Origin of the sequence: Streptomyces sp. NPDC090445 (assembly GCF_044769385.1) — a bacterium.
Lineage (GTDB): Bacteria > Actinomycetota > Actinomycetes > Streptomycetales > Streptomycetaceae > Streptomyces.
On sequence record NZ_JBIVXV010000002.1, the window covers coordinates 239021 to 292766 of the forward strand.

At 72.3% G+C, this 53746-nt stretch carries 46 protein-coding genes and 1 pseudogene; 24 read left to right on the forward strand and 23 right to left on the reverse strand.

The window, feature by feature from the left end; genetic code table 11:
* From ACIQUT_RS05785 to ACIQUT_RS05805, 5 genes and pseudogenes are all read left to right on the forward strand, one after another.
* Positions 1 to 1112: pseudogene (locus tag ACIQUT_RS05785) on the forward strand (hypothetical protein); the annotation flags it as partial.
* Positions 1109 to 1819, forward strand: a complete 711-nt coding sequence (locus tag ACIQUT_RS05790; RefSeq protein WP_403559849.1) for a CHAT domain-containing protein — start codon at positions 1109 to 1111, stop codon at positions 1817 to 1819. The pseudogene ACIQUT_RS05785 and the gene ACIQUT_RS05790, both read left to right, overlap by 4 nt.
* A 109-nt stretch (positions 1820 to 1928) precedes the next feature.
* Positions 1929 to 2552, forward strand: a complete 624-nt coding sequence (locus ACIQUT_RS05795; protein ID WP_403560591.1) for a GntR family transcriptional regulator — start codon at positions 1929 to 1931, stop codon at positions 2550 to 2552.
* Between the two features lie 232 nt (positions 2553 to 2784).
* Entirely contained in the window at positions 2785 to 5469 is a 2685-nt protein-coding gene (gene aceE / locus ACIQUT_RS05800; protein ID WP_403559850.1) for a pyruvate dehydrogenase (acetyl-transferring), homodimeric type, read from the forward strand.
* Positions 5470 to 5608: 139 nt separating this feature from the next.
* Complete coding sequence (locus tag ACIQUT_RS05805) at positions 5609 to 6130, forward strand: DUF4240 domain-containing protein (protein WP_403559852.1); 522 nt, start codon at positions 5609 to 5611, stop codon at positions 6128 to 6130.
* 18 nt (positions 6131 to 6148) lie between these two features.
* On the opposite strand, the gene ACIQUT_RS05810 is transcribed toward ACIQUT_RS05805, so the two are convergent.
* Positions 6149 to 6919: an SDR family NAD(P)-dependent oxidoreductase gene (locus tag ACIQUT_RS05810; protein ID WP_403559854.1), complete on the reverse strand. Its 771-nt coding sequence runs from the start codon at positions 6917 to 6919 to the stop codon at positions 6149 to 6151.
* 86 nt (positions 6920 to 7005) lie between these two features.
* Between ACIQUT_RS05810 and ACIQUT_RS05815 the strand changes: the two genes are divergently transcribed.
* Positions 7006 to 7698, forward strand: a complete 693-nt coding sequence (locus ACIQUT_RS05815) for a TetR/AcrR family transcriptional regulator (RefSeq protein ID WP_403559855.1) — start codon at positions 7006 to 7008, stop codon at positions 7696 to 7698.
* Here the strand turns inward: ACIQUT_RS05815 and ACIQUT_RS05820 are convergent.
* From ACIQUT_RS05820 to glnA, 3 genes are all read right to left on the reverse strand, one after another.
* Positions 7621 to 8247, reverse strand: coding sequence for a GNAT family N-acetyltransferase (locus ACIQUT_RS05820; RefSeq protein WP_403559857.1), 627 nt, complete (start codon positions 8245 to 8247; stop codon positions 7621 to 7623). The two genes, ACIQUT_RS05815 and ACIQUT_RS05820, sit on opposite strands and share 78 nt — an antisense overlap.
* Positions 8178 to 8399, reverse strand: a complete 222-nt coding sequence (locus ACIQUT_RS05825; protein ID WP_403559859.1) for a hypothetical protein — start codon at positions 8397 to 8399, stop codon at positions 8178 to 8180. Before ACIQUT_RS05825 ends, ACIQUT_RS05820 begins: the two co-directional genes overlap by 70 nt.
* 254 nt (positions 8400 to 8653) lie before the next feature.
* Entirely contained in the window at positions 8654 to 10063 is a 1410-nt protein-coding gene (glnA, locus tag ACIQUT_RS05830; protein ID WP_403559861.1) for a type I glutamate--ammonia ligase, read from the reverse strand.
* A 185-nt stretch (positions 10064 to 10248) separates the two neighbouring features.
* Here glnA and ACIQUT_RS05835 point away from each other — a divergent pair, with 185 nt between their 5' ends.
* Both ACIQUT_RS05835 and ACIQUT_RS05840 read left to right on the forward strand, forming a co-directional pair.
* Positions 10249 to 10716 (forward strand): RDD family protein, encoded by a 468-nt coding sequence (locus tag ACIQUT_RS05835; RefSeq protein WP_403559863.1) that lies wholly within the window; start codon positions 10249 to 10251, stop codon positions 10714 to 10716.
* A 325-nt stretch (positions 10717 to 11041) separates the two neighbouring features.
* A complete protein-coding gene (locus ACIQUT_RS05840) occupies positions 11042 to 11680 on the forward strand; it encodes a recombinase family protein (RefSeq protein ID WP_403559865.1) in 639 nt (212 codons plus the stop codon).
* Here the strand turns inward: ACIQUT_RS05840 and ACIQUT_RS05845 are convergent.
* The 5 genes from ACIQUT_RS05845 to ACIQUT_RS05865 form a co-directional block, all read right to left on the reverse strand.
* Entirely contained in the window at positions 11607 to 12302 is a 696-nt protein-coding gene (locus tag ACIQUT_RS05845) for a DUF4191 domain-containing protein (protein WP_403559867.1), read from the reverse strand. The genes ACIQUT_RS05840 and ACIQUT_RS05845 overlap by 74 nt on opposite strands.
* 10 nt (positions 12303 to 12312) lie before the next feature.
* Positions 12313 to 12510: a hypothetical protein gene (locus ACIQUT_RS05850; RefSeq protein ID WP_403560593.1), complete on the reverse strand. Its 198-nt coding sequence runs from the start codon at positions 12508 to 12510 to the stop codon at positions 12313 to 12315.
* A gap of 248 nt (positions 12511 to 12758) precedes the next feature.
* Positions 12759 to 13712 carry a lipoyl synthase gene (lipA, locus tag ACIQUT_RS05855; RefSeq protein ID WP_403559869.1) on the reverse strand — a complete coding sequence of 318 codons (954 nt, stop codon included), beginning with the start codon at positions 13710 to 13712 and terminating at the stop codon, positions 12759 to 12761.
* A gap of 110 nt (positions 13713 to 13822) precedes the next feature.
* Positions 13823 to 14626, reverse strand: a complete 804-nt coding sequence (gene lipB / locus ACIQUT_RS05860; protein ID WP_403559871.1) for a lipoyl(octanoyl) transferase LipB — start codon at positions 14624 to 14626, stop codon at positions 13823 to 13825.
* Positions 14627 to 14712: 86 nt separating this feature from the next.
* Entirely contained in the window at positions 14713 to 15039 is a 327-nt protein-coding gene (locus ACIQUT_RS05865) for a hypothetical protein (RefSeq protein ID WP_403559873.1), read from the reverse strand.
* A gap of 173 nt (positions 15040 to 15212) precedes the next feature.
* On the opposite strand from ACIQUT_RS05865, the gene ACIQUT_RS05870 reads away from it, so the two are divergent.
* Entirely contained in the window at positions 15213 to 16664 is a 1452-nt protein-coding gene (locus tag ACIQUT_RS05870; protein ID WP_403559874.1) for a regulator, read from the forward strand.
* Positions 16665 to 16835: 171 nt separating this feature from the next.
* Here ACIQUT_RS05870 and ACIQUT_RS05875 read toward each other — a convergent pair whose 3' ends face one another.
* From ACIQUT_RS05875 to ACIQUT_RS05885, 3 genes are all read right to left on the reverse strand, one after another.
* Positions 16836 to 18092: an FAD-dependent oxidoreductase gene (locus ACIQUT_RS05875; RefSeq protein WP_403559876.1), complete on the reverse strand. Its 1257-nt coding sequence runs from the start codon at positions 18090 to 18092 to the stop codon at positions 16836 to 16838.
* 275 nt (positions 18093 to 18367) lie between these two features.
* Positions 18368 to 19270 carry a TIGR01777 family oxidoreductase gene (locus ACIQUT_RS05880; RefSeq protein WP_403559878.1) on the reverse strand — a complete coding sequence of 301 codons (903 nt, stop codon included), beginning with the start codon at positions 19268 to 19270 and terminating at the stop codon, positions 18368 to 18370.
* Between the two features lie 73 nt (positions 19271 to 19343).
* On the reverse strand, positions 19344 to 20009 hold the full coding sequence (locus tag ACIQUT_RS05885; RefSeq protein ID WP_403560595.1) for a VIT family protein: 666 nt from the start codon (positions 20007 to 20009) through the stop codon (positions 19344 to 19346).
* A 190-nt stretch (positions 20010 to 20199) separates the two neighbouring features.
* Here ACIQUT_RS05885 and ACIQUT_RS05890 point away from each other — a divergent pair, with 190 nt between their 5' ends.
* Together ACIQUT_RS05890 and ACIQUT_RS05895 are read left to right on the forward strand one after the other, a co-directional pair.
* A complete protein-coding gene (locus tag ACIQUT_RS05890) occupies positions 20200 to 21477 on the forward strand; it encodes a PP2C family protein-serine/threonine phosphatase (RefSeq protein ID WP_403559880.1) in 1278 nt (425 codons plus the stop codon).
* 148 nt (positions 21478 to 21625) lie between these two features.
* Complete coding sequence (locus ACIQUT_RS05895) at positions 21626 to 22531, forward strand: nuclease (protein WP_403559882.1); 906 nt, start codon at positions 21626 to 21628, stop codon at positions 22529 to 22531.
* A gap of 105 nt (positions 22532 to 22636) precedes the next feature.
* Here the strand turns inward: ACIQUT_RS05895 and ACIQUT_RS05900 are convergent, their stop codons facing one another.
* Positions 22637 to 22894: a hypothetical protein gene (locus ACIQUT_RS05900; RefSeq protein ID WP_179178351.1), complete on the reverse strand. Its 258-nt coding sequence runs from the start codon at positions 22892 to 22894 to the stop codon at positions 22637 to 22639.
* A gap of 107 nt (positions 22895 to 23001) precedes the next feature.
* Here ACIQUT_RS05900 and ACIQUT_RS05905 point away from each other — a divergent pair, with 107 nt between their 5' ends.
* The 3 genes from ACIQUT_RS05905 (at position 23002) to ACIQUT_RS05915 (ending at position 25934) form a co-directional block, all read left to right on the forward strand.
* Positions 23002 to 23373: an ArsC/Spx/MgsR family protein gene (locus tag ACIQUT_RS05905; RefSeq protein WP_403559884.1), complete on the forward strand. Its 372-nt coding sequence runs from the start codon at positions 23002 to 23004 to the stop codon at positions 23371 to 23373.
* 160 nt (positions 23374 to 23533) lie between these two features.
* Positions 23534 to 24973 (forward strand): PLP-dependent aminotransferase family protein, encoded by a 1440-nt coding sequence (locus tag ACIQUT_RS05910; RefSeq protein ID WP_403559886.1) that lies wholly within the window; start codon positions 23534 to 23536, stop codon positions 24971 to 24973.
* An 802-nt stretch (positions 24974 to 25775) separates the two neighbouring features.
* A complete protein-coding gene (locus ACIQUT_RS05915; RefSeq protein ID WP_403559888.1) occupies positions 25776 to 25934 on the forward strand; it encodes a hypothetical protein in 159 nt (52 codons plus the stop codon).
* On the opposite strand, the gene ACIQUT_RS05920 is transcribed toward ACIQUT_RS05915, so the two are convergent.
* Complete coding sequence (locus ACIQUT_RS05920) at positions 25903 to 26685, reverse strand: MBL fold metallo-hydrolase (RefSeq protein ID WP_403559890.1); 783 nt, start codon at positions 26683 to 26685, stop codon at positions 25903 to 25905. The genes ACIQUT_RS05915 and ACIQUT_RS05920 overlap by 32 nt on opposite strands.
* Before the next feature lie 747 nt (positions 26686 to 27432).
* Here ACIQUT_RS05920 and ACIQUT_RS05925 point away from each other — a divergent pair.
* Complete coding sequence (locus ACIQUT_RS05925; RefSeq protein ID WP_403559892.1) at positions 27433 to 28368, forward strand: hypothetical protein; 936 nt, start codon at positions 27433 to 27435, stop codon at positions 28366 to 28368.
* Positions 28369 to 28484: 116 nt separating this feature from the next.
* Here ACIQUT_RS05925 and ACIQUT_RS05930 read toward each other — a convergent pair whose 3' ends face one another.
* Positions 28485 to 29420, reverse strand: a complete 936-nt coding sequence (locus ACIQUT_RS05930; protein ID WP_403560597.1) for a Gfo/Idh/MocA family protein — start codon at positions 29418 to 29420, stop codon at positions 28485 to 28487.
* Between the two features lie 230 nt (positions 29421 to 29650).
* On the opposite strand from ACIQUT_RS05930, the gene glnII reads away from it, so the two are divergent.
* Together glnII and ACIQUT_RS05940 are read left to right on the forward strand one after the other, a co-directional pair.
* On the forward strand, positions 29651 to 30670 hold the full coding sequence (glnII, locus tag ACIQUT_RS05935) for a glutamine synthetase (RefSeq protein WP_403559894.1): 1020 nt from the start codon (positions 29651 to 29653) through the stop codon (positions 30668 to 30670).
* A 570-nt stretch (positions 30671 to 31240) separates the two neighbouring features.
* The gene (locus ACIQUT_RS05940) at positions 31241 to 31888 is read left to right on the forward strand and encodes a winged helix-turn-helix domain-containing protein (RefSeq protein WP_403559896.1); all 648 of its coding nucleotides are present in this window, start codon (positions 31241 to 31243) and stop codon (positions 31886 to 31888) included.
* A 73-nt stretch (positions 31889 to 31961) separates the two neighbouring features.
* Here the strand turns inward: ACIQUT_RS05940 and ACIQUT_RS05945 are convergent, their stop codons facing one another.
* Both ACIQUT_RS05945 and ACIQUT_RS05950 read right to left on the reverse strand, forming a co-directional pair.
* Positions 31962 to 33548, reverse strand: a complete 1587-nt coding sequence (locus tag ACIQUT_RS05945) for a PepSY-associated TM helix domain-containing protein (protein ID WP_403559898.1) — start codon at positions 33546 to 33548, stop codon at positions 31962 to 31964.
* 91 nt (positions 33549 to 33639) lie between these two features.
* Positions 33640 to 34491: a hypothetical protein gene (locus ACIQUT_RS05950; protein WP_403559899.1), complete on the reverse strand. Its 852-nt coding sequence runs from the start codon at positions 34489 to 34491 to the stop codon at positions 33640 to 33642.
* Between the two features lie 74 nt (positions 34492 to 34565).
* On the opposite strand from ACIQUT_RS05950, the gene ACIQUT_RS05955 reads away from it, so the two are divergent.
* From ACIQUT_RS05955 to ACIQUT_RS05985, 7 genes are all read left to right on the forward strand, one after another.
* The gene (locus tag ACIQUT_RS05955; protein WP_403559901.1) at positions 34566 to 35156 is read left to right on the forward strand and encodes a rhomboid-like protein; all 591 of its coding nucleotides are present in this window, start codon (positions 34566 to 34568) and stop codon (positions 35154 to 35156) included.
* Positions 35157 to 35232: 76 nt separating this feature from the next.
* Positions 35233 to 36033: a tyrosine-protein phosphatase gene (locus ACIQUT_RS05960; RefSeq protein WP_403559903.1), complete on the forward strand. Its 801-nt coding sequence runs from the start codon at positions 35233 to 35235 to the stop codon at positions 36031 to 36033.
* Positions 36034 to 36164: 131 nt separating this feature from the next.
* Positions 36165 to 38186 carry a hypothetical protein gene (locus ACIQUT_RS05965; protein WP_403559904.1) on the forward strand — a complete coding sequence of 674 codons (2022 nt, stop codon included), beginning with the start codon at positions 36165 to 36167 and terminating at the stop codon, positions 38184 to 38186.
* A 199-nt stretch (positions 38187 to 38385) separates the two neighbouring features.
* Positions 38386 to 39264 (forward strand): metal-dependent hydrolase, encoded by an 879-nt coding sequence (locus ACIQUT_RS05970; RefSeq protein ID WP_403559906.1) that lies wholly within the window; start codon positions 38386 to 38388, stop codon positions 39262 to 39264.
* Positions 39261 to 40331, forward strand: a complete 1071-nt coding sequence (locus ACIQUT_RS05975; protein WP_403559907.1) for a PDR/VanB family oxidoreductase — start codon at positions 39261 to 39263, stop codon at positions 40329 to 40331. The genes ACIQUT_RS05970 and ACIQUT_RS05975 overlap by 4 nt, the downstream gene beginning before the upstream one ends.
* Before the next feature lie 77 nt (positions 40332 to 40408).
* Positions 40409 to 41158 (forward strand): TetR/AcrR family transcriptional regulator, encoded by a 750-nt coding sequence (locus tag ACIQUT_RS05980; protein ID WP_403559909.1) that lies wholly within the window; start codon positions 40409 to 40411, stop codon positions 41156 to 41158.
* Between the two features lie 24 nt (positions 41159 to 41182).
* On the forward strand, positions 41183 to 41719 hold the full coding sequence (locus ACIQUT_RS05985; RefSeq protein ID WP_403560599.1) for a GNAT family N-acetyltransferase: 537 nt from the start codon (positions 41183 to 41185) through the stop codon (positions 41717 to 41719).
* Here the strand turns inward: ACIQUT_RS05985 and pulA are convergent.
* The 6 genes from pulA to ACIQUT_RS06015 all read right to left on the reverse strand — a co-directional run.
* Complete coding sequence (gene pulA, locus ACIQUT_RS05990) at positions 41706 to 47042, reverse strand: pullulanase-type alpha-1,6-glucosidase (protein WP_403559911.1); 5337 nt, start codon at positions 47040 to 47042, stop codon at positions 41706 to 41708. The two genes, ACIQUT_RS05985 and pulA, sit on opposite strands and share 14 nt — an antisense overlap.
* 87 nt (positions 47043 to 47129) lie before the next feature.
* Positions 47130 to 48833, reverse strand: coding sequence for a carbohydrate-binding module family 20 domain-containing protein (locus ACIQUT_RS05995; protein ID WP_403559913.1), 1704 nt, complete (start codon positions 48831 to 48833; stop codon positions 47130 to 47132).
* 244 nt (positions 48834 to 49077) lie between these two features.
* Positions 49078 to 50097 (reverse strand): LacI family DNA-binding transcriptional regulator, encoded by a 1020-nt coding sequence (locus ACIQUT_RS06000; RefSeq protein WP_403559915.1) that lies wholly within the window; start codon positions 50095 to 50097, stop codon positions 49078 to 49080.
* A complete protein-coding gene (locus ACIQUT_RS06005) occupies positions 50085 to 51692 on the reverse strand; it encodes a glycoside hydrolase family 13 protein (protein ID WP_403559917.1) in 1608 nt (535 codons plus the stop codon). The genes ACIQUT_RS06000 and ACIQUT_RS06005 overlap by 13 nt, the downstream gene beginning before the upstream one ends.
* A gap of 59 nt (positions 51693 to 51751) precedes the next feature.
* Positions 51752 to 52630 carry a sugar ABC transporter permease gene (locus ACIQUT_RS06010; RefSeq protein WP_403559918.1) on the reverse strand — a complete coding sequence of 293 codons (879 nt, stop codon included), beginning with the start codon at positions 52628 to 52630 and terminating at the stop codon, positions 51752 to 51754.
* Between the two features lie 5 nt (positions 52631 to 52635).
* Positions 52636 to 53746, reverse strand: a 1111-nt coding sequence (locus ACIQUT_RS06015) for a carbohydrate ABC transporter permease (RefSeq protein WP_403559920.1), incomplete at its 5' end; no start/stop codon positions are given.

Consider the following 53746-nt stretch of genomic DNA (forward strand, 5'->3'; position numbering starts at 1 on the left):
CCATGTCCCTCAACAACCTCGCGCGCATGGCAACAACGCAGGACGCCTTGATCGCCTATGCCGCAGCGGAAAGGGACCTCGCGGTACATCTGGATGCGGCCCGTTACATCGCGGTCCAGCGGGCGGGGCTGGAAATCGCTCGCGCGGACGCCAATTCCGGCCTCCGGACGCTCATCTCCATCGCAGGCTGTCGGACGTCAGACACTCAAGTTGATCTTGCCGCTTTCCATGCCCGGCAAAGCCTCCGCCTCTACATCCAGGCAGACGACTCACACGTATCCCAGGTCAGCACTCTGTGGCGTGATACGGCTGGCTCCGAGCCCCCGCCCTGGCTGATGCTCCCCCAAGACGCACTGGACCTGGCCGTCGAATGGATCAACCGCCCCAGCTGGGCTGCATCCCGTGCCTTCTGGGACGACCATGCCGAAGACCTCCGGTCGCCCGAGACCGCGTTGGCCCTGGAGGAGCTCGCCCTGGTGAGTGAGGCGGCTGAGGAGCACCTCCGGATCGCGTGCAAGGCGGAGGACACCGATCCAGACGACGCCTTCCGCCCCTACATCACCGGCGAACTCCTCAACACTTGGGCCGGACTTTCCACCTGGGAAGAGTCCGAGACCTTCCTCACCGATCACGCGGCGGCGCTCCTCCACGACCAGGCCCTTACGCTGCTCGCATCCGACCTGGAAACGGCGCAGTCGGCCGTGCACTTCGCGCTGAGCACCCTTGCCCGCGCTGACGGGATCCCGACCGCCTTCCGGTACGTCGAGGACCGGCCTGCCGTGCACGAGCGGCTCCGGCAGGTCATGGCCGACCCCGGCCTGGATCCTGATCTGTTGCACGCGCTCGCCTTGCTGGAGCGCTTCGTCTACCAGGACCACTTCACCGGCACGGCCCACCTCGCCCTCGCCTCTGCCCTGGCCGGCTCCCCGCCCGCCCCTGTCACCTGGCCCCCCGCCGAGCCCGCCGACCGGGATCGGGTGATCTCCGAGATCGCGACGCTGATCGGGCGGCACCCCCAACATGCACCCGCCCTGAGCAGCCTGATCCAGCAGATCCTCGCCGCGGCAGCGGACGGAGCCGTAGACCCCCCGGACCGGACAGCCCCTGCATGACCACGCCCGCCCCCTCCCCCGCCCGCATCCTCGTGGTCCAGGCCTCCTCTCCCCGGATCCCCGCGGCCCCCGATGCCGGGGCCGAGTTCCGGGAGATCCGGCTCAGCGTCGACGGGGGCCGGTACCGGGATGCGGTGGTGTTGGAGGCGTTGCAGGCGGCGCGGCTGCCCGACGTGACCGCGCGGCTGATCCGGGAGGTGCCTGCGGTGCTGCACTTCTCGGCGCGGGGGACGCCGGACGGGGGTGGGCTGCGGTTCCTCACGGAGGACGGGGGTGATGCGCCGGTGCGGGACCGGGGGCTGGCGAAGCTGTTGTGCGAGTTCGTCGGGGACGGGCTGCGGGTGGTGGTGCTGAACGCCTGCTGGACGTCGGAGCTGGCGGGGATGCTGGTGGAGGCGGTGCCGTGTGTGATCGGGACGGCGGGGCCGATCCGGGACGGGGAGTGCCGTACGTATTCCCGGACGCTCTACAGTTCGCTCGCCCACGGCCGGTCCGTCGGCCAGTCCCACCGGATCGCGGTGCACGAGGCCGAGGCCTGCGGCGCGGATGCCGCGTTCCTGCCCGCTCTGGTGTCCTCCCCCGCCACGATCCCGGATGCGGTGTACCTGATCGGCCCGGAGTTCCGGTCGCCGCCGGTGCGGACTCCGGTCAAGCCGCTTGGGGGTGCGCCGACATGGCTGCGGTTCGCGCGGAAGCGGCGGCTGTAACCAGCCTCACCCGGCGGCCCTGTGCACGGACGCTCCCCGTCGGGCTACTGCGCCGTATTGTCTACGCATCAGAGCTGTGCATGCCCCTACAGGAGATGAAGCCCCGATGATCACCCCACCCGTCGTGCACTCGCTGCGCGAGCAGATCCGCGAGCACATCGTGGAGGGGATCGTCAGCGGGCGCTGGAAGCCCGGCGAGCGGATCGTGGAGCGGCGGATCGCCGTCGAGCTGGAGGTCAGCCAGACGCCGGTGCGGGAGGCGCTGCGCGAGCTGGAGACGCTGCGGCTGATCGAGTCGGCGCCGAACAAGGGTGTCCGCGTGCGCAATCTCACGGCGGCGGACCTGGAGGAGATCTACCCGGTTCGGGCCGGCCTGGAGCAGATCGCGGCGGAGCTGGCCGCGCCGAGGCTGGCGGTGGACTGTTCGGCGCTGGAGCCGCATGTCGCGGCGCTGTGGGAGGCCGACCGGGCGTCGGACGGCACGGCGCAGGTGCGGCACACGGTCGGGTTCCACCGGGAGATGGTGCGGGCGGCGGGGAACAGCGTGCTGCTGCACACCTGGGAGGGTCTGGGCATCGAGGTGTTCACGGCGTTGTCGATCCGCTGGCTGGGGACGGTGCAGAAGTCGTACGCGGAGGAGCACGCGGCGCTCGTCGAGGCCTTCCGCAATCAGGATCCGGACATCGGGGTGCTGGTGAAGCGGCACGTTCTGGGGTGTGCGCCCCGCGCCTGACCTTCCCGACCGTCGCCCTTTTCGTACCGATTTACCCGGCACGCGGTGTCTGATCTGATGGCACCGCGTGCCGACTTTTCGTTGATGTGCCGTAACTTGGACGCAATCGTTTGATCGATCATCGATCAGGGATTTACAGTCTTCGCGGGCCCCACCGGGTCCGCCTGCCCTGTCCTGCCCGTCAGGGTTCTTCTTCACCACCTCTCCTTTGTCCGGAAGGCGGCGCACACCGATGTCCGACCCCGTAGGAAAGCTTCCGAGCGAGCTCGACCAGCTCCCGGACCGCGACACCGAAGAGACCGCCGAATGGGCGGCCTCGCTCGACGCCGTCGCCAAGGCCGCCGGTACGCGCCGCGCCGAATACCTGCTCCGCCGCACCCTCCAGCACGCCGAGGCCGCCGGCCTGGCCCTGCCGAAGCTGCTGGAGACGGACTACGTCAACACCATCCCCACCTCCGCCGAGCCGGCCTTCCCCGGTGACGAGGAGATGGAGGCCCGCATCACCGCGTGGAACCGCTGGAACGCGGCCGCCATGGTGACCCGCGGCGCGAAGTACGGCGTCGGCGGCCACATCGCCACCTTCGCCTCGGCGGCCTGGCTCTACGAGACCGGCTTCCAGCACTTCTTCCGCGGCAAGGAGACCGACGGCTCGGGCGACCAGATCTACGTCCAGGGCCACGCCTCCCCCGGCATCTACGCCCGCGCCTTCCTCGACGGGCGCATCTCCGAGCAGCAGCTCGACAACTTCCGCCAGGAGTCCGGCGGCAACGGCCTGCCCTCCTACCCGCACCCGCGGCGCCTGCCCTGGCTGTGGGAGTTCCCCACCGTCTCCATGGGCCTCGGCCCGCTGTCCGCGATCTACCAGGCGCGGTTCAACCGCTACCTGGAGAACCGCAAGATCAAGGACACCTCCAACTCGCACGTCTGGGCCTTCCTCGGCGACGGCGAGATGGACGAGCCCGAGTCGACGGCGGCCCTGGCCCTCGCGGCCCGCGAGGGTCTCGACAACCTGACCTTCGTCATCAACTGCAACCTGCAGCGCCTCGACGGCCCGGTCCGCGCCAACTTCCGCGTGGTCCAGGAGCTGGAGGGCGCCTTCCGCGGCGCCGGCTGGAACGTCGTCAAGACCCTGTGGGGCTCCGCCTGGGACGAGCTGTTCCAGCTCGACACCACGGGCGCCCTGGTCCGCCGCCTCCGCGAGACCCCGGACGCGCAGTTCCAGACGTACGCCACCCGTGACGCGGCCTACATCCGCGAGCACTTCTTCGGCGGCGACCCGTCCCTCGTGGCCCTCGGCGGCCTGCTGTCCGACGCGAAGATCTCCGAGTGCTTCCACACCTCGCGCGGCGGCCACGAGCCCCGCAAGGTCTACGCCGCGTACAAGGCCGCCCTGGAGCACAAGGGCGCGCCGACGGTCATCCTGGCGCAGACCGTCAAGGGCTACACGCTGGGTGCCGGGTTCGAGTCGAAGAACGCGAACCACCAGATGAAGAAGCTGACGATCGACGAGTTCAAGGGCATGCGCGACCTGCTCGGACTCCCGATCCCGGACAGCGCCTTCGCCGACGGCGTGGTTCCGTACGGCCACCCGGGCGCCGACTCCCCCGAGGTCCGCTACCTGCACGAGCGCCGCGCGGCCCTCGGCGGCCCCGCCCCGGCCCGCAAGGTCCACCACGTGGCCCTGCCGCAGCCGGCCGACAAGTCGTACGCCCCGCTGCTCAAGGGTTCCGGCAAGCAGGAGATGGCCACCACCATGGCCTTCGTCCGCCTGGTCAAGGACCTGATGCGGGACAAGGAGACCGGCCGCCGCTGGGTGCCGATCGTCCCCGACGAGGCCCGCACCTTCGGTATGGAGTCCCTCTTCCCGTCGGCCGGCATCTACTCGCCGCTGGGCCAGACGTACGAGCCGGTCGACCGCGACCAGCTGATGTACTACAAGGAGGCCAAGGACGGCCAGATCCTCAACGAGGGGATCACCGAGGCCGGCGCCATGGCCGACTTCATCGCCGCCGCCACGTCGTACGCGACGCACGGCGAGACGATGATCCCGTTCTACATCTTCTACTCGATGTTCGGCTGGCAGCGCACGGGCGACCAGATGTGGCAGCTCGCCGACCAGCTCGGCAAGGGCTTCATCGTCGGCGCCACGGCCGGCCGCACCACCCTGACCGGTGAGGGCCTGCAGCACGCCGACGGCCACTCGCACCTGATCGCGGCCACCAACCCGGCCTCGCTCAACTACGACCCGGCCTTCGCGTACGAGATCGCGGTGATCGTCAAGGACGGTCTGGAGCGCATGTACGGGGAGAACCCGGAGGACGTCTTCTACTACCTGACGGTCTACAACGAGCCGAAGCCGCAGCCGGCCATGCCCGAGGGTGTCGAGGAAGGCATCGTCAAGGGCCTGTACCGGTTCAACACGGCCGCCGCCCTGGGCGAGGCCGCCCCGGCCTCGGACGCCCCGAAGATCCAGCTGATGGCCTCGGGTACGGCCATCCACTGGATCCTGGAGGCCCAGCAGCTGCTGGCCGCCGACTGGAACGTGGCCGCCGACGTGTGGTCCGCCACCTCCTGGGGCGAGCTGCGCCGCGACGCGCTGGAGGCCGACGAGGCCCTGCTGCGCGGCGAGGAGCGCACCCCGTACGTCACCCGTGTGCTGGAGGGCGCCCCGGGCCCGGTGCTCGCCGTCTCCGACTGGATGCGCCAGGTCCCGGACCAGATCAGCCAGTGGGTCCCGCAGGACTACACCTCGCTGGGCACGGACGGCTTCGGCCTCTCCGACACCCGTGCGGGCGCCCGCCGCCACTTCGGCGTCGACGCGCAGTCCATCGTGGTCGCCGCCTTGGCCCAGCTCGCCCGCCGCGGCGAGGTGCCGGCGTCCTCCGTCAAGGAGGCCCGCGAGCGCTACGGCCTGTAGGCCGTACCGTCTGCCGTGACCGAAGGCGGCCCGTCCCCGGAAGGGGAGGGGCCGCCTTCGGCGTTCCTCGGTGTTCTTCTGCGCGTACTGTCGGATTCTCGCGGTGGCGGACTCACGGCGGACCCGTGATGCTGAAGCGGTGATGGACGAGACGGAGTTCTGGGAGATCGTCGACAACACCCGGGTGGCCGCCGAGGGCGACCCGGTGGAACACGCCGACCTGCTCGTGGAGCGGCTGGCGCAGCTCGATCCGGACTCCGTCCTGGATTTCGCCCGGCATTTCGAGTCCCGGTACAACCGGGCGTACACCTGGGACCTGTGGGGGGCCGCCTGGGTGCTGCTGGACGGGGCGAGCGACGACGCGTTCGACTACTTCCGGTGCTGGCTGATCGGCCAGGGGCGGGAGGCGTTCGAGGGCGCGGTCCACGACCCGGACCAGCTGGCGGAGCTCCTCGGCGAGTTCGACGAGGAGATCGACGGGGACGGCGAGGAGCTCGGGTACGCGGCCGACGAGGCGTACGAGCAGCTCACCGGCACGGTCGCGCCGGACCTCGGTGTTCCGCTCCAGCCGGCGGAGCCGGAGGGCACCCCGCTGGACTTCGAGAACGAAGCCGTGCTCGCGGAGCGCTTCCCCCGGCTGTGGGCGCGCTTCAGGCCCTGACCGGCGCGTGGGGGCGGGTCAGAAGTGGGTGCCGCCGTCGATGCGGATCTCCGTGCCGGTGATGAAGGCGCCGTCCTGCGAGGCCAGCATGGCGACGACGCCGGCGACGGTCTCGGGGCCGGCGAAGCCCTGGCCGATGGCCGGGGCGAGCTTCGCGAACAGGCTCCAGTCGGTGTCCTCGGGCAGGCCGGGGCCGGCGCCGGTCGTCATGCCGCTCTCGATGGAGCCGGGGGCGACGGCGACGAAGCGGAGGCCCTGCTTGCTGTACTCGGCTGCCAGGGCGTGCGTCATGGACTGGATGCCGCCCTTGCTGGCCGCGTACGCGGACATGTACGGGTGGGCGAACGAGGCCGAGGTGGAGCTGAAGTTCACGACGACCGGCTTGTCGCCCTCCAGCAGCGCCGGCAGCGACTCGCGGATCATCAGGAAGGTCCCGGTGAGGTTGACCGTGATGACCTTGTTCCACAGGTCGAGGCCGGTCTGGTGGGTGTGCGCGGAGCGCAGGATGCCCGCGGCGTTGACCAGCACGTCGAGCCCGCCGAGGAGCCCGACGGCGGCGGTGACCCCGGCCTGGACGGAGGCCTCGTCGGCTATGTCGAGGAGGGCGGTGGTGAGCCGGTCCTCGTGCCCGGCGGCGCGGGCCTGGTCGGCGGTCTCCTTGAGGCCGGCCTCGCTGACGTCCACGGTGTGGACGCGGCCGCCCTCGGCGAGGATGCGGTGGACGGTGGCGCGGCCGATGCCGGAGCCGCCGCCGGTGATGAGGACACGGCGTCCTTCGAAACGGTTCATGGGGCGAGCGTACCCACGCTGTGACGCGTTTTGCCAGGCCGCCAAAACGTGCAACTCATACACAACCGGAAGGGTAGGCTGCAGGCGTGAGATCCCCTCGTCCGTACTCCCCTCAGACCGGCCCCGGCGCGCAGTCGCTGACCGAGCGCCGCAAGGCCGCCACCCAGCTCGACATCGCCCGCGCCGCCTGTGCCCTGTTCGCCGAGCGCGGCCCCGACGGCACCACCGCCGAGGACATCGCACACCGCGCCGGCGTCGCCCTGCGCACGTTCTACCGCTACTTCCGCAACAAGCAGGAGGCCGTCGGCCCGCTGCTCGCGACCGGCGGCGAGCGGTGGCGCAGCGTGCTCGCGGAGGAAACCCCCGGCACCCCGCTGGGCGAGGCCCTGGAACGCGCGATCACCCGCTCCCTCGCCGACCCCCAGACCGCCGAGGAGGGCCTGGAGGTGACCCGCGGCCTGCTCCGCGCGGCGGCGGGCGACCCGGCGCTGCGCGCCGTCTGGTACCGCGTGAACCAGGACTCCGAGGAGCAGCTCGTCCCGGTGATCGCCCGCCTGGCCGGCCAGGGCGCCGACCCGCTCGGGGTCCGCCTGCTCGCCGCGGCCGCCACGGACGCGATCCGCATCGCCCTGGAGCTGTGGTCCGGCACGGACGCGCCCCGCACCGGCCCGGCCTCCCCCGCCGAACTGGCGATCCGCGCCCTACGCGACCTGACCGGCGCGATGCCCTTGCTGACCCGCCCCGCCGAGACCAGGGGATCCGCCCGGCCATCGACCTGACAACGTAGGTCGGGTGCTCTCGCGGCCAGGCGTCAGGCGGTACTCGATCAACCCGTTCAGCACCCCGACTCGCGTGAAGCCCGCCTTCGCGAGCACCCGTCCCGAGGCGGGGTTGTCGGGGTGGTGTTCGGCGCCGAGGGAGTCGAGGCCGGCGGTGGTGAAGGCGAAGGTGACGAGTTCCTTGACGGCCCTCGTCGCGTGGCCCTGCCCCCAGCGGTCCTCGCGCAGGACGTAGCTCACCCGACCGTGACCGTCGGGTCGATGGCCGAGCTTGACGACACCGGCCAGGTCTCCGGCGACGTCCACGCCGAGGATGTACTGCTCGACCGGATCGGCCGCGGCCCACTCGCGCGCACGCACCACGTATTCCTCGGCCTCCTGGGCGGTCATCGCGGAGCGCCCCAGGAACGTGGCGGCGGCCCCGCCGAAGACGCGGCGAACGGCTGGGGCATCGGCGGCTGGGAGGAACCGGAGCACGATCACGAGGCGGTGAGGAGGGCAGCCAGGTCGGTGGCGGACGGCCGGCCCTCCGGCGCCGGGGCCAGGCACGCGCGGATCACCTTCTCGGCCGCCCCGACCTTGCGGAAGACGCCCTCACCGCTGCTCTTGCCCAGTCTCTTTCGCCACGCCGCCGTGCCGCAGTGCTGAGCGATCTCGCCGTGCTCGGGGTCCATCGCGGCGACGTCGACCAGGTCGTGCATTACGCCGAGACCATGGTCAGCCTGGCCGGCCAGACGAACTCGGGCTTCATCGGCAAGAAGCTGGACGGACTTCGAGGGCGCCTTGCCCCACTCAGCGCATCGAGAACACCGCCTGAACCCCTTTCCGGAAACGGAATGGCAAAGGGTCCCGCCACCCTCCGCAGAGGCTGGCGGGACCCTTGTTTCCGCAGGTCAGGAGGGGCTTCCGGGACGCGTCGCCATGGGCGACGCCATGCCCCGGTTCCTCCCGTTTCCTAGAGGTCGAAGTACAGCTCGAACTCGTGCGGGTGCGGGCGCTGGGCGATCGGGGCGATCTCGTGGGTGCGCTTGTAGTCGATCCACGTCTCGATCAGGTCGGAGGTGAAGACACCGCCGGCGAGGAGGTACTCGTGGTCGTCCTCCAGGGCCTTGAGGACGTCCTCCAGGCTGGACGGGACCTGCGGGACGCTCGCGTGCTCGTCGGGGGCGAGCTCGTAGAGGTCCTTGTCGATCGGCTCCATCGGCTCGATCTTGTTCTTGACACCGTCGAGGCCCGCGAGCAGCAGCGCCGAGAAGGCGAGGTACGGGTTGGAGGACGGGTCCGGGGCGCGGAACTCGACGCGCTTGGCCTTCGGGTTCGAGCCCGTGATCGGGATGCGCATGGCGGCGGAGCGGTTGCGCTGCGAGTACACCAGGTTGACCGGCGCCTCGAAGCCCGGCACCAGGCGGTGGTACGAGTTCACCGTCGGGTTGGTGAAGGCGAGCAGCGACGGGGCGTGCTTGAGGATGCCGCCGATGTAGTAGCGGGCGGTGTCCGACAGGCCCGCGTAGCCGGCCTCGTCGTAGAAGAGCGGCTCGCCGCCCTGCCACAGCGACTGGTGGACGTGCATGCCCGAACCGTTGTCGCCGAAGATCGGCTTCGGCATGAAGGTCGCGGTCTTGCCGTTGCGCCAGGCGACGTTCTTCACGATGTACTTGAAGAGCATCAGGTCGTCGGCCGCGGCGAGCAGCGTGTTGAACTTGTAGTTGATCTCGGCCTGGCCGCCGGTGCCGACCTCGTGGTGCTGGCGCTCGACCTGGAGGCCCTGGGCGTCCAGTTCGAGGGAGATCTCGGCGCGCAGGTCGGCGAAGTGGTCGACCGGGGCGACCGGGAAGTAGCCGCCCTTGTAGCGGACCTTGTAACCGCGGTTGTTCTCCTCGGAGCCGGTGTTCCAGGCGCCGGCCTCGGAGTCGATGTGGTAGAAGCCCTCGTTCGCGGTGGTCGCGAAGCGCACGCTGTCGAAGATGTAGAACTCGGCCTCGGGGCCGAAGAACGCGGTGTCGGCGATGCCGGTGGAGGCGAGGTACGCCTCGGCCTTCTTCGCGATGTTGCGCGGGTCGCGGCTGTAGGCCTCGCCCGTGATCGGGTCGTGGATGAAGAAGTTGATGTTCAGCGTCTTGTCGCGGCGGAACGGGTCCAGGCGCGCGGTGCTGATGTCGGCACGCAGGGCCATGTCGGACTCGTGGATGGCCTGGAAGCCGCGGATCGAGGAACCGTCGAAGGCGAGCTCCTCCGCCGGGTCGAACGCCCGCGCCGGGATGGTGAAGTGCTGCATCACACCAGGCAGGTCGCAGAAGCGGACGTCGACGAACTTGACGTCGTTCTCCTCGATGTACTGCTTCACTTCGTCGGCGTTCTGGAACATCCAACTCCTCCTACTCCCGACCCCGGGGGAGGGACGGGTTGCATAGCTCGTGGTGCGTCAGTGCGGTGCCGCACGCTGACCCGACCATAAGCAGACGGGATTTCCCAAGCATGACCCATTTGTTTCGCACAAGTTAACCAGGGTCCGGCCGGGGGCGCGCGGAGCGCCACAGGTACCGTGGTCCGGTGGACAACAGGCAAGCAATGGGATCGTGGCTCTCCGGCCCCCGCGCGGCGGCCGAGGACATGGGCGTCGACTTCGGCTACCCGGGCCAGCGGCTCGGCCTGCCCCAGGAGGGATCCGGCTCCGCGGCGCGCTTCGGGCGCCGCCTGGGCGGTGTGGCCGTCGACTGGATCGCCTGCCAGGTGATCGCATACGGGCTGATCACCGGCGGCAACGCGACCGCGACCGGCAACTGGACGCTGCTGCTCTTCGTGGTGCTGAGCATCCTGACCCTCGGCACCGTGGGCTTCACTCCCGGGAAGCGGCTCGTGGGCCTGCGCGTGGTCGCGGAGGACGGCGGCCGCCTGGGCTTCGGCCGGGCGGTGCTGCGCACGCTGCTGCTCGCCCTGGTCATCCCGGCGCTGGTCTGGGACCGGGACGGCCGCGGCCTGCACGACCGCCTGGCCCGCGCCGTCCAGGTCCGCATCTAGCCAGGGCCGGGCAGCCGGCCGTCCCATTCCACATCTGGGCAGACGCCGGAACAGCAGACACAGAAACCAGGGGCGCCCCCGCAGCCATTCGCTCGGGGGCGCCCCTGGTTGTCGTATACGACATACGAAAAGCGACTCAACGCATCTTCCCACCGCGCGGCAGAGGAAGGCGGATGAAGTGTGCTCGAACGGACTGCCGTACGGATCACGCATCCGTTTGTTCTCCCCACAAGCCCGCTGCCACCGACGTAGGCTCAGGCCAGCACATGGGTGACCCCGGCAGCGCGCCAACGCTCCGGGGTCTGGCCAGTCCGGAGGGACTGACATGGGTGAGTCTTTCATGTCTGCGATCAACGTTGCATCACACACGATGCAATATTCCACACTCCGCGCGGTCGACTACCTGCGGGTGTCCACTGAGGAGCAGGCCAAGGGCTACGGCATCGCCTACACGGGCAAGCGGACGGCCGCCCACATCCTGCGGAAGGGTTGGGCGCACGTCGACACCTTCATGGACGAAGGTGAGTCGGGAACCCTGCCGTGGGAGCAGCGCGACGGCGCCACCAAAATTATGGATCTTGCTGTGCAGGCGCCTCGGCCGTTCGATTTGGTCTGCGTCTATGAGACACGGGCCGTCGGCCGGCAGAACCGCGTGTTCTGGGAATGGGTCTGGAAGCTGCAAGACCTCGGCATCTTCGTGGCCGTGGTCGATGAGGACATCGACAACACCACCGAAGACGGCGAAGCGCGCATGCGCGACATGGCGAACGAAGGTGCGTCAGGCCGCTGGGAGCGCGTCATGAGTGTGATGGAGGGGTGTGACGGGGCGCCCGTAGCCCCCCGCCACCCGCTTCCGAAGTTGGAGATGACCGGCAAGGTTCGGCCGGGTGTCATCCTCGCGGTGAGCGACCTCGAATGCCACGCCCAGGAATCGGGCCCTTCGGCAGCGGCATGTTGCTCATGAGGTCGCCCATGGCGCGCAGCTTGTCGTTGGCCTGGGTGACCTGCGGGCCGGACAGCACCCGCGGCAGCTTGAGCAGGGTGGTGCGCAGCTTCTTCAGCGGGACCTGGCCCTCGCCGTTGCCCACGATGAAGTCGTGGACCGGGACGTCCGGCATGATGCGGGCGAGCTTGCGCTTCTCGGCGGCCAGCAGCGGCTTGACCCGGTTGGCGTTGCCCTCGGCGATGAGCGCGACGCCGGCCTTGCCCACGGCACGGTGGACGAGGTCCTGGCTGCGGTTCATCGCGACGGCGGGGGTGGTCGTCCAGCCCCGGCCCACGTTGTCCAGTACCGCCGCGGCGGCGCCCGGCTGGCCTTCCATCTGCCCGAAGGCGGCCCGCTCGGCACGGCGCCCGAAGACGATCGCCGTCGCGAGGAACGCCACCAGGAAGCCCAGGATGCCCAGGTAGACCGGGTGGTCGATCAGGAAGCCGATCCCGAGGAAGACACCGAAGGTGATGATTCCGACGGCCGCAAGGATCAGACCGACCTTCGGGTCGGCCTTGCTCGTCATCTTGTAGGTGAGGGCGATCTGCTTCAGTCGCCCTGTTGTCGCAGCAGTCTCTGCGTTTGCCTTCCTCGCCATACAGCGAAGTTTACGTGGCCTGTGGGGTCCGGGTCGCCGCGGCCTCGAGTACGTGCTCGGTTTCGACGCGGTCCTTCGCGCGCCGGCGGTCCTCCAGGACCGCGGCCCAGGCGTTGCGGCGGGCGCCGCTCATGAGCAGCGATTCGAGGCCCCGGAAGGCCTCTGTGAACGACGGAATGGCGATGGCGCGTACGGGCGCGGCCTGCATGGTCTCGTTCCCTTTCACGGTGCTCACGTCGGTCCGGAGGGCGCACTGCGGGGGTGGCGCGAGGGTGCGACGGTGTGCGCGGTGCGTTGACCCATGGTCACTGACTGGTGTTACCAGGGCATGACCGGTCGGTCAAACGGTGATGAAACATTTACGCGGCCCGTCGGATCTCTTCCCTCGAAGAGCCTACGGGCCGCGTCCATGCGGTGTTACCGGTCGGTAATTTTTGTGCGTGACGTCACACGCTGCTACGCGATGGCTCCGCTCCGCTTGTCCATCGCCTGCTGGTAGAGGCGGCCGGCCCGGTACGAGGAGCGGACCAGCGGGCCCGACATCACACCGGAGAAGCCGATCTCCTCGGCCTCCTTCGCCAGCTCCACGAACTCGGCCGGCTTCACCCAGCGCTCGACGGGGTGGTGCCGCGGCGACGGGCGCAGGTACTGGGTGATGGTGATGAGCTCGCAGCCGGCCTCGTGCAGGTCGCGCAGGGCCTGCGTGACCTCCTCGCGCTCCTCGCCCATGCCGAGGATCAGGTTCGACTTGGTGACCAGGCCGTACGCGCGGGCCTTGGTGATCACTTCGAGGGAGCGCTCGTAGCGGAAGCCCGGGCGGATCCGGCGGAAGATCCGCGGGACCGTCTCGACGTTGTGCGCGAAGACCTCGGGGCGGGAGGCGAAGACCTCCTCCAGCAGCTCCGGAACCGCGTTGAAGTCGGGGGCCAGCAGCTCGACCTTGGTGTGGCCGCCCTCGCGGCCCGCCGTCTGCGCGTGGATCTGGCGCACGGTCTCGGCGTACAGCCAGGCGCCGCCGTCCTCCAGGTCGTCGCGGGCGACGCCGGTGATGGTGGCGTAGTTCAGGTCCATGGTGACGACGGACTCGCCGACGCGGCGGGGCTCGTCCCGGTCCAGGGCCTCGGGCTTGCCGGTGTCGATCTGGCAGAAGTCACAGCGCCGGGTGCACTGGTCGCCGCCGATGAGGAAGGTCGCCTCGCGGTCTTCCCAGCACTCGTAGATGTTCGGGCAGCCGGCTTCCTGGCACACCGTGTGCAGGCCCTCGCCCTTCACGAGGTTCTGCATCTTCGTGTACTCGGGACCCATCTTCGCCCGGGTCTTGATCCACTCGGGCTTGCGCTCGATGGGGGTCTGGCTGTTGCGGACCTCCAGACGCAGCATCTTGCGTCCGTCGGGTGCGACTGCGGACACGACCGGCTCCCTGTGACTGTGATTCCTCGGCGCCCACCAGGGTACGCCCGTAAATTCGTACGCTCTTACGTCGGCCAACCTGCGGGTGGCCGGACACATTCCCCCGGCGGCTAAGCCCCCGGGGCGGTCTCGATCTCCCGCGGCCGCAGCTCGGCGTTCTCCAGCACGTCCTTCAGGTGCCTCTCGACCACCGGCAGCACCTCGGCGATGCCGACCTCACGGCCCAGTTCGTACGAGAGGGACGTCACACCGGCGTCGCGGATGCCGCAGGGCACGATCCGGTCGAACCAGGTGTTGTCGGGGTTCACGTTGAACGAGAAGCCGTGCATCGTGACGCCCTTGGCGACGCGGATGCCGATCGCCGCCAGCTTGCGGTCCTCGCGGCGCTGGCCGGCGTTGGACGGGGCGTACTCGGGGCCGTTCAGGCGGGCGTCGAACTCATCGTCGTGCAGACGCGGGTCGAAGTCCAGGGACAGGCCGCCGATCTTCGGCCGCTGCTCCACCGGGTCGCCCAGCACCCACACGCCGGAGCGGCCCTCCACCCGGGTGGTCTCCAGGCCGAACTCGGCGGCGGTGCGGATCAGCGCCTCCTCCAGCCGGCGCACGTGCGCGACGACGTCCACCGGCCGCGGCAGCTTCATGATCGGGTAGCCGACCAGCTGCCCCGGGCCGTGCCAGGTGATCTTTCCGCCGCGGTCCACGTCGACGACGGGCGTGCCGTCGAGGGGGCGCTCGCTGTCGGCGGTGCGCCGCCCGGCCGTGTAGACGGGCCGGTGCTCCAGCAGCAGGCAGGTGTCCTCGATCTCGTCCGCAAAGCGGGCGGCGTGGACCCGGCGCTGCTCGTCCCAGGCCTCGGTGTACTCGACGTAGTCGTCCGGTCCGAAGCCCAGATGGACAAACCCAAGCTCAGCCACCGCAGCGCCTCCTCGTTGAACCTGCTGTGTGCACGTATCGCACCAGCCAAGAGTACGGCGGCCGGCCACGGCCGCTCCGGGGCCCCTCAGCCGTCCCCTTGCAGCCCCCGCCCCGGCCCCGATTCCGGTTCCGGTTCCCGCCCCGGCTTCGGCCCCGGCGGCAGGCCCGGCAGCAGCGGGGGCCGTCTGCGCCCCCTGGGCGGCCGGTCCGGGTCCTCGTCCGCGCGCGGCAGCCGCCGGTGCCCCTCGGAGTGGTCGTTGACCCAGCCGCACACCCCGCACGCGTACCGCCCGTCGAGCCCCGCGATGTACGTGCCGCACCGGCGGCACTCCGCCTCGGTGATCTCGGGTGCACGGAGCGGCTGCGCGGTGGAGTCGGCGGGCGGCTCCGCCCGGGTCGGCCTGCGGGTCATGGGGCGCAGCGTACGCGGCGGGCGTCGACGCGGCCGTAAAGAGCCCCATCGATTCTGCACACGATCGGATGAATATGGGGCACAGAGGGCGGCGCAAGGGAAGTTCGCCGCTACATTCACGCCGTTCACAGGGCCGAAACTCCGGTCCGTCACGTCAGGAAACCGTGGAGCCGATGACGGAACGCCCCGCCCAGCACGTCCCCAACCGGCAGCTCGCGGCACTGATCGCGGAAGCCGGGTTCTCCAACGCAGGTCTGGCCCGCCGCGTCGACCAGCTGGGCCTGGAACACGGCCTCGACCTGCGGTACGACAAGACCTCCGTCACCCGGTGGCTGCGCGGCCAGCAGCCCCGTGGAACCACCCCCGCCCTGATCGCCGAGGTGTTCACCCGGCGCCTGGGCCGGCGGCTCTCCGCCCAGGACCTCGGCCTGGACGCCTGCGCGCCCGTCTATGCGGGCCTGGAGTTCGCGGCCACCCCGGAGGAGGCCGTCGACATCGCCAGCGGGCTCTGGCGCAAGGACTCCGGCTCCCACGCCGAACTGCGGAAGATCGCCTTCACCCCGGCCGGGCTGGTCGTCCCCAGCCGGGACTGGCTGATCGGGCGGCCCGACGAACACGTGGGCCGCGGCGCCGACCCGGTCGCCGCCGCCACGGCCGTCCGCGTCCCCGCGCAGGGCCGGAGCACGGTCCCCCGCCAGCGGCAGGTCGACCGCGGGCCCGGCCAGCGCGTCACCGGCGGGGACATCGCCGCCCTGCGCTCGGTCAGCGACCTGTTCAAGACCCTCGACCAGACGTACGGCGGCGGGCACGCCCGCCAGGCCCTGGTGCGCTACCTGGAGCACGAGGCCGAGCCGATGCTGCGCGGCACCTACGGGGAGACCACCGGACGCCGGCTCTTCGCGGCCGCCGCCGACCTGACCCGGCTCGCCGGCTGGACCTCGTACGACATCGCCGCGCACGGGCTCGCCCAGCGCTACTTCGTCCAGGCGCTGCGGCTGGCGCAGGCCGCCGCGGACCGGCCCTACGGGGCGTACGTACTGGTCACCATGAGCCGGCAGGCGGTCTACCTCGGCCACGGCCGGGAGGCGGTCCAGCTGGCCCGCGTCGCCCAGCAGGGCGTCGGCTCCGGGCCCCCGCCGCAGGTCCAGGCACTGCTGCACGCGTCGGAGGCCCGCGGGCACGCCGTCCTCGGCGAGGTCCGGGCCGCGACGGCCTCCCTGGTCCGCGCCGAACGGGCGCTGGGCGCGGCCCGGCCCGGGGACGACGTGCCGCACTGGGCGCGGTTCTTCGACGAGGCCCAGCTGGCCGACGAGTTCGGGCACTGCCACCGGGACCTCCAGCAGTACCGGGCCTCGGCCCAGCACGCGGAGCGCTCGCTGCAGCTGCGGGCTCCGGCACTCGCCCGCTCGCGGCTGTTCTGCCGGGTGGTGCTGGCCACGGCCCGACTGGGGCTGGGAGAGCTGGACCAGGCGTGCGCCCTGGGCGCGGAGGCGGCGCAGCAGGCGATGGAGATGCGGTCGGTCCGGGCGGTGGAGTACGTACGGGACTTCGAGCGCCGGCTGGAGCCCTACCGCGACGCGTCGGCCGTACGCACCTACCGGGACCGGGTCGCGGCACTGTCCTGAACGCGGGTGCGCGGGGCGGCGGTGCTCCGGGCCGCAGTGCGCGGGGCGGTGGCGTACGGGGCGGTGGCGTGCGGGGGGTCAGCGCCCGGGCGGCGGCCGAGGCGGGCCGGGCGGATGGGCACGGGCCCGGCCCCTGGCGCGGGGAACCGGGCCCTTGCCCTGTGGTTCTTCTCAGGCCACCGCCGGAAGCACGGGCTCGGCGGTGGCCGGCAGCCGGATGCCGAAGTCGCGCAGGACGGCGGTGGCGGCGCGGCGGGCCGAGTGCAGGGCGCCCTGCACGGTGTTGGCGTCGCGGTGGTCGCCGCACACGTACAGCCCGGCCAGCACCCGCACCGGCCGCCGCAGGTCGTAGGGCGGCGGCATCGCCGGCACGGCCTCCGGGGCGTGGTGGACGGCCAGCAGCTCCCAGTCCCGGGTGGCGGTCTCGTACAGCCGGGCGAGGCGCGAGGCGACGGTGCGCACGGGCGGCGGCGGGCCGAACACGGTCGTGGTGACCAGGCTCCGGCCGGCCGGGGCCCGCGTCGGGTCGACCGCGCTCATCACGGCGGTGTGCGCGACGGGCCAGCGGGGGTCGCCGTCGAGCAGCAGCGAGCCGTCCCAGGGCAGCGGGGCGGGAGTGGCGTGGTGGATGACGGTGACCTCGTGGAAGTCCGGCACCCGCAGCCCCGGCAGCAGCCCGGCGGCGGCCCGCGCCCCCGTGGCCAGGACGAGGGAGCGGCAGCTGAAGTCGCCGTGCTCCTCGGTGGTGACCCGCTGGGTCGCCACGGACGTGACCCGGACCCCGGTGCGCACGGTGCCGGGCGGCAGGCCGGCGGCGAGCAGCCCGGGCAGGGCCGCGGCCCCGCCCTCGGGCACGGCGAGCCGGCCGCGGGCGAAGGTCCGCAGGGCCAGGTCGGCGACCCGGCTGGAGGTGGTGAGCTCCGGGTCGCGCAGCAGGGCGGCGAGCAGCGGCCGCAGGGTGGTGGCCGGAGCCCGGGAGCCGAGGGCGGCCGCGGCCGTCCGCTCGGGCCGGGCCAGCAGGCGCTCGACCGGCAGCGCTGCGAGCCGGCCGAGGTGGGCGCTGAGCCGGGCCTGGTCGAGGGACCGGCTGGCCAGTGCGCGGGCCGGGGTCATGGCCCCGGCCCGCAGCTGCCGGCCGTCGGTGTGGACGAGCACCCCGGGCGCGAAGGGGCGCAGGACCAGCCCGGCGAGGCCGGGGGTCCGGTCGAGCTCCGTGTACGAGGTGTTGAGGAGCTGGCCGACCCGGTCGAGCCGGAAGCCGTCGGTCTGCCCGGTGGCCATCCGGCCGCCGGGATCCTCGGCCGCCTCCAGGACGGTGACGGTGACCCCTGCCGCGATCAGGTGCTGTGCCGCCGCGAGTCCTGAGACCCCGGCTCCTACGATGACGACGTCCGCATGCTGTGCGGCGTGGTGCGAGCTGCTGAGCACGTGCCCCTCCCCGAGGTCGGCGCGGCTGTGTGGGGATCCTCCTTCCCCCAACGGGCTTCGGGGGAACCACCGTTCGACAGCGGATTGCGGTCGGATCCGGTCGCATTGCGGTCGCATCCGGGTCACGAACGGTCGCACGGGGACCGGTCCGCAGGCCGCGGGCCGGTGACGGGGTGTTCGGCTGCGGGGTGTTGGGGGCTGATCGCGCAGTTCCCCGCGCCCCTGGGGCACGGACCCTGCGGCTGCGGCCTTGCGCGTGCGGGCGCGGGAAGGGGTCAGGGCTCGGAGCGGGTGACGGCGGCGCGGATCGCGTCCTCGATCCCCGGGTGGCGGAAGACGAAACCCGACTCCAACAGCCGTGCGGGCCGGGCCCGCTGACTGCCCAGCACGTCCTGGGAGAGCTCCCCGAGGACGAGCCGCAGGACCGGCGCCGGTACGGCCAGCAGCGTCGGGCGGTGCAGGACGCGGCCCATCGCGGCGGTGACCTCGCGGTTGGTCGGCGGCTCGGGGGCGGTCAGGTTCACCGGGCCCGACAGCTGCGGGCTGTCGACGATGTGCCGCAGGGCCGCGACCTCGTCGTGCAGGGAGATGAACGGCCAGTACTGGCGGCCGTCGCCCAGCCGCCCGCCGATCCCGGCCCGGAAGACCGGGAACATCCGTCCCCAGGCACCGCCCTTGCCGGAGACGACCAGTCCGGTACGGGCGAGGACCGTCCGCACCCCGGCCTCCCGGGCGGGGGCCGCGGCCGCCTCCCACTCCACGCACACCTCCGGCAGGAAGCCGCGGCCGGGCGGGGCCGTCTCGTCGACGGTGCGGTCGCCGGCGTCGCCGTAATATCCGACGGCGGAGCCGCTGACGAACACCGCGGGCGGCTCGTCCAGCGCGGCCACGGCCCGCGCCATGGCGGCGGTGCCGTTCACCCGGCTGTCGCGGATCTCCTTCTTGTACGCCGGGGTCCAGCGGTGGTCGCCGATCCCGGCCCCGGCCAGGTGGACCACGGCCGTGCAGCCGGCGAGCCCGGCCGGGTCGACGTACCCGCGCCCGGGGTCCCACCGCGCCTCGTCGGGCGCTGCCGGCTCCCGCCGTACGAAGCGGACCACGTCGTGGCCGTCGGCCCGCAGGGACCGCACGAGGGCGCTGCCGATGAGACCGGTGGACCCGGTGACCGCGATACGCATGGCCCCATGATGCCGGTGCGGCATCGCGCACGGGCGCGGAACCGCCCGGCGGGGCGGGGTGGGGTGGGGTGGGTCAGGTTGTGCCGATCCAGGTGCCCACCGAGTACGTGACCGCCATCGCGATCGCGCCGCCCCCGACGTTGCGGAGCACCGCGCGCCCGGCCGGGGCCCCGCCCAGCCGGGCACTGGTCACCCCGCACAGCACCAGCGCCGCGACCACGGCCGCCACCGTGACCGGGACCCGCTGCGACGGCCCCGGCAGGAGGATCGCCAGCAGCGGCAGCAGCGCTCCCACCGTGAACGCGGCCAGGCTGGCGAACGCCGCGTGCCACGGGTTGGCCAGTTCGTCCGGGTTGATGCCGAGCTCCACCCGGGCGTGGGCCCGCAGCGCGTCCCGTTCCGTCAGCTGCTCCGCCGCCTCCCGGGCCACGTCCGGGCTCAGGCCGCGGGCGGCCAGCAGCTCCGTCAGCTCGTCGAGCTCCGCCTCCGGCCGCTGCACCAGCTCCTCGCGCTCCTGGTCCAGCGCCGCCCGCTCGGAGTCCCGCTGCGAGCTGACCGAGACGTACTCCCCCGCCGCCATCGACAGGGACCCGGCCAGCAGGCCGGCCACCCCCGCCGCCAGGATCGCCGGGCGCGAGGTGGTCGAACCGGCCACGCCCACCACCAGGCCGGCGGTGGAAATGATCCCGTCGTTCGCGCCGAGCACCCCCGCCCGCAGCCAGTTCAGCCGGGTGCTCATGCCCGTGCCGGCCGCCTGCCCGCCGGGCGGGGGCGTCGGCGTCGGCGTCGTATCCGTCACGGGACCACTGTCGGCGCCGGGGCCGCCCGCGGCCACCCGGCGGTGACCCGGCTGCCGCCCGGCGGCCACCTGGCGGACCGTCCGGGGTGCGCGGCCCGGACGCCCGTACCAGGGTGGAGGGGTGAGAGGGGTGAGACGCCGGCGCCGCCGCCAGGAGCCGGGCTGGCTGCGCGGGGAACCGCCGCCGCGCTGGGCCCGGATCGCACCCGTGGTGGCGCTGGTGGTGCTGGTGCTCGCGCAGCGGCTCACCCCCGGCGATGTCGAGCTGGGCTTCTTCCTGGCGGGCCTGCCCCCGGTGGCCGCGTTCGCGTACGGGGCCGCCGGCACCGCCGTCTTCGCCGGGCTGGTGCTCGCGCTGCTCGGGCTGCCGCTGGTCGGCGTCGCGAACCCGCGCGGCACCGACCTGGCCACGGTGGCCGCGGTCGGGCTGCTCAGCGTGGTGATCGCCTGGGTCCGGCGGCGGCGCGACACCCAGCTGGTCAACGTACGGACCGTCGCGGAGGCGGCCCAGCTCGCCGTCCTGCCGCCGGTACCGGAACGGGTCGGCCCGGTGCGCTGCGCCGGGCTGTACCGGGCGGCGCAGCGCGGCACCCTGGTCGGCGGCGACCTGTACGACGTACGGGCCGGGCCGTACGGGGTGCGGGCCCTGGTCGGGGACGTGCAGGGGCACGGGCTCGCGGCCGTCGGCACGGTCGCGGCGCTGCTCGGCGCGTTCCGCGAGGGGGTCCTGGACGACCCGGAGCTCACGGAGGTCGCCGCCCGGCTGGACCGCAGACTCCAGGCGGACGCGGCGGCGCCGACGGAGTCGGCGGGGCCGGGCGGGGCGGGTGGGTCGGCCGGGGCTACCGGATCGACCGGGGCGACCGGGTCCGCCGGGTCCGCCGGGTCCGCCGGGTCCGCCGGCAGGGCGGCCCTGGGCGGGTCGTCCGGCCCGGCCGCCGGGGCCTCCCCCGGGCTCGGGCATCCGGAGCTGTTCGCGACGGCCCTGCTCCTGGAGTTCCCGCCCGGGCTGGATCTCGTACGGATCGTGTCGTGCGGGCACCCGCCGGCACTGCTGCTGCGCGGGCCGGGGGTGTCGGAGGTGGCCGTGGAGCCGGGCCCGCCGCTCGGGCTCGGGCTCACCGCCCCGGAGGACACCGCGGTCACGGGTGTGCCGCTGCTGCCCGGCGACCGGCTGCTCGCCTACACGGACGGGGTCACGGAGGCCCGCGACACGTCCGGGTTCTTCTACCCTCTGGCCACGCGCGTCCCGGTGGTGGCGACCCCGGCGCCGGAGGACCCGGCCGGACTGGTCGGCGCCCTGTGGCAGGACCTGGTGGCCTTCACCGACGGCGGGCCGGGCGATGACGTGGCACTGCTGGTCCTGTCGCTCGAACGGCGGTCGCGGCAGGACGGAAAGCATCCCTAGATTCGCCGGGGAACGCACTGTGCGTCACCTTTTCGCGCGTTCCTTACGTACGGTGACGGTGTCAGTGGCGGTGCCGGTGCCGGTGCCGGTACCCGTTACGGTCACGCCCCCACCCCGCTCTCGCCCTCGCCCTCGCCCTGGACCGCCCATGGGAGTCGCCGTGTCCATGCTGCTGATCCGAGGAACGTTCAAGGTGTCCGGCGGCTCGCGGCCGGACGGCGACACCCTCCCCTTCATCCCGGACAACGTGGCCGACTGGAAGCTCGTACCGGGCTGCAAGCAGATCCTGCCGGGCGCGGACGGCCGCGCCCCCGTCCGGCTCGAAGCCGTCGACGCCCTGGAGACCCACTACGGAATCGACGACCAGGAGCAGCACCAGCCGCTCAAGTTCGCCCACCGGGCCGCGGACGAACTGCTGACCTGGCTCGGCTTCACCCACATCCAGCGCCACGACGACGAGACCGTCACCACCGTCCCCGAACGGGTCCCCGGCTACATCCTCACCCGGGGCACCGACGTCCACGGCCGCTGCGTGGCCCTGGTCGGCCGACGCGTGCCGCCCGCGTACAGCGGCTACTGGATCGATGTCGACGAGAAGCAGCTGACGAGGACCGCCAACCACCACCTCGTGGCCTCCGGCCTGGCCTACCCCACCTTCTACACCGGCCTGCCCGGCTTCATCCGCGGCGCCCTCTCCACCGCGGCCCAGGCGGCGAGGGCGGCCTCCACCCCCGAGAAGCGGGGGCTGTGGGCCGAGGACGTGACCCTCACCGGGGCGAAGATCACCGGAATGCCCTCGCTCACCGGCCGCAACGGCGCGGTGATCCTCCCGAAGCTGTTCCGCCGGCTGAAGGACTACCTGGACCTCTACCCCGCCGACTCCTCCCCCTCGCTGGCCTGCTTCCCGGCCTTCCTGGCCGGCGCCGGGGACACGTACTCCATCCCGCAGCGCCCGAAGCCGATCACCGGCCTGCAGCACATCGTGGAGATCAGCGACGGCCACACCGTACGGATGACCCACCACCCCGAGGAGATCGTCTTCGCCGAGAAGTGAGCACGCGCCCGGGCCGAGCCGGGCCGAGCCGGGTGGGTCCTGCCGGAGTGGTCCGCTCCGGCAGAACCCGGCAACGCCGTCACGGCGAGGGAGCCGCTGTACGGGTCAGCTCGCGTTGCTCACGATGTACGCGCGCACCAGTCGGCACGTCGTGTTCGACGGCCGGTGGATCCCCGTCCGCACGGCCACCGACCGGATCTTCCGGTTGGTGGCGCGCCGGGCGTCGTACGTCCCCGAGTCGAGCAGGGATATCGCCAGCCGCATCGCCTTCAGCCGACGGTTGTGGCTCTCGTACCACTCCCGGGGGAGCCCCGCGGGCAGCGGCTTCTTCTTGACGGGCCGAAGCATCTTGGCAGTGGCCATCTACAGCCTCCCAAACGGTAGTTGGCTTCCTGTCGTACTCCCTCGATTTTATCGGGGGGCACTGACAGAAGCCCCTGGCCAGACAGCCTCTGACTAGGCTGGACGCCATGGAGATCTGGATCAACCCCGCCTGCTCGAAATGCCGCAGCGCGCTGACGCTGCTCGACGCGGAAGGCGCCGAGTACACGGTGCGCCGCTACCTGGAGGACGTGCCGTCCGAGGCCGAGATCCGCACGGTCCTGGACCGGCTCGGCCTGGAGCCGTGGGACATCACCCGCACCTCGGACCCCCTCGCGAAGGAGACCGGCGTACGCGACCTCCCGCGCGAGGAGACCGACGAGGCCCGGGCCCGCTGGATCGCCCACCTGGCCGCCCACCCGAAGCTCATCCAGCGGCCCATCATCACCGCCGACGACGGCACGGCGATCGTCGCCCGCTCTGAGGAAGCCGTCCGCGAGGCCCTGTCCCGTCACGCCTGACGGGGCCGGGTGGGCTCTGACCGGCTGACCGGCTGACCGGCTGAGCTGCCGGCCCGCCGGGCTGCGTGCCGCCGGGCCGCAAGGCCGCCGACCTGCCTGTCGGTCGGCCCGCCGACCTGCGTCAACGGCCCCGCGCGGGCTGCGGCTTACCCTGCCCCGTATGACGTCCGACGACACCGACACCGCCCCGCGCGGGGGCACCGGGACCGCCCCCGGCCCGGGCGGCGGCGCCGACCTGCACCTGGAGCTCCCCCCGCACGGCGCCCGCCGCACCGTCCTCGCCCAGGCCCTCCGCGAAGCCGTCCGCAGCGGCCGGCTCGCCGGCGGAACCCGGCTGCCGCCCTACCGGGCCCTGGCCGCCGACCTCGGGCTGGCCCGCAACGCCGTCGCCGACGCCTACGCCGAACTCGTCGCCGAGGGCTGGTTCACCGCCCGGCAGGGCTCCGGCACCCGGGTCGCCGAGGGGGCGGCCACCGCCGCTGCGCCGGCCGCCCCGGCCGCGCCCGCCCCCGCGGGTCCCCGCCACGATCTGCTCCAGGGCAAGCCCGACCCCGCCGCCTTCCCGCGGGGCGCCTGGTCCACCAGCGCCCGGCGGGCCCTCGCCGAGGCCCCCACCGAGGCCTTCGGCCCGGGGGACCCGCGGGGCCGCCCTGAGCTGCGGCGGGCGCTGGCCGCCTATCTGTCCCGGGCACGGGGCGTGCGTACCGGCCCGGAGAACATCATCGTCTGCTCCGGCTTCGCAAACGGCCTGCGCCTCCTCGCGCCGCTGCGGCCCCGCGACTGGGCCGTGGAGGAGTACGGACTCCCCTTCCACCACGGCATCCTCGACGCCGCCGGGGTGCACCCACATCCCGTCCCGGTGGACGAGGACGGCGCCCGCACCGACCGCATCCCGGCCCTCGCCCGCACCCTGCTGCTCACCCCGGCCCACCAGTTCCCGACCGGTGCCCGGCTGTTGTCGGCCCGGCGGGCCGAGGCCGTGGAGTGGGCCCGCGGCACGGGCGGACTGATCGTGGAGGACGACTACGACGGCGAGTTCCGCTACGACCGCAAGCCGGTCGGCGCCGTCCAGGGCCTCGACCCGGGGCACGTCGCCTACGCGGGCTCCCTCAGCAAGTCCCTGTCCCCCGCGGTCCGCCTCGGCTGGCTGGTCCTGCCGGACGACCTGGTCGGGCAGGTGCTCACGGCGAAGGGGCAGCGGGAATCCTGGGCCAGTGCCCTGGACCAGCTGGCGCTGGCCGACTTCATCGAATGCGGTGCGTACGACCGCCACATCCGGCGCATGCGCCAGCGCTACCGCACCCGGCGCGACCGGCTCGCCGAAGCCCTGGCCTCCCGGGTGCCGGAGGTACGGGTGACCGGCATCTCGGCGGGGCTCCACGCGGTGGTGGACCTCCCGCCGGGGACGGAGCAGGCCGCCCTGGCGGCGGCCCGCACCGCGGGCCTCTCCCTGGACGGCCTCTCGTCCTACCACCACCCGTCGGCCCCCACCCCGGCCCGCGAAGGCCTCGTCGTCGGCTACGCCGCACCCCCGCAAGCCGCCTTCGGCCGAGCGGTGGAGGCACTGGTGGGGGTGGTACGGGGGGTGGTGAGGGGGTGAGGGAGTGAGGCGGACGCAATGAGCGGGATGGAGCGGGCCGGAGCGCGCCGGGGGGCGGGGGAGGGGCGGGGTAGTGGCCGACCGGCGTCGGAGGAGTATCCGGGGGCGTCCCGGCCGCCCATCGTCCTTCCGGTGCGGGCCGGCCTGTAAAGGGCGCTCCTCCTTCGTCGTCGCGTCGCTGACGCGATGGCCTTCGGCCACCCTTGACAGACCGACCCGCCCCGGAATGCCAAAGAGCTGCCGGGAAGCCCCCGAAGGATGGCCAGGGGGACAAGTCAACGGACGACCCCATCAGAGCAGCAGGGCCCACGGCTGCGCCTCGCGGCGTTCCCATGTCTCCAGGACCGCCAGGTCCGCCCGGCGCCGGGGCGAAGGTAGGAAAAGCCGCTCCCAGAAGGGATATCGGGCCGGTTCGGGACCGATGAGCCCCCAACCTGCAGGAAAGGTTGACCAGAGCCTCATCGGGGCCGGGCAGACGCCCCAGATCGCTACGCGCTCCTCATTTCTCGGCGTCTGACCCCCGTCCGGGGCTGGGAGCGCGGCAGATTGCTACGCGCTTCTCTTTTCTCGGCGGCTGACGACTGCCTGGCGGCGATGGCCGCAACGGCCAGTTGGCCTGGCGGCTCAATTTCGTCACGCTGACGTAAATCGCTCTTCGATGGTGTGCCTTCACTCATAACGTCGATCAAGCTCAATATTCCCTCAAGCGGGGCCACTTGGCCCCTGACCGGCGAGTAGATTTTCAGCAATCAAGGAAGCGTCGCCTGACCAGCGGCGTATCTCGTGTAGGACAGGGGAACGCATGGCCAAGATGGTGTTCACCATCCTCTGGGCAACTGCACTCATCGCAGTGAACCAGGTGCTTCACGGCGATACTTGGGGGCAATATCTGGCTACATTCCTCTTCGGAGGTTTCTACGCTCTCGCCCTCAGCAAGGCCGATTTCCGTCGCGGCGGGTGATGTCGAAGGTCAGGCCCGGGGCGGCGTGGTCGATGGGACCGTTGAAGCGGGTTGCGGCGCGTGCCACTGCCTGTTGCGGTGTGAGGGAACGGCCGACGTGCGTGACGATCAGTCGGCCCACTCGGGCCGCGCCGGCAGTGTCACCGGCATCTTCGGGTGTGTGATGGCCCTCGACCGGCTCCGCACTGTCCGCTTCACACAGCAGTACGTCGCAACTGTCCGCGAGAGCCGTCAGGCTGGCGCACGGCGCCGTGTCGCCGGAGTAGACGAGCGTCCCACCGGCGGCCTCGGCACGCAGGGCGAACGCCGGGATGCCGTGTGCCACCTCCCGGCTGGTGAGCCGAACCGAGCCGACGGTGACGTCGTGACCGTCGTACAACTCGGTGACGTCAAAGGCGGACTCGATCGGGCTGCGAACCAGCGCATTGGTGAGGAATCCCGCCAGCCGGTCGGCAATACCGGGCGGCCCATAGAGGGGGATCGGCGCGTCGAGTCGGATGTCCGCGTACATGGCCCCGTAGAAGGCGGTGAGCAGATCGGCGCTGTGGTCGGCGTGCAGATGCGAGATCCACACGGCATCCAGTTCGTCCAGTCCGCAGTACCGCTGCAGTGGGCCGAGCGTCCCGCTGCCGGCGTCCACCCACACACGCGTGCTCCCACTGGAGAGCAGATACCCCGAGCACGGATTGTCCGCACTGGGATACGGCGTCGCAGACCCAAGAACCGTCAGGCGCAGCAGCTCATCCGTCACCCTGCGAGCCTACGCAATCGGCCCGCTTCACGTCCCAGTTGGAGCGCCCCCACCAACCCGAGACGTCCATCAGTCGCCAACAAATGAGGAGCACGTAGCGATCGGGCGCGCTCCCCAGCCCCAGACGGCAGTCAGACGCCGAGCAGAGAGGAGCGCGTAGCGATCTGGGGCGTCTGCCGCGCCCCGATGAGGCCCTGGTCAACCTTTCCTGCAGGTTGGGGGCTCGTCCCTCCCGAACCGGCCCTCGTTGCCGACTTGGGGCCGTCTTTCGTGCCCGCGCCCCCGGCGCCGGGCCAGCAGGGGTGGTCCTGGGGCATGGTGGCGCTGCGAGGCGGAGCGTGGGCCCTGCATCGCTGATGGGGCCGGTAGTGAACGGGTCCCCCCTGGCCATCCTTCGGGGGCTTCCCGGGAGTCTGTTGGCATTCCGGGGCGGGTCGGTCTGTCAAGGGTGGCCGAAGGCCATCGCTTCAGCGACGCGACGACGAAGGAGGAGCGCCCTTTACAGGGCGGCCCGCACCGGAAGGACAATGGGCGGCCGGGACGCCCCCGGATACTCCTCCGACCCCGAGTACGGGGATCCCCCTCACCGCGATCGGGGTGGCCGTCATCGCAGCCGCCGCCGTGATCAAATACGTCACTTTTCAGACCGTCGGTTTCGATCCTGACCGTAGTGTGCGTGGCTGTCGCCGCCCGGGCTCCGAAGGTGCTGGCCTGGTTCGGGGGGCCCGTTCCACGAACAGGAGACCCATGCGTACCGCACTGCTCAAGCACGGGGCGCGAGCGGCGGCTTTAGCCGCTCTCGTCCTCGCCACGTCCCTCGGCGGTCCGGCCGTCGCCGCCCCGGCGGATCACGCCCCCCTCCAGGAACAGGCCACCCATGCGGGCCTCGACCGACGCGCGCCGAAGCCGATCGACGTGAAGATCACCGAATCCGGCATCGAGGCGCCGGAGTCCGCAGCGGCGGGCCTGGTGTCGTTCCGGGTCACGACCGACGACTCGAACGGGCGCTTCCTGCAGGCCTTCCGGCCGCACCCCGGCGTGACCGTGGACCAGGTGCTGGCCGATCTCGCCAAGGCCGTCAGCCGCAAGCCGATCCCCACCGCCGAGGGCATGCTGGCGGTGCGCGACGAGTCGGAGATGTTCGGCGGGGCACAGGTCACGGCATCGGTATCAGAGACGTTCACCACTCCGATCACCGCGGGCGAGGTCGTCCTCCTGGACTTCACCGCCTTCCTCCAGGACCCGGCACACCCGGTCACCCGGACCCTGCGACTCCAGGGCAGCCAGAGGCCCGGCACGCCGACGGGCTTCCCCGACAGCTTCGTGCTCGCGCGGGACACCCCGGACGGCCCCCGCTTCGACATCCACGGCCTGGACCGGACCGGAGACACGATCCTGGTGCACAACTCCACCCAGGAGCTGCACGAGATGGGGATCCAGCCCGTCGCCCCCGGCACCACGGACGCCCAGATCCAGGCCATCTTCGACCGCACGGCACCCGGCCCGCTGCCCTACACCGGGCGGTCCGTCGGTCTCGGCGTCATCTCCCCCGGCCGCTCCGTACTGCTGGAGATACGGAACCTGCCCCCGGGTACGTACGCAGTCGGCTGCTTCGCCCCGGACGGGAAGGCCGGGCTCCCGGACGCGATCAAGGGCATGCACAAGGTCGTCGTACTGACCTGACGCGGAGCCCCGGCTCCGGTTCTCCGGAGCCGGGGTATAGGCGAAGGCAGAAGCAGAGCCAGACCAGAGCCAGAAGCAGAGGCAAAAGCAGAAGCAGCACCCCACCGCCCACCCCCTCAAGCCCCCAGCTGCCCCTCCGCCTCCGCCAGGATTTCCGTCAGCCGGGACGCGAACCGGGCGTCGCGCGGGTCCGGGGCGCCGGTCCGGGCGGCGGTGAGCAGGGCGTCGAGCGCGCGCCCGTACGCGCCGGGCACATCGGTCCAGTTGGGCAGCGAGAAGACCCCCTCGGCCCCGCGCACCTCCAGCCCGACCCCGGCCGCGGCGACGGGCGCGCCCAGGCTGAGTACGGCGGTGCTCGCCGCGCCCGAGGTGTGGCGCAGGGCCAGCTGGACCACGTCGGAGGGCCCGCGGGCGGCGGTGACGGAGGTGACGTCGCCCAGGACGGGGATCAGGACGGACAGCGCGTGGGGGCCGACGTCCCACAGTCCGCCCTTGGCTTTGCGCCAGGGCGAGTCGGCGTACGCGCTGGGTGTGCCGTCGGGCGGGAAGACGGCGCCGAGCCAGTGGGCGGCGGCGGTGAACCAGCCGGAGCGGCGGGCCTGCTCCTCGACCCAGGCAGCGGCGGGCTCGGCGAAGCGGAGGGTGAGGAAGACGACGGAGGCGACGTCGTGCCGGTCGGCGGCGTCGGCGACGGCGCGGGCGTCGGCGACGGTCGTGGCGACGGGCTTGTCGAGCAGCAGGGCGCAGCCTGCGGCGGCGGCGCGTACGGCGAGGGGGGCCTGGACGTCGGGCGGGAGGGCGAAGGCGGCGACGTCGCAGTCGGCGAAGAGGGCGTCGGGGTCGTCGTAGACCTTCACGCCGTACGTGTCGGCCAGCTCGGCGGCGGCTTCGGGCCGGCGGCCCCATACGCCCGCGAACTCGGAGCCGGCGTGGGCGGCGAGGGCGGGGGCGTGGGTGCGGCGGGCCCAGGGGCCGGTGCCCAGGAGCCCCACGCGGGGCCGGGCGGAAACGGCCGGCGGGGAGGATTCCGCAGGGCCGCCTGCGGGGGTCAAATCGTACGAACTGCTCACCCGCCCAGTCTGCCGCACCCGGGCGGGCGCTCTGACCGCAACCCGCACAAGCCACCCGACCTGCGGTGCAAACCCCGGTAACACGGGGTTCACACATGGGCAACGGCAGAGAAATCGCCGCCAGGCACGCTGCGGTCTACACCGCAGAACCCGCAGAACCCGCAGCACCCGCAGAGTCTGCGCCGGAGCGACGCACCGTAAGGATGGGGCCCGTGAGCTACAAGGCTGAGTACATCTGGATCGACGGCACCGAGCCGACGGCCAAGCTGCGCTCCAAGACGAAGATCCTCGCCGACGGCGCCGAGCTGCCGATCTGGGGCTTCGACGGATCGAGCACCAACCAGGCCGAGGGCCACGCGTCCGACCGGGTCCTGCAGCCGGTGTTCTCCTGCCCGGACCCGATCCGCGGCGGGAACAACGTCCTCGTGCTCTGCGAGGTCCTGAACATCGACATGACCCCGCACGAGTCCAACACCCGCGCGCTGCTCCGCCCGGTCGCCGAGAAGTTCGCCGCCCAGGAGGCGATCTTCGGCATCGAGCAGGAGTACACCTTCTTCGACGGCCAGCGTCCGCTGGGCTTCCCGGTCGGCGGGTTCCCGGCCGCGCAGGGCGGCTACTACTGCGGTGTCGGCTCGGACGAGATCTTCGGCCGCGACATCGTGGAGAAGCACCTCGACCACTGCCTGGCGGCGGGCCTGGACATCTCCGGCATCAACGCCGAGGTCATGCCCGGCCAGTGGGAGTTCCAGGTGGGCCCGCTCGGCCCGCTGGAGGTTGCGGACCAGCTGTGGATCGCGCGCTGGCTGCTGTACCGCACCGCCGAGGACTTCAACGTCTCCGCGACGCTGAACCCGAAGCCGGTGAAGGGCGACTGGAACGGTGCCGGTGCGCACACCAACTTCTCCACGAAGGCGATGCGCGAGGACTACCGCGCGATCATCGCGGCGTGCGAGGCGCTGGGCGAGGGCAGCAAGCCGCTGGACCACGTCAAGCACTACGGCGCGGGCATCGACGAGCGCCTGACGGGCCTGCACGAGACCGCCCCGTGGAACGAGTTCAGCTACGGCGTCTCCGACCGCGGCGCGTCGGTCCGCATCCCGTGGCAGGTGGAGAAGGACGGCAAGGGCTACATCGAGGACCGCCGCCCGAACGCCAACGTGGACCCGTACGTCGTGACCCGCCTGATCACGGACACCTGCTGCACCGGCCTGGAGAAGGCCGGCCTGGTCTGACGCGGTTCCGCTCCGCGGGGACTCCCGGAACCTCCGGAACCCCGAAGCCCCGTGTGGGGCGGGGCGCGCGCCCGCCCTGCCCCACACGGCATCACCACCGCCATCACCACCGTCATCGCCACCCGTATGCCCGCCAGGCCGCCCACCGGCCCGGCGGGCATACGCGTGCTCGGGGCCGGACCGGCCACGACAGGACGGCGGCCATGTGACGGAACGCCGAGGTCAACACGGCAGCGGCGAGGCCTCAATTGCCGAATTTGAGATTCCGCTCCACCTGCTGAGACGCAGTCTGCCCCGGGCCGAGGGCATCTGCTTCAATGGGCGCATGGCCAGCCATCCGCACACCTCGACCGGTCGCAGCGACCTCGAACCGTTCTGGCCGTCCCGTCAGGATCACGATTTCGACCGGGTGTGTTGCCGCGCGACGAACGCGCCGGCCCTCTAAAGCCCGGGATCGATCACCACACCTCTCCCGAGGCCTTCGGTCTGCGCGGTGCACCGAGGACGTACGTACGACGCAACGCACGCACGTCTCCTGCCGGCCACTTCGCGTGAAAGAGCTGACCACTCATGTCCCAGCCCCGTTCCCTGACGTCCACCGCGTCCGCCGCCGTCTCCGCCGCCTCCGCTGCGACCGCCGCCCTTCGCTTCCCCTCCCCCTCCCCGGCCCCGACCCCTGCCCCGACCCCGGCCCGCTTGCGGGCCGTGGCGCCGGACGAGGTCGCCCGTGTGACCGACCTGCTGCCGCCCGGCGCCACCTGGCTGCCCGCGCCGCAGCATGCGGTGCCCGTGCTGCCGGGCCGGCCGCCGATGGTCGGCTACCTGGTCCTCGTACCGGCCGACCAGCAGCCGCCGCTCTCCTTCGCCCCGCAGGCCGTCCCCGCCCCGGCTCCCCCCGCCTCCGCCTCCGTCTCCCCGGACGCCGCCGGGGACGGCGTGGTCCGCATCGACACGGGGCAGCGCACCGCCGTGGTCGACGGCCGGGTGCTGGATCTCACCTACCTGGAGTTCGAGCTGCTGGCGCACCTGGTCGCGCACCCGCACCGGGTGCACACCCGGGACCAGCTGGTGACCACGGTCTGGGGCTACGGCCACGTCGGCGACGGCCGGACCGTGGACGTGCACGTCGCCCGCCTGCGCCGCAAGCTGGGTGCGTCCCGCCGGGGCGCGATCCAGACGGTCCGCCGGGTGGGCTACAAGTACTCCCCCGCCCCCTGAGCACGACGGTGGGCCCGTACTCCCCCCTGTGGAATACGGGCCCACCGAGCTCTCCGGAACCTTTACCGGCCGGTTATCCGGCCGTCTTGGCGCGGCGCACCGCGACCGCCCCCAGCACCAGGTCGACGGCGAGGAACGCGACGAGGCTCATGCCGAGCAGCGGTACGAACCACCCGACCACCGCGGTCACCGCCGCGAGCGGCAGCAGCATGCCCACCGGCACCTTCCGCCAGGTCCCGCGCGGCTGGGCGCGGCCGACGGACAGCGTGCGGTCCTTGGTGGGCCGGCGCAGCCACCACATCCGGTAGCCCCAGAAGATCAGGAACATCAGCGCGACGGCGAGGGCGGCCAGGGCGATCTGGTTGGCGAGCCCGAAGGTCTGGCCCATGTGCAGGTCGATGCCGAACCGGGTCAGCTTGGCGAGGACGGGGTAGTCGGAGAAGTACAGGACGTCGATGACCCTGCCGTCGGCGGGGTTGACGGCGACGGTGTCGAAGTTGACCGGGAACTCCTTGTCCTTCTCCTTGACGATGTACCCCTTGCCCTTGGCCGGCAGGGTGACCTGGATGTCCTCGGTGGCGCCCGCGGCGCGGGCGGCGGCCACGGCCTTGTCGATGCCGATGTCGGCGGTGGGCGGTGCCGGGGGCATCTCCATGTCCTCGGTCATGACGTGGCCGGCGTGCTCGCCGCCGCCGTCCGAACCGGAGCCTGCTCCCCCGCTCGGGGTGAGTGCGGCGGACACCGTCGGGGTGGCGCCGCCGAGGCCGTCCTGGAGCTGCCCGATGTTCTCGCCGGCGTATTTCGACCAGGTCAGGCCGGTGGCGGAGAGGGCGACGAGCCCGGTGACGGCCCAGAGGCCGACGGCGCCGTGCCAGGAGAGGGTCTTGCGGCGCCCGGTGGAGGCGCGATCGGGCAGGACGAGCTGGGCCTTGCGGGAGCGGCGGCGACCGATCCACAGGGCGAGGCCGCCGAGGGCGACCACCCACAGCCAGCTCGCGGCGAGTTCGCTGTAGTTCCGGCCGAACTCGCCCAGCTGGAGGCTGGCGTGGAACTCGCTGAGCCAGGCGCGGACCGGCAGCGCGTCACCGGAGGTGGTCAGCACTCCGTTGACATGGGCCGTATACGGGTCGACGAAGGCGGTGCGGGTCTGGCCCTCGGCGAGACCCGGGGCCTCCATGATCACGCGGGTGGTCGCCTCGGCGTCGGGCGCGGGCCAGACGGCGACGACCTTGCCGCCGGGCTCGGCGGCCTTGGCGGCGGAGATCTGGGTGCTGAGCGGTACGGCGCTTTCGCCGACCTGCTCGACGGTCAGTTCATGGGAGTAAATGATCTTCTCGGCCTGCCAGGACCCGGCGTAGAGGAGCCCGGTGGCGGCGGCGAGGAACAGCAGCGGGGCGATCAGGACGCCCGCGTAGAAGTGCATGCGCAGCAGCAGCGGCCGCAGCGCGGCCCAGGTGCCGGGCTTCGCGGAGGCGCCCGGGGCGGGTGCGGTCGCGGAGCCAGCTCCGGAGACTTCGTTGGCTTCGTTGGCTTCGGCCGACTTGGCGGCATCGGCCGATTCGGTGGTGGCGGTGGCGTCGACGCCGCCAGTGGCTGCGTCGGCGTCGGCGGTAGTGGCGGCGTCCCGGGTTCGGGTGCCTTGGGCCTCGTCAAGCGACATGGTCGTCCTAGGTGTTGGCGAAGACATGGGTGGACCGGCCCCAGGTCTCGCCGCTCGCCCCACCGGGACGGCAGGACGGAAGGTGCGCTGGTCAGGCGCAGGCAGGACGGCCGGGGGCCGTGGCGTGGAGGCTTCGCACACGGGGCGGGCCGCGGCGTACGAGGGCGTGGGCGTGTACGGCACCGCGCAGCCTGCGCGGGGGTGCGTACGAGGGCCGCTGGACGGGAGGGCGCGGTACCAGGACGGCGCGTGCCCGCACCAGCGCGAGCGCGCGGGCGAGCGGTCGGGCGGCGAGCAGGGCGGTGGCGCCGAGGGCGGCGGCGAGCCGGAAGACGGCGGCTTCGCCCCAGGCGAGCCAGGCGGCGCACAGGAGTCCGGCGAGGACGTGGGCGGCGATCATGCCGAGGCCGCCGTTCCCGGCCATCGCGGCGAGGTCGGCCGGCCCGGAGGCGCCGCCTGCCGCTCCGGCGGCCGTGTCGGCCATACCGTTCATGCCCGGCATGCGGCCTGTGCCGGTCGCAGCCGTCACCGCGTGCACGGCAGTCGAAGCGGTCGTGCCGAACGCATCGGCCACGCCGACCACATCCGCCACATCAGCCGCGTCGGCCAGATGGGCTGCGGCCCGCTGCGCGGCCTGATGCGCGGCGTGGTGGGCAGCGTGCCCGGTGACGCCCCCGGCCCCGGTCCCCGCTTGGCCCGCGGAGAAGACCAGGTGGAGGACCCCTTGCACGGCGAGCACCGCCGCGCTGATCCCCACCGGTCCCCGGCGTCGCCGCGTGGCGAGCCAGGCGAGGCCGCCGGTCACGGTGAAGGCAGCCAGAAGGCCCAGCGGCGGGATGTCCGTTCCGGACATGTGGGCGTGCCCCGCGGCGCCCAAGGCGGTACACACCGCCGCGAACATCGCGGCTCGTGCGGCGCGTATCGGCGCGGGGCTTTCTGACATGGCCGGATCATGCTGCCACAGCCCCCGGCGCGGCGCACCGGAGGGGCGTGTCCGATCATGGTCGGGTGAATCCGATGCCAAGGACGCCGATAGCCGGCGCGGTGTACGCGGGCGGGGTCCAGCTCGGGGCGTACGCCCTGGAACGGCTGGCTCCGGCCGAGCGCGAGCAGATGCTGCGGGACTGCTCGACCAACGTCGACAACCTCTCCGCCGGGCGCTGGAGAACGCTGCTGAGCAGCGCCGTTGTCGTCGAGGAGCCCATGCCGCTGCCGTACGCGCTGCTGCTGGTCGCCGTCCTCGGGTACGCGGAGTACGCGTACGGGGTGTGGTGGACGGCCGCGGTGTTCCTGTTCGGGCACGTCACGGCGACCCTCCTGGTCTACGGGGTGCTGCGCGGGCGGGCCGGTCCGCAGACCCGGCGGGCCCTGGACGTGGGCACCAGCTACGGCTTCAACGCCGTACTCGGGGCGCTGACCTCGGCACTTCCGCGCGGCCGGGTCCGTACGGCCGCCCGGGCCGGGCTGCTGGCGGTGGCCGCGCAGCCGCTGCTGCGGCGCGGGCGGACCTTCACGGACGCGGGGCACCTGGCGGCCTTGGGGGTTGGTGTCGGGGTCTCGCTCGCCGTCGATTACCTATCCGGGATGAAACGACTGAAAATCGGATAACTCCGAAACCCGGACCGCCTCGCTTTACGCCACCCGCATCCACCCCTCCCGTCCACCGACCGATGGAGCCGCCACGATGACCGCCACCGCCACCCCCTCCACCACCGTCGCCAACCTCCGCGACCTCGGCGGAACGCCCCTCGCCGACGGCCGCACCGTCCGCCACGGCCTGGTCCTGCGCTCGGGCCAGCTCGACCGGCTCGACATCGACGCCGACCCGGCCGTGGCCTCGCTGGGCCTGCGCACGGTCATCGACTTCCGCACCGTCGCCGAGCGCGCCGACCACCCGGACCGCATACCCGCGGGCGTGCGCCACCTGGTCGGCGACGTCCTCGCGGACAAGCTCAACTCCGGGCAGGCGCCCGCGGCCGCGCAGCTCAAGGACCTGCTCTCGGACCCCGCGGTGGCCGAGGAGCACCTGGGCGGCGGCAAGATCCAGGCCCTGTTCGCGGACACGTACCGGGCGTTCGTGAGCACCGCATCCGCGCAGGCCGCGTACCGGATGCTGCTCTCCGAGGTCGCCGACCCCGAGGCGGGCCCGGTCCTGTTCCACTGCACGGCCGGCAAGGACCGCACCGGCTGGGGCGCGACGATCATCCTGTCGCTGCTCGGCGCGGACGACGACACCCTGATGGCCGAATACCTGGCGGTGAATCCGGCGGTGAAGCAGGCCTTCGCCCGGATGATCGAGGGCTTCACGATGGCCGGCGGCAACCCGGACATCGCGCTGGCGCTGATCGGGGTGTTCCCCGAGTACCTGGAGGCCGCGCTGGACGAGGTCCGCACGCGGTACGGCTCGATGGAGAAGTACGTACGCGAGGGGCTCGGCGTGTCCGACGAGGCGGTCGAGGCCCTGCGCACCCGCCTGACGGCCTGACCTCCGGCCCCGCCCCGCAGCCCCCGCCCCCGCCCCCGGCCCCCTGCACCCCTGAGCCTCACCCCCGTACTCGACCCGAACGTGTGACCTGGGGGCGGTGACCATCCGGCCATTCGCTCGTTCAGCTGAACGTGACTGCGCCGGACACCGCCACCCGCCCCCCGTCTCCCGCGACGCCCGACGTCGAGCAGGCCGAGGCCGCGATCGTCGAGCACTACCCGCGGCTGGTGCGGCTCGCCTACCTGGTGCTGCCGCCCTCCCTGGGCCGCCACCGGCGGGTGCTCACCGCCCACTCGCTGGCCCAGCGCGCGCTGCCGGGCGGACGGCGGTCCGGCGGGAGGACCGGGAGCACCGGGAAGGCCGGGAGGACCGGCAAGGCAGGGAGCACCGGGAAGGCCGGGAGGAGCGCGTCCCGGGCGCGCCACGGCGGGCTTCCCGGCCCGCGCAGGGACCGTCCCGGCAGCGGGGGCCGGGGCGTCGACGCGGGGTACGCGTACGTTCGGCTGCAGGTGCTGCGCTCCGCGCTGGAGGCGGGGGTTCCGCTGACCTTCCGGGCGCTGCCCCGGCGGTCGCAGCTGCCGGCGCCGCTGCCCCGGGTGTGGGGGCTGCGGCTGTTCCCGCGGTCCGGCGGGGCCGAGGAGCTGGCCCTGGACCAGTGGCTCGCCACGCTCGACGGGCCGGGCCGGGCCGCCTGCGTGCTGCGGGCGCTGGAGCGGCTGCCGGAGCCGGAGGTGCTGCGGGTGCTGGCCGCGGCCGGGGTGGCCGACCCGGAGGCCGCGGTCGCGGGGTCCGGGGATCCGGACCACGACCGGCTGTTCGCCTCCCCCGAGTTCGATCCGTGCGTGCTGCAGGCGCGGCCCACCGATCTGCTGCGCCGCCGCCGGTTCGGGCGGGCCGCGCTGGCCGCGGGGGCCGCCCTCGCCGTCTGCGGGGTGCTGCTCGCGCTTCCGGGCGGCGGCTGGGGTGCGGACGGGGCCGCGGCTCCGCCGTACGCGCGCAACGCGGCCGTGGAGCAGGCCATGGACCCGGCAAAGCTGATCCGGGTCACACCCACGCTGTGGCAGACGTCGTCCCGTACGGGCTTCTCGACCTGGCCGGCCCGCGGCGACCGCGTCGGCGACACGGGGCTGCTGCGCCGGGCGCTGGCCGTGTGGGCGCGGCCGGGCAAGTCGGTCGTCGCCTCGGCCACGCCGGGCACGCCGCCGGGGCCGCCGATGGGCCCGCCGCAGCTGCTGTTCGCCGGCACGGTCGACCAGGCCGTGGTGGTCCTGCTGTACGACGGGCTGCGTGTGGTCCGGTACGCCGAGCCGCGCACCGGGACCGCGGTCGCCGCCCTCGACTTCGCCCGTACGGACGGCGCGTCGGCGGAGACCGCCACCGCGCTCGTGCTGAGCCGGGTCGACGGGAACGTCCGCTACCTGGTCGCGCCCTGGGCCTCGGGCGTGGGCCTGCGGGACCTGCTGAAGCCGGGCGAGGCCGCGGTGCCGCTGAAGCTGGGCCCGGACGGGGTCACCCCGCCGGTGCCGAGCCCCGCCCCGGCCGGCAACTGCACCGGCTGGAACGCGCTGGCGCTGACCGGCGACGGCTCCACCCGTCTGGTGACGGACCTGGGCGAGCTGACCCCGGCCCGGCTGACCTCGGGCGCTCCGGGCGCGGAGCGGGATGCCGCGGAGGGCGGGGAGCTCGGCGACTGGTCGCGGATCGCCTGCCTGCTGCCGTCGGTCCGCTCGGCGGGGGTCCGTACGGTCAACGCCTGGACGTACGCCAAGCAGCAGCTGCCCGAGGGTGAGGGCACGGCGACCTGGCTGTGCACGCGGGCGGAGACCTGGGCGGGGGTGCAGGACCGGGTCCAGGCCCAGTTCCTCGTCCCGGGTGCCCCGCTGGCGGCGCAGGCGGCCAAGGCGGAGGGCTCGCCGGCCTGCGGCCCGCGGGAGCCGCGGGTGCTGGCGGGCGTGCTGTGGAAGTCGAAGGCGGGCCAGTGGTACGCCCTGGCGGCGGGCAGCGCGCAGTTCGCGTCGCTGTCGGCTTCGGGCGGTGGGGTGAACGGTTCGGCGACGGGCAACCGGCTGGCGCTGAAGGCGCCGGCGGGGGCCCAGGTCGAGCTGTCGGGCAAGCTCACGGACGGCACGAAGGCCGGAGCCCTGGGCCGGTAGCGGCCTGCGGATGCGCATACGGACGCGGATGCGGATACGGATACGGACGCGGATGCGGATACGGATACGGACGCGGATGCGGATACGGATACGGACGCGGATGCGGATACGGCTGCGGACGCGGCTGCGCATACGGATACGCTGCGGGCGCGGCTGCGGAGGGATTCCCAACCTCCGGACTCGTCAGTACATTGACGCCATGTCTAATAGGCCGCTGTCGGAACACACCGAGCTCAAGGCACGCAACGTGTCCTTCGGCTGGGACGGCACCCCGCTGCACTGGCTGCCGGGCGACCCCTTCGCCACGCACACCATCAACGTGCTGCACCTGCTCCTGCCCGCCGGCGAGCGCTGGTTCGTGCACGTCTACAAGCAGGTGCTCCCCCACATCAGGGACGAGCGGCTCCGCGCGGACGTCATCGGCTTCATCGGCCAGGAGGCCATGCACGCCGCCGCGCACGACGACGTGCTCCCCCACCTCAAGCGGCTCGGTCTGGACCCGACCCCGTACACCGCCCAGGTGGACTGGCTCTTCGAGAAGCTGCTCGGCGACCGGACCCTGCCGCCCGGCCGGGCGCGGCACTGGTGGCTGATGGAGCGGGTCGCCATGATCGCGGCGATCGAGCACTACACGGCGTTCCTGGGCGACTGGGTGCTGAACGCGGACGAGTTGGACCGGCGCGGCGCCGATCCGATGATGCTCGACCTGCTGCGCTGGCACGGCGCGGAGGAGGTCGAGCACCGCTCGGTGGCCTTCGACCTGTTCATGCACGTGGACGGCGGCTACCGCCGCCGGGTCCGGACCTGGGCCACGGCCTTCGCCGCCCTGGTCTTCCTCTGGCAGCGCGGCGCCCGCTTCTTCATGGAGAACGACCCGGAACTGCGCGACGGCAAGGCCTCGTTCGGCCAGTTCTTCCGGGCCGGGCAGCAGGGCACGCTGCCGTCCACGGGTGCGATGCTCAAGTCGATCCCGACCTACCTCTCCCGCGCCTACCACCCGTCCCAGGAGGGCTCCACCGCCCAGGCCGCCGCCTATCTGGCGTCCTCCCCCGGCGCGAACGGCGGTGTCCGGCCATGAGCAGCCGTGCCGCCGTGAGCAGCCGCGCCCTGACCGTCGCCGCGTTCGCGGGCGCCGCGTGGCTGACGAAGCGCGCCCTGCGCCGGCGCATATCCCGCTCGCCGCTCTGGCCGCTGCCCGCCCTGGAGACCCCGGTCTCCGGGTACTCGCCGCGCCGCCGCCTGCGCGCCCTGATCGTGTCGCGCACCGAACCGGCGCACGGGGTGGTCCGGCTGACCGTGGAGTCCCCGGAGCTGCCGGCCTGGGCGCCGGGCGCGCACGTCGACGTCACGCTCCCCTCCGGCCTGGTCCGCCAGTACAGCCTGTGCGGCGATCCCGCCGACACCGGCCGCTACACGATCGCGATCCGGCTGGTCGAGGACGGCCGCGGCGGCTCCCGCGAGGCCCACGCCCGGCTCGTCGAGGGCGCCGAGCTGGAGCTGCGCCCGCCGCGCAACCGCTTCGCGCTGGAGCCCGCCCCCTCGTACGTCTTCGTCGCGGGCGGCATCGGCATCACCCCGATCCTGCCGATGCTGCGGGCCGCCACCGCCGCCGGGGCGGACTGGACCCTGCTGTACGGGGGCCGTTCCCGCGCCTCGATGCCGTTCCTGCCCGAACTCGCCGCGTACGGGGGCCGGGTCACCGTGGTCCCGGAGGACGAGGCGGGTCTGCCGGACCTGGCCGGGCTGCTCTCCGCGACCGCCCCCGGCGCCCTGGTCTACTGCTGCGGCCCGGAACCCCTGATGGCCGCCGTCCTCGCCGCCGCCCCGGACCCGGAGGCGGTCCGCCTGGAACGGTTCGCTCCCTCGGCGTCCCCCGCCGCGGCGCACCCGTTCACCCTCGACCTCGCCCGCTCGGGCCGCGCGGTCGAGGTCGGGGCCGGCGAATCAGCCCTGGCCGCCGTCCGCCGGGTGCTGCCGGACACCCCGTACTCCTGCGGGCAGGGCTTCTGCGGGACCTGCCGGCAGCGGGTCCTGGCGGGTGTGGTGGACCACCGTGACGAGCTCCTCACGGACGGGGAGCGGGAGGAGTCGATGCTCCTGTGCGTGTCCCGCGCGAAGGGCGACCGCCTGCTCCTCGACCTGTAAGGACCGCCCCCGACCTGCGGGTATTCACGGGACGTCCGGGGACGGCCGGGCGCCCGATGGCGAAGTAGGGTGTCCGCATGACAACCGGGGTGCGGCGCAGGATGGGTGTCGAGGAGCGGCGGCAGCAGCTGATCGGGGTCGCCCTGGAGCTGTTCAGCAACAGGTCGCCCGACGACGTGTCGATCGACGAGATCGCGGCGGCCGCGGGCATATCGCGGCCGCTCGTCTACCACTATTTTCCGGGCAAGTTGAGCCTGTACGAGGCGGCGCTGCGGCGTGCTGCGGACGATCTGGCGCAGCGGTTCGTGGAGCCGCACGAGGGTCCGCTCGGGGCGAGGCTGCTGCGCGTCATGGGCCGGTTCTTCGCGTTCGTCGAGGACCACGGGCCGGGTTTCTCCGCGTTGATGCGCGGTGGTCCGGCGGTCGGCTCGACCCGTACCAACGCGATGATCGACGAGGTGCGGCAGGCCGCGTACGACCAGATCATCCGGCACCTGGGCATCGAGCGGCCGCCGGCCCGCCTGGCGCTGGTGGTGCGGTCGTGGGTGTCGCTCGCCGAGTCCACGGCGCTGATCTGGCTGGAGAGCCGGGAGATCCCGCGGGCCGAGCTGGAGTTGCAGCTGGTGCACGATTTCGCGGCGCTGGCCGCGGTGAGTGCCGCGTACGACACCGAGATGGCCGGGATCATGGTGCGGGTCCTGGAGGGCGAGCCGGCCGACGGGCCGTTCGGCGAGCTGGTGGGCCGTCTCGCCCTGCTGGTCCCCAACACACCGGTCCCCAGCACACCGGTCCCCAACACACCGGAACCGGCGCCGGACCCGCACTGATGATCACGTGATAATACGCGCGTGATCATTGATGACGAGGGGATCCTGTTCCGGCGGGCCGCGGAGAAGGACGCCGCCGCGCTGGTGGCCCTGTACGACCAGGCCGCCCGGTGGATGCAGAAGAACGGGATCGAGCAGTGGAAGCCCGGGGAAAAGGACGTCGCGCATTTCACGGGGAAGATGCGCGACGGTGAGGTGTGGCTCGCGGGCGACCAGCGGGGGCGGGTCGTCGGGGCGTACGAGCTGTGGTGGTCGGACGAGGAGGCCTGGGGCGTGCAGCCTCCGGTCGCCGGCTACGTGCACCGGCTGATGGTGGAACGCAAGACCGCGCCCGCGGGGACCGGCCGGCGGCTGCTCGAACATGCCGAGCGCCGGATCGCCGGTTCCGGTCTGCCGCGGGCGCGGCTGGACTGCGTCTCCACCAACCCCCGGCTGCTCGCGTACTACCAGAACGCGGGCTACCGGGTGGTCGGGGAGTTCCCCCACAAGGAGGGGAAGGACGGCCGCATCTACGGGGTGATCCTGCTGGAGAAGCGACTCGACCGGCTCAGCCTCGTGTGAAGACCGCGATCGTGCGGCCCGGGATGCGGAATTCTCCCTTCTCCGCGTCGTACGAGGACTGCTTGACGACCGCGTCGGAGCCGGCGGCCTGCACGGGGTGCAGGGCATGGCCGGTTCCGGCGAGGGCGGGGATCCGCTGCGACTGGCTGCCGGGCGTGGCGTTGAAGACGACGACCAGGTGGCCCAGGGTCATGGTGATGACCCCGGGGGTCTCGTCCTTCCCCGAGAGCGGGAAGGCCAGCGCGTCCTGGACCTGACCGGCCGTTCCCAGCCCGAAGCCGGGCTCGGTGGTCCGGATCTTCAGCAGGTCCCGGTAGGCGGCGGAGGCGCCGTTGATCTCCGTGCAGCCCGGGGCGGGCCCGGTCAGCAGCGGCTTGGCGTACGGCCACTTGGACCGGTTGTCCGCGGCCGGGGGGAGTCCCCGGCCGAACCCGTTGCCGTCGCGGCAGTCCCAGTGGATCGCGTTGAACCAGTCGCCGCTGTCGTAGGAGTTCCGGTCCAGGGACTTGGAGCGGAGCAGGTCCGTCCCGGCCTGCGACAGGGCGGGCCCCTGGGACAGTGTGGCCACGCCCATGGCCAGCACCTGCATCCGGGCCTGGTCGGCTGTGGCGGTGCCCTGGGGCAGCTTGTACGTCAGCGCGTCGGCGAGGGTCTCGTTGTCGTGCGCGTCGGCGTAGGCGAGGGCGTCCCCGGGTGCCGCCGCGTACCCGGCGGGGGCGCCGTTGTAGTCCACCTCGGAGCCCTTGACCCGGCGCCCGGAGGTGTCGGTGAAGGTGTACGAGGCGAGGTTCCCGGACAGGCCGACCTTGATGAGGTCCTGGTCGTGCAGCAGTCGGGCCCGCTGCTCGGCGGCCGTCCCGTTGGCGGGGGAGCCGTTCGGGGCCGTGAACAGCCCGGAGGCGAAGCCCTGCACGCGCGGGTCCTCGTCGAAGGGGCCCCCGCCGCGCACCGCGTCGCGGGCGCGGTCCGAGAAGGTCGCGATCCCGGTTCCGGCCATGTTCGGCTGGGTGGCCTGGACGAACCGGGCGTCGTTCGCGACCTCGCCGAAGTTCCAGCCCTCCCCGTACAGGATGATCTTCTTCCCGTCGATGCCGTCCTTCTCCGGGGTCAGCGTGTCGAGGGCCTTGCGCACGGCGAGGATGTTGTCCTTCGGGTGGTGGCCCATCAGGTCGAAGCGGAAGCCGTCGACCTTGTACTCCTTGGCCCAGGTGACGATGGAGTCCACGACGAGGCGGCCCATCATGGCGTTCTCGGGGGCCGTGTTGGCGCAGCACGTCGACGTGGCCACACTGCCGTCGGCGAGCAGCCGCTGGTAGTAGCCGGGCACGATCCGGTCCAGTACCGACTTGCCGTCCTGTCCGGAGGCCACGGTGTGGTTGTAGACCACGTCCATCACGGTCCGCAGTCCGGCTCCGTTGAGCCCCTGCACCATCTTCCGGAACTCGACGGTCCGGGCGGTCCCGTTCGGGTCGCTGGCGTACGAGCCCTCGGGGACGGTGTAGTGCAGCGGGTCGTAGCCCCAGTTGTAGGAGTCCTTGGCGGCCGCCGCGGCGACACAGGCCTGCTGCTGCTCGGAATCCGGGGCGTACACCTTGAGGTCGCAGGCGGGCTCGGTGCGGTCCTCGCGCTTCTCGGGGATGGTGCCGATGTCGAAGGCCGGCAGCAGGTGGACGTACGAGGTCCCGGCGGCCGCGAGGTCGCGCAGGTGCCGCATGCCCGCCGAGCCGCTGTCGGTGAAGGCCAGGTACTGGCCGGGGTGGCGGCTGGTGGGGTCGGCGACGGAGAAGTCCCGGACGTGGAGTTCCTGGATCTGCGCCGAGTTGAAGGGTACGGCGGCGGGCTTGCGCAGCTGCCGCCAGCCGGGCGGGGCCAGCTTGGGATCGGCGAGGTCCACGACCAGGCTCGCCGCGGAGTCGGTCGTCAGCGCGGTGGAGTAGGGGTCCGTCACCACGTTGCGGACCATCTGGCGGGCGCCGGGCGCCCACACGGTCACGGCGTAGCGGTACGGCTTGCCGACCCAGGACCGCTCGCCGCGCGCCGACCAGACGCCGGTGGCGTCGTCGCGGCGCATGGGCAGGACGCGGCCGTCGAGTTCGAGGTCGACCTTCCGCGCGGTCGGCGCCCACACCGACAGGGTGGGCCGGCCGTCCTTGAACACGGGCCCGAGTGCGGCCTGGGTGGCGTACAGATCGTCGAGCACGCCCGCGAGCTGGACGCCCGTGGCGGCGAGTACGGCTCCGTTGCCGGCCCGCGCGGAGGCGACGACCTGCCCCCGCAGGGCCTCCCGCACGAGTCCGCGGTCCCGCGCGTCCACGCTGAAGGCGCTGTACGAGGCCAGGTGCGGGAACTTCTGCTTCTGCGCGTCGGTGAGTTTCGCGGCGGAGAGCCGCAGCCACTGCGCCGCCCCGGTCAGCGTGCCGTTCTCGGCCTTGACCGCCCCGTCCGCGGACGCCAGCAGCTGGACGGAGGCGGCCGCCGGCGGCGCGTTCCACGCCACGGTGTCGCGGTCGATCCAGACGGCCTGCGACGTCCCGAGGTCGATCCCGGCGGCCGCCCCTGCGGGCTGCGGCAGCAGGGGGGCGGCCTGCCCGCCCAGCATCCACACCTCGTGCCCGGTGCCCTTCAGGTCGAGCGACTGGTCCGCGGGAAGGTCCTTCTCGTCGCCCTTGTGGACGATGTAGCTGAGCGAGGCGGCCCCGGCGGCGAGCGGCACCTCGAAGACGGCGCCGTACGCATCGAAGCGGGCGGGCATCAGCGGCTTGGACCAGTCGGTCGGGTTCGCGGCCCCGGCCCACACGTGCAGGCCCCAGCCGTCGTAGGCCCCGTCGGCGCGCTTGTAGTGCAGGACGGCCTTGCCCTGGTCCTGCGGCGGGTAGGCGGGCCGCTCGGTCTGTGCGGCCTCCTTGCCCTGCTCCAGCCAGATCTCGCCGGTGCGCGTCACGTCCAGTACGCGGTCGGCGGCGACGTCCTTGTTGCCGTCCTTGTCGATCACCAGGTAGCCGAGGGACGAGGCGCCGGGCTTGAGCTTGACCCAGGCGAAGGCGCCGTACGCGTCGCGGCCGGTGAAGTCGTGCCCGGCGGGCCAGGGCGTGGCCTCGCCGTCGGCGATGTCCCCCCAGGCGTAGAGCCGCCAGTTCGTGTAGTCCCCGTCGGCCCGCCGGTAGTGGACGACGGCGTAGTCGCGCTGCACGGCGGTGGGCACGGGCACGGGCGGAACCTGCCCGGCCACCGACTCGCCCAGGGCGCTCGCGGTACGGCCGCCGGCGTCGACGGCCACGGCCTTGTACCGCAGCGGCGTACCGGCCGGGGCGTTGACGTGCTGGGTGACCTTGTACGGAGCGTGGTCCGCGGAGCCGAGCACCTGCCACGGGCCGTTCCCGGCCTGGGCGGCGAAGACGACCCGGTTGAGGCCGCCGCCGCTGACGTCCGCGGACACCTCGACGGTTCCGGCAGCGCCCGCGGCGGGCGCCTTCAGCGTCACCGCGGGCTTGGCAGCCGGGGCGGCGAGCGGCTCGATGCCCCGCAGCACCACGGACCCGAGGGCGGGCACCACCACGGTGAGCTTGCCCGCTGCGGAGGCGCGGATCAGGGCGGTGCCGCCGTACAGGGTGCGGTACTGGGCGCCGGCGGGGGCGTCGATCTCGACGGTCCGGGATGCGGTGCCGTTGTTGGCGGCGACGAGGTATTCGGTCCGGCTCCGGGCGTCGGTCCGCGCGAAGGCGTAGACCGAACCGTCCGCCAGCCGCTCGCTCTGGATGCCGTCCCGCAGTGCCGGGTGCTCGCGGGTCAGCCGGGACAGGCCGGCGATCTGCCGGTAGATCGGGTGCTGCCGGTCGTACGCGTCACTGGCGTGGGTGCGCCCGGTCCCGAGCTGATCGTCGTCGAGATAGTCGGCGATCTTCGTGGCGAACAGGGGCTGCCGGGCGTCCTTGTCGCCGCCGGCGCCGGTGAATCCCTGCTCGTCGCCGGAGTAGACGACGGGGTTGCCGCGCGAGAGGAACATCAGCTCGTTGGCGAGCCGGTTCCGGTCCAGCAGTTCCTGCTCGCCCGCGCCGGGCCGGTCCTGCTTCAGGAAGGTGCCGAACCGCCCCATGTCGTGGTTGCCGAGGAACGTGACCTGCTCGTAGGCGTTGGCCTTGTCCGTCGTGTACCGGTAGTCGTCGGCGAGGACACCGGCCAGCCGTCCGGCCGCCGCGCCCTGGGAGGCGTACGCGCGGATGGCGTCCTGGAGCGGGAAGTCGAGGGTGGCGTCCAGCCGCCCGCGCGTGACGTAGGGCGAGGTGACGGCGGTATCGGCCGAGTAGACCTCTCCGAACATGAAGAAGTTCTTGCGCCCCTGCCGGGCGGCGTACTTGTCCAGGGCAGTGGCCCACTGCGTCCAGAACTCGGTGTTCACGTGCTTGACGGTGTCGATCCGGAACCCGTCGACGCCGAAGTCCTTGACCCACTTCTCGTAGATCTTCTCCATGCCGCTGACGACCTCCGGACGCTCGGTCCACAGGTCGTCGAGCCCGAAGAAGTCGCCCTGCCCGGAGGACTCGCCGGCGAAGGTGGAGTCGCCCCGGTTGTGGTACATGGTCGGGTCGTTGAGCCACGCCGGCACCTTGAGGTTCTTCTTGCCCTCGGGCACGAACGGCGTGCGAGGGAAGGAGGAGGTCCCGACGGCCGGAAACTTCTTCCCGGCGGCGTAGTCCGCGTCGTCGAAGGCGGCCCCGTCCTTCGTCAGGTACGGGAAGGCCCCCTTCGACAGGTAGGAGTAGGACTGCTCGCGGTAGTCGACGACGTCCGCCGTGTGGTTGGTGATGACGTCGAAGAAGACCTTCATCCCCTTCCCGTGCGCCTTGTCGATCAGCTTCGCGAGGTCGGCGTTGGTCCCGAAGTGCGGGTCCACCTGCGTGAAGTCGGTGATCCAGTAGCCGTGGTAGCCGGCCGAGACGTCGTCGCCCTTGCCCTGCACGGGCTGGTTCTTGAAGATCGGCGCCATCCAGATGGCGGTGGTGCCCAGCCCCTTGATGTAGTCGAGCCGGTCCGTCAGCCCCTTGAGGTCACCGCCCTGGTAGAAGCCCTTGTCCGTCGGGTCCAGGCCGGTCTGCAGCCGGCCGCCGCCGAGGCCTCCCGCATCGTTGCGCGGGTCGCCGTTGGCGAACCGGTCCGGGAGCACGAAGTAGAACTGCTCCCGCGTGAGGTCGTGCCGCGCGGGCTCGGCGGCCAGTTTGGCGTCCGACGGCGGCGCCGGGGGTCTTCCGGCGGCCGCGGCGGGCAGGGCGGGCAGGAGCGTCACGGCCAGCGCGGCGGCGGCGACTCCTGCGGCAGGGCGTATCAAGGCGGCTCTCCTTGGTGACGTGAAGAGGGCCGCCCGGCGGTGGCGGGGTTTCTTACGGGGTGCCGGGCGGCCCTGGTCTGTGGGGCGTCAGTTGCGCCAGGTGTCGTTCAGGACGACCTTGTTGCCCGCCGGAACGGTGGCGGTGCGATTGGCGCCGCCCTCCCAGATGACGTTCCCGGCGGCGTCCTTGCGGATGTACTTGTACGAGAACGCCGTACCGGCCGGGAAGGTCACGTCGAGCTTCCACACCGGGTAGGCGGACGGGGCGAGCTTCACCGCCGCGGCAGGGTTCCAGCTGCCCAGCTCGGCCCGGTCCCCGGCGACGTAGACGTCCTGTCCGACGACGGTGGTGGCGTTCACGGCGAAGGAAGCGCCCGCGGCCCCGACGCCGCAGGTGCGCGCTCCGACGTGGAGCGCGAGTGCCGTGTTGCTTCCCAGCGTCGCGGTGAACCGGCCGTCCGCCCCGACGGAAACGTTCCTTCCGCTCTGCACGTCGCAGTAGTCGCCCGCCGGCAGCGAGGTCTGGAAGGTCCGCGTCAGGGCAGCGCCCTCGTGGTTGATGGCCACGTACGCCTTGCCGCCCCGCCCGAAGGCGATCTGGTCGTTGCCGTTGTCCCACCAGTTCGTGACGGCCTGTCCGCGCGCCGCGTTCCGCAGGGCCACCATGGACGAGATCTCCGGCCAGGCGTGCTGGCACTTCCACCCGTCGCGGTAACACCCGGCGACCTGCCCGCCGTTCGGCGGTCCGGCGTCCTTGTCGGTCCACTCGTACCCGGAGTGCACGTCGGGCGAGCCGTACGGCCACGCCAGCATGAACACGCTGGCCAGCGTGTAGTCGGCGCCGTTCTTGTAGTTCAGCGTGTCACCGACGCGCTCGGTGTCGTGGTTGTCCACGAAGACCCCGGCGCTCCCGGAGGCCATGTGGCCCCAGCCCTCGCCGAAGTTCTTCAGGTACGAGAGCTTCTCGTCCTGGAAGACGCGCTTCAGGTCCCGCGCGTACCGGAACTCCTGGACGTCGCCGTTCCCCAGGTACTCGCTCGGCGACACCGCCTCGCCGGCCCCGTGGATGGCCTCCTGCTTCCAGTAGGCGCCCGGGTTCGTCAGCCGCGACTTGATGTCGGCGAGGTCGGCGGCCGGCATGTGCTTGGCGGCGTCGATCCGGAACCCGTCGACGCCCAGCGACGACAGGTCGTTCAGGTAGGCGGCGATCCGCCCCCGCACGTGCTCCTCGCCCGTGTCCAGGTCGGCGAGGTGCACGAGCTCGCAGTTCTGGACGTTGCCGCGGTCCCGGTAGTTCGTGATCTCCGCCCGGCAGTCGTCCATGTCGGCGCCGGAGTAGGTGCCCGGGTAGTCGTACTTCGTATACGCGCTTCCCCCGGTCCCCACGCCGTCACCGGCCGCCATGTGGTTGATGACGGAGTCGGCGACGACCTTCACCCCGGCCGCATGACAGGTGTCGATCATCGACTTGAACGCGGCCCGGTCCCCGAGCCGACCGGCGATCCTGTAGCTGACGGGCTGGTACGAGGTCCACCACTGCGGCCCCTGGATGTGCTCCTGCGGCGGCGACACCTGCACGTACCCGTACCCGGCGGGCCCCAGCGTCTCGGTGCACGCGCGGGCCACGGACTCGAACCGCCACTCGAAGAGCACGGCCGTGACGTCCTTGTCCCCGGGCGCCGCGGCAGCGGCCTGCGGGGCCTGCACGGTCAGGGTGGCGGCGGCCAGCGCAGTGGCGGCGAAGAGCCCGGCGGCGCTCGCTCTGGCAGGTCTGGCAGCTCTGACAGACATGTGGGGTCCTCCTGGCGGAAGAGGTGTGGGGATTGCAGTGACCGTAGGGGCCGACACCGGACCGTTGCAAGACCTTGCGCAAGAGATTGCAGAATTGTTTCCTGCCGGCCACCTCGCCGGCCCGCCCGGGAAGGACGATGGGCGGCCGGGAAACCCCGACCGCCCATCTACCCCCGACCAAGGGGAACTTGTGGTGCGGCGCGCCGAGCGAACCGACGGTGCGCCGCGATCCGGACCGGGGGCCTCACTCCCCCCGGGGCGCCGTCCCGGTGGACCCGCGGACCACCAGCTCCGGCTGGAACACGTACTCCGTGCGCTGCACCGGCGTACCGCCCACCGCCTCCAGCAGCGCCCCGACCGCGGCGGTCGCCATGGCGCGCACGGGCTGCCGCACCGTGGTGAGCGGCGGATCGGTGAACGCGATCAGCGGCGAGTCGTCGTACCCCACCACCGAGACGTCCTCGGGCACCCGCAGCCCCCGCTCCCGTACGGCCCGTATCACGCCGAGCGCCATGGGGTCGCTGCCGCACACGATGCCGGTGCAGCCGCGGTCGAGCAGGGCGCCCCCGGCGGCGTGCCCGCCCTCGACCGTGAACAGGGTGCGCTGGATGAGCCCGTCGGCCGCCGCCCCCGGCACGGCGGAGACGAACCCCTGCTCCTTCCGGGCCGACGGCACGTACCGGGTGGGTCCGATCGCCAGCCCGATCCTCCGGTGCCCCAGGTCCTCCAGGTGCCGTACGGCCATCTCGGCCGCGGCCCGGTCGTCCGGGGAGATGAAGGGGGCGTTCACGTGCTCGTTGAACCCGTTGATCATCACGAACGGCACGCCGCGCGAGCTGAGCCGCTGGTACCGGGCGGGGTCGGCCAGCGCGTCGGCGTGCAGCCCTGACAGGAAGACGATGCCCGTGACCCCGCGCTCCTCCAGCTGCTCGACGAGCTCGTCCTCCGTGGCCCCGCCGGGGGTCTGCGTGCAGAGCACCGGCGTGTAGCCGTGCCCGGCCAGCGCCTGCTCTATGACCTGGGCGAAGGCCGGGAAGATCGGGTTGGTGAGCTCGGGGATGAGCAGGCCGACGAGCCCGTTGCTGCGCCTGCGCAGCCGTACGGGCCGTTCGTAGCCGAGCAGGTCCATCGCGGCCAGCACCTTGTGCCGGGTGCCGGCCGCGACGCCCGCCTTGCCGTTGAGGACCCGGCTGACGGTCGCCTCGCTGACCTGGGCCTGCGCGGCGATGTCCGTCAGCCGGAGTGGGGAGGTCACCCCTGCCACCACACCGCCGTGTCGGCGGGCAGGGTGCCCGGTTCGGCGAGGTCGCCGCTGGCCAGCAGGACCGTACCCGGTGCGGGCAGTGCGACCGCCTCCCCGGTGGTGTTGGCGGTGCAGACGAAGGCACCCCGCCGGAACGCCAGCACGCCCGCCGGTGCCGGGAGCCACTCCACGCGGTCGCCGGCGCCGAGGTCGGCGTTCTCCCGCCGGATCCGCAGTGCGCTGCGGTACAGCTCCAGCGTGGAGCCCGGGTCGCCGGTCTGCGCCTCCACGCTCAGCGCGGCCCATTCCGCGGGCTGCGGCAGCCAGCTTCCGCCGTTGCCGAAGCCGTAGGGGGCCTCGGTGCCGCTCCACGGGATCGGCACGCGGCATCCGTCGCGCAGGCCGTCCTGTCCGTTCTCCTTGAAGAACGACGGGTCCTGGCGGACCTCGTCCGGGAGGTCGACGACCTCGGGCAGGCCGAGCTCCTCGCCCTGGTAGACGTACGCCGACCCGGGCAGGGCCAGCATCACCAGCGCGGCCGCGCGCGCCCGCCGCAGCCCCGCCTCCGCGTCGCCCTCGCCGAAGCGGGTGGCGTGCCGGACCACGTCGTGGTTGGACAGCACCCAGGTGCTGGGGGCGCCGACGGGGCGCATCGCGTCGAGCGAGTCGTCGATGGTGGCGCGCAGGGCGTCCGCGTCCCACCCGGTGGTCAGGTAGTGGAAGTTGAACGCCTGGTGCAGCTCGTCGTGGCGCACGTAGAGGGCGGTGCGGTCGGCGCTGGGGGTCCAGGCCTCGGCGACGCCGATGCGGTCCCCGGCGTACTCGTCGAGGACCTTGCGCCAGGCGCGGTAGATCTCGTGGACGCCGTCCTGGTCGAAGAAGGGCAGGACCTGGTTGCCGAGCAGCTTCAGCTGCTCGTCGCGGCCGAGGTCGGGCAGTCCGGGCGCCTTGACGAGGCCGTGGGCGACGTCGATGCGGAAGCCGTCGACGCCGAGGTCGAGCCAGAACCGGAGCACGGACCGGAACTCGTCCTGGACGGCCGGGTGGTCCCAGTTGAAGTCGGGCTGCTCGGGCGCGAAGAGGTGCAGGTACCACTCGCCGTCGGCGACGCGCGTCCAGGCCGGGCCGCCGAAGATCGACTCCCAGTCGTTCGGCGGCTCTTCGCCGTCCTCGCCCCGGCCGGGGCGGAAGTGGAAGCGCTCGCGCAGCGGCGTGCCGGGGCCTTCCCGCAGCGCCTGCTTGAACCATTCGTGCTGGTCGGAGCAGTGGTTGGGGACGAGGTCGACGATGATGCGCAGGCCCAGTTCGTGGGCGTCGCGGATCACGGCGTCGGCGTCGTGCAGGGTGCCGAACATGGGGTCGATGGCCCGGTAGTCGGCGACGTCGTAGCCGGCGTCGGCCTGCGGGGAGGCGTAGAACGGGCTGAGCCAGACGGCGTCGACGCCCAGCTCCTTGAGGTAGGGCAGTCTGCTGCGGATGCCTTCGAGGTCCCCCATGCCGTCTCCGTTGGAGTCGGCGAAACTGCGCGGATAGACCTGGTAGATCACCGCTTCTCTCCACCAGCCGGGCGCAGTGCCGGTGGCGGTGGGGAGTGTTTCGGCGAGGTGCTGGGTCATGACGTCCTTGGTTGGGTTCGGGCCGGGGGTACGGATGTGTGGGTGGGGGCGCCGGGTGGTCAGCCCTTGGTGGCGCCCGCCGTCATCCCGGCAACGAGGTGACGCTGGGCGAAGACGAAGAAGATGGCAGCGGGGATGGCGATGAGGACCGAGGCGGCCGTCATCGGACCCCAGTTGGCGGTGTACTGCGTGACGAAGGTCTGCAGGCCGCCCGCGAGGGTGAGGTTCTCGTCGCCGACCATGAACGCGGAGGCGTACGCGACCTCGCCCCAGGCGGTGATGAACGAGTAGAAGCCGGTGACGGCCAGGCCGGGCTTGGCCAGCGGCAGGATGAGGCGCCAGAAGGTGCCGAAGGGGTTGAGCCCGTCGACCCGGCCGGATTCGTCGATCTCGACCGGGATGGTGTCGAAGAAGCCCTTCATCATCCAGGCGCAGAACGGCACGGCGATGGTCAGGTAGGTGATGATCAGGCCGACCGGCTGGTTGAGCAGCCCGAGCTGCCCCATCAGGTTGTAGAGCGGGACGATCAGGATGGCCATGGGGAACATCTGTGTGATCAGCAGGGTCCACATGAGCGGCTTCATGCCGGGGAACTTGAACCGGCTGACGGCGTACCCGGTGGTCGCGGCGATGAACACGCCGAGCACGGTCGTGATGCCGGCCACCAGCACGGAGTTGCCGAACCAGCTGAAGAAGGAGGTCTGCTCCACCAGGTAGCGGTAGTTGTCGAGGGTGGGTTCCTTGACGAAGTCCGTGGTGATCGCGTGCTTCGCGGGCTTGAGGGAGGTCAGGAGCACCCACAGCACGGGGAAGACGGCGACCACGGAGGCGACGACGAGGGTCGCGTGCAGCCCGACGGAGGCGAGCGGCGAGCGCTTGCCCCGCTCGTTGCCCTTCGCGTGATCGGCGGACCGGCTGGTCGTAGTGGAGGTGGCCACGGTCGTCACCACACCTCTCCCTGCTTGCGCAGCGCCCGTCGGTAGACCAGCGCGAAGATCATGAGGAGGGCGAGGATGAGCACGCCCCAGGTGGCGGAGCCGGCGAAGTCGCGCGGGCTCGCCACGAACGCCTGCCGGAAGGCCTGGGTGACCAGGATTTCGGTGGCGTCGCCCGGTCCGCCCCGCGTCAGCAGGAAGATCACCGGGAACATGTTGAAGGTCCAGATGGTGGAGAGCAGGATCACGGTCATGCTCACCGACCGCAGCCCGGGCAGGGTGATGTGCCGGAAGCGCTGCCAGGTGCTGGCGCCGTCCATCTCGGCGGCTTCGTAGAGCTCGCCGGGGATGGACTGGAGGCCGCCGAGGAGGGCGACCATCATGAAGGGGATGCCGAGCCAGACGTTGACGGCGATGACGGAGACCTTGGCCCAGGTCGGGTCGTCGAGCCACGGGATGGCTGCGATGCCGCCGCCTTCGAGGATCTTGTTGAGGATGCCGTTGTCGCGGTTGAAGAGGAACCGCCAGGCGAAGACCGAGACGAAGCCGGGGACGGCCCAGGGCAGGATGAGCGCCATCCGGTAGACGGCGCGGCCCTTGAACTCGCGGTTCAGCATGTTGGCCAGGGCCAGCCCCAGGGCGAAGGTGATGGACACGCACGCGACGGTCCACACCACCGTCCACAGCAGCCGCTGCGTGAACACCGGGTCGGCGAGCACGGCCGTGTAGTTGTCGAGCCCGACGAACTCGTACGTGGCATCGATGTGATTGGCGCCGATCGTACGGGCGACGTTGCGCTCGTTGGCGTTCGTCAGCGACAGGTAGACGCCACGCACGAGCGGCCAGCCGATGATGACGCCGAGCACGATCACGACCGGGGCGACCATGGCCCAGGCGTACCAGTGCGTGGCGAAAGCACGCTTGAGCCCGCCGCGGTTCGCGGCGCGCTTCTTCGGGTTCGAGCCCTCAGCCGTGCGGCTCCGGCCGCGGGGGGGGGGGGGGGGGGGGGGGGGGGCTGGCGGCGGGGCGCCGGGGGGGGGGGGGGGGCTGGGCGGGCGGGGGCCCTGGGGGCGGGGCGCCGGGGGGGGGGAGGTGCGCGCCGCGGCTCGGGGGGTCCGG

Excerpts from the sequence above, each read along its gene's own strand:
- glnA (WP_403559861.1), bottom strand. The coding sequence starts at position 10,063 with ATGTTCCAGAACGCCGACGAAGTGAAGCAGTACATCGAGGAGAACGAC.
- ACIQUT_RS05810 (WP_403559854.1), bottom strand. The coding sequence starts at position 6,919 with ATGAACCGTTTCGAAGGACGCCGTGTCCTCATCACCGGCGGCGGCTCC.
- ACIQUT_RS05975 (WP_403559907.1), top strand. The coding sequence starts at position 39,261 with ATGAGCAGCCGTGCCGCCGTGAGCAGCCGCGCCCTGACCGTCGCCGCG.
- ACIQUT_RS05940 (WP_403559896.1), top strand. The coding sequence starts at position 31,241 with ATGTCCCAGCCCCGTTCCCTGACGTCCACCGCGTCCGCCGCCGTCTCC.
- ACIQUT_RS05870 (WP_403559874.1), top strand. The coding sequence starts at position 15,213 with ATGACGGAACGCCCCGCCCAGCACGTCCCCAACCGGCAGCTCGCGGCA.
- ACIQUT_RS05880 (WP_403559878.1), bottom strand. The coding sequence starts at position 19,270 with ATGCGTATCGCGGTCACCGGGTCCACCGGTCTCATCGGCAGCGCCCTC.
- ACIQUT_RS05825 (WP_403559859.1), bottom strand. The coding sequence starts at position 8,399 with ATGCACGACCTGGTCGACGTCGCCGCGATGGACCCCGAGCACGGCGAG.
- ACIQUT_RS05950 (WP_403559899.1), bottom strand. The coding sequence starts at position 34,491 with ATGTCAGAAAGCCCCGCGCCGATACGCGCCGCACGAGCCGCGATGTTC.
- ACIQUT_RS05905 (WP_403559884.1), top strand. The coding sequence starts at position 23,002 with ATGGAGATCTGGATCAACCCCGCCTGCTCGAAATGCCGCAGCGCGCTG.
- ACIQUT_RS05900 (WP_179178351.1), bottom strand. The coding sequence starts at position 22,894 with ATGGCCACTGCCAAGATGCTTCGGCCCGTCAAGAAGAAGCCGCTGCCC.
- ACIQUT_RS05925 (WP_403559892.1), top strand. The coding sequence starts at position 27,433 with ATGCGTACCGCACTGCTCAAGCACGGGGCGCGAGCGGCGGCTTTAGCC.
- ACIQUT_RS05885 (WP_403560595.1), bottom strand. The coding sequence starts at position 20,009 with ATGAGCACCCGGCTGAACTGGCTGCGGGCGGGGGTGCTCGGCGCGAAC.
- ACIQUT_RS05840 (WP_403559865.1), top strand. The coding sequence starts at position 11,042 with ATGGGTGAGTCTTTCATGTCTGCGATCAACGTTGCATCACACACGATG.
- aceE (WP_403559850.1), top strand. The coding sequence starts at position 2,785 with ATGTCCGACCCCGTAGGAAAGCTTCCGAGCGAGCTCGACCAGCTCCCG.
- ACIQUT_RS05945 (WP_403559898.1), bottom strand. The coding sequence starts at position 33,548 with ATGTCGCTTGACGAGGCCCAAGGCACCCGAACCCGGGACGCCGCCACT.
- ACIQUT_RS05790 (WP_403559849.1), top strand. The coding sequence starts at position 1,109 with ATGACCACGCCCGCCCCCTCCCCCGCCCGCATCCTCGTGGTCCAGGCC.
- ACIQUT_RS05910 (WP_403559886.1), top strand. The coding sequence starts at position 23,534 with ATGACGTCCGACGACACCGACACCGCCCCGCGCGGGGGCACCGGGACC.
- ACIQUT_RS06005 (WP_403559917.1), bottom strand. The coding sequence starts at position 51,692 with ATGACCCAGCACCTCGCCGAAACACTCCCCACCGCCACCGGCACTGCG.
- ACIQUT_RS05980 (WP_403559909.1), top strand. The coding sequence starts at position 40,409 with ATGACAACCGGGGTGCGGCGCAGGATGGGTGTCGAGGAGCGGCGGCAG.
- ACIQUT_RS05955 (WP_403559901.1), top strand. The coding sequence starts at position 34,566 with ATGCCAAGGACGCCGATAGCCGGCGCGGTGTACGCGGGCGGGGTCCAG.
- ACIQUT_RS05960 (WP_403559903.1), top strand. The coding sequence starts at position 35,233 with ATGACCGCCACCGCCACCCCCTCCACCACCGTCGCCAACCTCCGCGAC.
- ACIQUT_RS05995 (WP_403559913.1), bottom strand. The coding sequence starts at position 48,833 with ATGTCTGTCAGAGCTGCCAGACCTGCCAGAGCGAGCGCCGCCGGGCTC.
- ACIQUT_RS05895 (WP_403559882.1), top strand. The coding sequence starts at position 21,626 with ATGGGAGTCGCCGTGTCCATGCTGCTGATCCGAGGAACGTTCAAGGTG.
- ACIQUT_RS05915 (WP_403559888.1), top strand. The coding sequence starts at position 25,776 with ATGGCCAAGATGGTGTTCACCATCCTCTGGGCAACTGCACTCATCGCA.
- ACIQUT_RS05865 (WP_403559873.1), bottom strand. The coding sequence starts at position 15,039 with ATGACCCGCAGGCCGACCCGGGCGGAGCCGCCCGCCGACTCCACCGCG.
- ACIQUT_RS05845 (WP_403559867.1), bottom strand. The coding sequence starts at position 12,302 with ATGGCGAGGAAGGCAAACGCAGAGACTGCTGCGACAACAGGGCGACTG.
- ACIQUT_RS05850 (WP_403560593.1), bottom strand. The coding sequence starts at position 12,510 with ATGCAGGCCGCGCCCGTACGCGCCATCGCCATTCCGTCGTTCACAGAG.
- ACIQUT_RS05970 (WP_403559906.1), top strand. The coding sequence starts at position 38,386 with ATGTCTAATAGGCCGCTGTCGGAACACACCGAGCTCAAGGCACGCAAC.